Below are 57,671 nucleotides of genomic sequence, written 5' to 3'. Positions count from 1 at the left end.
TTCTATTGTTATTAGCGCCTCCAGAAGTTCCAGAGTATGTTTCCTTTTTATTAGGTAAAATCTCAAGTTCAATTATTGAAAACAAGCTTTATACTAGGATATACGATTCCGGAAATTATGAAATTGTAAGTGAGTTACTAAGAGAGATAATTATCGAAGCTGTTAAACATTATGATGACTAGGTTTACATAAGTTGTAAACCTAGTAAACCAAGAAAGGTAATTTTTAAAATGGAAATTCAAAAAAGTCTGATTAAAATTAATCAAAACTTTTCAAATAAAGAAGAGGCCATAAAATATTGTGGAAGTTTGTTGGTTGATGGAGGTTATGTCAAACCTAACTATATCTCAGCAATGATTGAACGAGATAGAGAATTGTCAGTCTATATGGGAAACTTTATTGCAATTCCTCATGGAACTGATGAATCAAAAAAAGAAGTTTTAAAAACAGGAGTAGCCATTGTTCAAGTTCCTCGTGGTGTAAACTTTGGAACAGTAGAAAATCCTAAGATAGCCACAATGCTATTTGGAATTGCGGGGATTAAAGAGGAGCATCTTGAGCTGATTCAAAAGATTTCAATTTTTTGCGCGGACGTTGACAATGTTGTAAAACTTGCTGATGCTCAAACAATCGAAGAAATTGCAAAATACTTTGAAAATTAATTAAAAAATGGCACAGCTTTTAGTGCCATTTTTTATATTTACCAGCATAATGTAAAAGCTTACAATTGCTTATATAGAGGGATTTTAGAGGATTCTATTTGAACTTTTACTTTCTAAATAAAGGAGCAGTAAGTAAGATGAAAAAAGCAGTACATTTTGGTGCAGGAAATATTGGACGTGGCTTCATAGGTGAAATTTTGAGTAAAAATGGATTTGATATTCACTTTGTTGACACAAATAAATCTATAATTGACGAACTTAATAATCGGCATTCCTATGAAATTGGGATTGCAAGTAGTGAACATGAAAAAATTTCTGTAAAAGCTGTCTCTGGTATTAACAATAGTGAGAATCCTGAGGCAGTCATTGAAGCAATTGCAAAAGCTGATATTCTAACAACAGCGATTGGTCCTAATGTCTTGCCTTATATTGCTGAGCTTATTGCAAAAGGACTTCAGAAACGTAAGGAAGAAAAGGTTCAGAGCCCGTTAGATATTATTGCCTGTGAGAATATGATAGGGGGCTCTGAATTTTTGGAAGAAAAAGTGTCCGATTATCTGTCGGAATCTGATAAACTTTATCTTTCTAAATTTATTGGTTTTCCTAATGCTGCAGTTGACCGTATTGTTCCTGCTCAAAAACATAAAGATGTTCTCTATGTTGAGGTAGAGCCTTTTAGTGAGTGGGTAATAGATGCAAGTCATTTAAAAAATAAAGAAATCAAACTTGAAGGAGTTCATTATACAACTGACCTCGAACCATTTATTGAGCGTAAACTTTTTTCTGTAAACTCAGGACATGCTGCAGTTGCCTATTCTAGCGCATATAAAGGTTATAAAACAATATTAGAAGGTTTACAGGATGAAGAAGTTTTGAATATCCTAAAAGCAGTTCAAAAAGAAACACGCGCTTTACTTTTAGCAAAATGGGCTCAATATTTTAAGCAAGATGAGTTAATTAAATATCATGAACTAATCATTTCTCGCTTTTCTAATCCAGAAATTATTGATGAAGTGTCACGCGTGGCAAGAACACCTATTCGGAAATTAGGATATGATGAACGTTTTATTCGTCCAATAAGAGAATTAAACGATCGTAAGCTTTCTTATCAAAATCATCTAGATATTGTTGGAAAAATTTTTGCTTACCATGATGAAAATGATGATCAAGCCATTCAACTCCAAGAAAAACTAAAAATAACAGAACTACCAATGCTCATTGAAGAAGTGACTGGTCTAAGCAATCAAAAGTTGATTTTGGAAATCGAAAAGGTTATTAATCACTATAAAAAATAAAATTTGGGAGAGATGATGATTTTTTATTAATACAATTTATGATTCAAAATTTAACCGCTTTCTATTGAAAAAAAAGATAAAAAGTGTTATTATATAATCATAGAAAAAGCACTGGAATGTGCGAGCTCTTTCATTTTTTTGACCGACTATATTTGTATTGCATAGGGGTTCATGAGACATTCGGTAGCGTAATACCTCGAACGAAAGTAGGGGAAGCTGATGCGAAGCGAGAACACCCACCTGGCGTTTTAGCGGGTTCAATACACGGAAGAGCATACGGCATTCAATCAGTGTTTTTTTGTGTATCAAAAATTAGACAAATCAATAATAAATCTAGGCTACGGGACTATATAGTTAAATAGAACGGCTTTAGAGCTTTAGATTTGTTTTTGCATTTATTTGTTAACAATTTTTGTTAATTTATTCGTTGGATAATTTTTGTAGAATAAAGATACCTCAAATGTGTAGACCTTACACTAATAATAAAAGGTCAGTCTAACTTTGTTTGTACCTAGATATGTACTTCAAACTATCTTTCGATTTTGAAAGCCCATAGTTTAACTTCTATGAGTTTTTTGTTTGTAAAAGGATATGAATCTAAAAGGAGTAAAGATTTATGCTGATTAGAAATTATGAATCAAAAGATTTAGATGAAGTTATTAATCTGTTTAAAAACACTATTTTTGAAATAAATATTTCTGATTATACTTTGGAACAGGTTAAAGCTTGGGTTGACGTTGACACAGAGTTATTTGATGATAATCTTGGCAAAACCTACGCCAGAGTCATTTCTAATCATGAGCAGTTAGTAGGATTTGGTAACATTGATGATAAAGGATATATTGATTTATTTTATGTTAGTGCAGACTATCAAAGGCAGGGAGTAGGGCAAAAACTTCTAAATGATTTAGAAAAAAGTTCGAATTATACTAGCTTTATGGTTAATTCATCTATTACTGCTAAGCCCTTCTTTGAAAAAATGGGCTATAAAGAAATAAAAAAGAACTGTGTACACTTGCGAGGGCAAAATTTTGTTAACTTTACTTTAAAAAAAGTTGTTGAATAAAGTTGATTTTATTTAACAACTTAAAATAACGTGCAGGCACTGAGCCACGTAAAAAGCTAATAGGAGTATTGTTATTATGACAACGAAAACAGTTAACAAACATTTGTTTGTATGGTTAGGAAGTTTTCTATTTGGGGGATTTGGAGTTGACCGTTTTATGCGAGGACAAATTGGAGTGGGAATTTGTAAATTGTTATTCAACTGGACTACTTTTGGCATTTGGTCTTTTGTCGATTGGATTGTAGCCTTGGTCAAGGCTTATAGTACTTATAACGATACTGAAGATATTACATTTATTAATGGTGGATATTCTAGATAAAAGCTCATCTATTTGAGTTCTTTCTCAAATTTCTTTTAGGAGTTTATAAATAAAAAATAGACCAATTATTGGCCTATTTTTTATTTATTTTTATCAACTAAATCTAAAAGGAATTGATTGACACTTGGGTAAATGGCTTCTTCACCAACCATGCTAATAAGTCCAGTTCTCTTAAATGATTCTTTTAATTTAGGATTCATTGAGGCGAAGACGATTTGGCGTTCTTCCTTATGAAAAATACTGTAAATATCAATCAATAGTTTTATAGAAGTGACGTCAATCATTGGTACACCTCTTAGAGAAAGAACAACATTAGTATTTGCTGGAAGTTCATCAATTGCTTGTTTTAACTTGCTACTATTTAAAAAGAAAAGCGGGCCAGAGATATAAATAACTGTCCAATCAGTAAATACTTCATGATGATTTTGACTGATTCGTTCGGGTTCAATTTGTGAACTATTAATCTCAATTTGGGAAATTTTTACGATAAAGAGTAAGAAACCAACAATGATTCCTGCTAATATTGCAGTACTTAAATCGAAAATAACAGTGATAATCATCGTTACAAAAAATTCGATGATTCCACTTTTTAATTTATTTTTGAATAAGAAACGAATGGCTTCCCACTCGTTCATTCTTACGGCGGTCATGATAAGAACACCAGCAAGGGCACTTAGTGGAATATGAGTCATAAATGGTGCAAATAGAAACATTGAGAGGAGAAGAATAAGGGCGTGAATAATACCAGTTAAGCGAGTTTGAGCACCTGCTTTTATAGCTACACTTGTTCGAGCAATTGCGGCTGTTGCTGGAATTCCTCCGAAAAAGGGAATGAAAATATTTCCGATTCCTTGAGCAACGAGTTCTTGGTTATTGTCCATTGGGTGATTGGTTGCACGGCCTGCTGAGGCACCACAAAGGAGACTTTCGGTCATTCCAAGTACGGTAATGCTTATGGCTGGGATAAGTAGAGTTTTCATATCTTGAAGATTCAATTCAGTCAAACGTAGATGAGCTTGGGGAATAAGGGTGGTTGGAATTTTTCCTACTAAAGGAATATCTAGTTTTAGAGCAAGGACTGCTAAAGTTGACAGAAGGATAGCCAACAATGAAGCTGGGAATTTTTTACCCCATGATTTAGGATAGAAAATCATTAATAAGATTGTTAAAAGTCCAATAATTGTTGAAGGATAATCAATGTGTAAGCCAGAGATAAATTTCATTAAATCAAAAAAAGAACCTGTAAAATGTTCTATTCCGAAAAAGTTTTTAATTTGTCCGCTGGCAATGATGATGGCAATACCAGAAGTAAAACCTGTTATTACTGGTGAGGGAATAAGTGAAATTAAATTTCCTAAACGGAAAATACCAGCGAGTAATAGAAAGATTCCTGCCATAAAAGTAGCAATAAATATTCCATTCATTCCGTATTTACCAATGAGTGAAATTAAAATAGCCGCCATTGCTCCTGTTGGACCAGAAATTTGATAGAAAGCTCCAGAAAGTGAGCTAATAATTATACCTGCAACAATGGCTGTTATAAGTCCGGCTGCGGCTGTTGTACCACTTGATACACCGAAGGCAAGGGCTAGAGGGAGGGCAACGGCGGCTACAGTAATTCCTGCCATCAAATCTTGTAAGAATTTTCGTCGGTTGTAGTCTTTGAATTCTGAGTTAATAATACATAAAAATTGTTTAATCATAATAATTCCTTTAATTTTTTATCACAATATTCTATGATAACAGAGATGAGTAATCATATCAAATAATTATCGGAATCGAAATGAAATCAAGATTAGGTAAATTTCTTGTAATTAAAAAACCAGAAAATAAATTTTTTACTAATATCTAATGAAAAATAGAAGAATAACTGCTAAAATGATGATAGAGATTTTATTAGGAGAGGAAGATAATGATAATTAAAACAATAAATTTGGAAAACTATAAAGAAGTTACTGAACTTATTCGTGAATCTTTTAGTCAGTCAGAACATGGTTATGGTAATGAGGCTGAACTTGTTGATAAAATTCGTAATGAAGAAGGTTATATCAAAGATTTGGAAATTGTTGCTTTTGAAGATGGTAAAATCGTTGGTTACGGTCTTTTGAGTGAGGTAGAGATAGTAAGTGACTCACAAAAATTCAAAGGTTTGGTCTTAGCTCCTCTTGATGTTTTAACTACTTACCAAGGTAAAGGAATTGGGGCAGCAGTATTATTGGAACTTGAAAAAAGAGCAAAAATTTTGGATTATCCGTTTATTAGTATTTTAGGTCATGAAACTTATTATCCTAAGTTTGGTTATGTACCAGCAAGTCAATATCAAATCAAAGCACCTTTTGAAGTTTCTGATGAGAACTTTATGATTAAAGAATTAACTGACGGTGGCTTAGAAGGAAAATCAGGAGTAATTCACTACTCAGAAGCCTTTAACTAAGTAACAATTGAGTTTAAAACTCTTTGTTAGTAACTCTATATTTAAGACTTAAATAATAAAAATTCTTGCATTTTGGTCTATAAATCGGTATAATAAGCTAGTAAGTTGGCCCGGTAGCTCAGTTGGCTTGAAGCACTGCTTCAAGGTTGCGGATAGAAAAATTGCGAAGCAATTTATCATTACTACCACAGAATTTTAGAATTCTAGAAGTGGTCACAAAATATTCAACTTTTTATAAGTTGGCCCGGTAGCTCAGTTGGTAGAGCAGTAGACTCTTAATCTATGGGTCCAGGGTTCGAGCCCCTGCCGAGCCATAAATAGTAAAAGCACTCTAAATTTTTAAAAGTTTAGAGTGCTTTTTTTACTGACAGAAATCTGTCAGTAAAGTAAATAGTCTGAAAATAGTGTATAATATTGTCAAAAGATTTCTGTCAGTAGAACAGGATGTAAGTAGAGGATGTTTTATGGATTTATTAAAAAAATTTAACCCTAATTTAGATAAAATTGAAATTTCATTGATTCGTCAGTTTGACCAACAGGTTTCATCTATTCCTGATATTATTAAGTTGACTTTGGGAGAACCTGATTTTTATACGCCTGAGCATGTTAAACAAGCAGGGATTGCGGCGATTGAAAATAATCAAAGTCATTATACTGGAATGGCTGGTTTACTAGAACTACGTCAGGCAGCTAGTGAATTTATGAATAAAAAATATGGTTTATCTTATGCAGCAGAAGATGAAATTTTAGTTACTGTTGGAGTAACGGAAGCCATTTCTAGTGTTTTGTTATCAATTTTGGTTGCTGGTGATGAAGTTTTGATTCCCGCGCCTGCATATCCTGGTTATGAGCCATTAATTACGCTTGCTGGCGGTTCTTTGGTTGAAATTGATACAAGAGCTAATGATTTTGTTCTTACGCCTGAGATGCTTGAACAAGCGATTGTCGAGCGTGAGGGAAAAGTTAAGGCCGTTATTTTGAATTATCCAGCAAATCCTACAGGGGTAACTTATAATCGGGGGCAAATTAAGGCTTTAGCTGAAGTTTTGAAAAAGCATGAAGTATTTGTGATTGCTGATGAAGTTTATTCTGAACTAAATTATACTGACCAACCGCATGTGTCAATTGCTGAATATGCACCTGAGCAAACAATCGTACTTAATGGTTTATCAAAATCGCATGCGATGACTGGTTGGCGGATTGGATTAATCTTTGCAGCGCGTGAATTAGTGGTACAGATTATTAAGACTCACCAATATTTGGTGACTTCGGCTTCAACTCAGTCACAGTTTGCAGCGATTGAAGCTTTGAAAAATGGTGCTGATGATGCTCTTCCGATGAAAAAAGAATATCTTAAACGTCGTGATTATATTATTGAAAAGATGTCAGACCTTGGTTTCAAAATTATTGAACCAGATGGAGCTTTCTACATTTTTGCAAAAATTCCAGCTGATTTAGAACAAGATTCATTCAAATTTGCTGTGGATTTTGCAAAAGAAAATGCAGTTGCCATTATTCCTGGTATCGCTTTTGGTCAGTACGGTGAAGGATTTGTCCGCTTATCTTATGCGGCTTCAATGGATATGATTGAGCAAGCAATGGCAAGATTGACGGATTATGTGACTAAAAAACGTGGCTGAGCAATCTGTCAGTAAAATTAAAAATCATTGATAACAGTTAGAAGAGTTGTCAGTGATTTTTTTGATATAATGAAATAAAATATCGAAAGGAGAAAATCATGCGTGATGCCGAAACTCAAGGTCTAGTGCTTTACAGTCGTAATTACAAAGAAAAAGATAAATTGGTCAAGATTTTTACAGAGTCTTTTGGTAAACGGATGTTTTTTGTCAAAAATTTTGGAAAATCGCCTTATGCTAGTTCCTTACAAGCTTTTACTGATGGAAAATTGACGGCAACGATTAATGACGGGGGATTTTCTTTTATCGAGGATGTCAGTGAAGTGGTCGTTTATAAAAATATTAGTTCAGATATTTTCATCAATGCTCATGCTTCTTATATCATAAGTTTGGCTGATGCGGCCATTTCTGATAATCAATACGACCCAGGGCTTTATGGATTTCTAAAGCGAAGTTTAGAGCTTTTAGATCAAGGATTTGATATGGAAGTCGTGACTAACATTTTTGAATTACAAGTTCTTCATCGTTTTGGGATTTCTTTGAACTTCTCAGAATGTGCATTTTGTCATAAAACCGTTGGACCCTTTGATTTTTCTTATAAATTTAGTGGCTGCCTTTGTCCCCAACATTTTGATGAAGATTTACGACGGAGTCATCTTGACCCAAATGTGATTTATTTGGTCAATCTTTTTCAAGAAATATCTTTAGATGAACTCAAAAAAATCTCCATAAAAGCAGATATGAAACTAAAAATTCGTCAATTTATTGATGGGCTTTATGATGAATATGTCGGAATTCATCTCAAATCCAAAAAATTCTTGGACGGAATGTCTGGTTGGGCAGATATTATGAAATAAATCTGTGGATAAGTCGCTAGAAGTTCTGTCAGTAAATTTATCCACAGTGGAAAACTTAAAATTACTGACAGAAACCTCTAAATATTTCTGTCAGTAAAAAATGAGGATAATTTATGGACTCAAAATCATGGGGAAGAGTTTTTCGTGAAATTCGCGAAATGAAAAATTTGTCATTAGCCAAAGTTGCAGGAGATTATGAGAATTCACCAAATTTTATTACTTCAAAGCAACAAGTTTCACGTTTTGAACTTGGTAAATCTGATATCACACTTACAAAAATTTACTGACAGATTTTCCGTTAGTAAATTTATCCATAGAAAAAATCACTGACAAATCCGTCAGTGATTTTTAATTTTATTAAACGTGAATTGGTAAGCCATCAGCCAATTCAGCTGTATCCATAATCGCTTCACCAAGTGTTGGGTGAGGTTGGATAGTCAATGAAATGTCTTTAGAAGTCAATCCATTTTCAATCGCTAGTGATAAACCAGAAATCAAGTCAGATGCACCAGGGCCAACGATTTGAGCACCGATTAAGGCCCCTTCTTTAGTTTCAGTAATCAAACGTAAGAAACCAGTGGTATCATTCATTGAAATGGCACGGCCATTTGCAGCAAATGGGAACTTAGAAATTTTAACATCTTTACGGTCTTTAACTGATTCAGGCGTTTCTCCAACTGTTGCCAATTCAGTTGTTGTATAAGCTACAGCAGGCAAAGCAACGTGTAAGTCCACGTCGTCCTCAGCTCCAGCAATCGCAGCAGCAGCAACTTTAGCTTGGAAAGAAGCTTTGTGAGCGAGCATTGGACCAGGAACCACATCACCGATTGCATAAATGTGAGGAACATTAGTTGCATAAGAATCATCAACTTCAATCAAACCACGGTCAGTCAATTTAACATCAGTGTTGTTCAAGCCGATTAAATCAGTATTTGGACGACGTCCAACAGAAACGAGTAAGTAATCACCAGTCACTGTTTGTTCTTTTCCATCAACCTCAAAAGTCAAAGTTACATCTTTATCAGTTTGAGTAGCTGATTTAGCCATTGCTGAAGTAAAGATTTCAGAACCAGCAGATTTAACGCGATTAGCAATGATATCAGACATTTCTTTATCAAACCCGTTTAAAATGTGGTCCAAACCTTCAACAATTGTAATCTTAGAACCAAGCATACGGTAAGCTCCACCAAGCTCAGAACCAATAACTCCTCCCCCAACAATAATCAAATGTTTAGGAACTTCTGGAAGTGACAAAGCACCAGTAGAGTCAATAATGCGACCACCAAATGGGAAAGAAGGAATTTCGATAGGACGTGAACCAGTTGAGATAATCACATCATTAAATTGCAAAAGTTGGAACCCATCTTCTTGTTCAACATTTATTGTATTGTTATCAATAAATTCTGCAGTTCCTTGAATCACGTCAACTTTGTGTTTTTTAAGTAGCATTTTAACGCCACCTGTCAACTGGTTGACAACTTTATCTTGTTTCCATTTTTGGGCAGATTCCCAGTTTAATTTAACATTTCCGACAGAAAGACCAAAAGGATTTTCTCCTTTTTCTTCCTCCAAAGATTCTTGGTAATGATGACCAATATTAATCAATGCTTTTGATGGGATACAACCAATATTTAAACAAACCCCACCAACATTATCTTTTTCAATAATTGTAACTTTTTTACCAAGTTCAGCCGCACGGATGGCTGCAACATAACCACCAGGGCCTGAACCAATAACAACCAAATCAACTTCTGTTGCTTGTGCACCAACAACCATAATATATCCTCTTTCTTGTAAACATTAGTGTCAACTTGAATTTACAATACTGTAAACTAGTTTTTTAAATCTATGACAGAAAGAAACGAAAAAAATATTTTTTCGTTCCTTTACTAATAAGACAATTAGCGAGTATCCTCTAGGAGACACGCCTGTAATAAATAGATGCTTTAGCACCATTTATTACAGCCTATTAGATTTCCATAAGCATGAACTCAGGGTCAGCCAATAGAGATTTCAAGTAGTTAAGTGATGTTTGACCCAACATTCCATCAATCAAACGGTGATCATAAGTCATAGACAATTTCATGTTTTGTCCGACAACAATTTCGCCTTCACCATTAACAATTGGTTCTTTAACGATTGAACCCAGTCCTAAAATTACGACATCAGAACCATTAATGATTGGTGTAAACCAAGAACCACGAGCAGATCCAATATTTGAAATTGTAATTGTTGAACCTTGCATTTGTTGAGGTTTAAGTGTTCCTTCTCGTGTAGCAGTAGCTAATTCAGCGATTTCTTTAGCAATCTCAAGAATTGATTTAGTTTCAGCTTCATGAATCACTGGAACGTACAAACCAGTTGGAGCATTTACAGCGATTCCAAGGTTGACATGTTCGTGATAAACAATTTCTTGTTTTTCATAGTCAACAGAAGCATTGATATCTGGGAATTTATGAGCAGTAGTAGCCAAAGCTTTAGCAACATAAGCAAGATAGGTTAATTTAATATCTTGTTTTGCAGCAATTTCTTTAAAGACAGCACGATGTTTCACGAGTTTAGAAACTTCAACTTGGTCAAAGTTTGTCACTGGGGGAATGTGTGTATGTTGAGCAGTCATAACTTTAGAAACAACTTTACGAGTTGGATTCATTGCTTCACGTCGATCACCAGCTCCTGCTTTAACGCTTGGCGCTTTTTCAGCAACAGGAGCAGCTGGTTTATCAGCCTTAGGTGCTGGAGCGGCTTCTGGTGTTGTTTGAGCGATAGGAGCGACACTGCCAGATTCAAAAGCTTTAACATCGGCCAACGTTGTGTGACCGTGACGACCAGTTGCAGGAACTTGACTTAAATCAATACCAGCCTTGCGTGCATAATGACGAACAGAAGGCATCGCAAGAATGTGACCAGTAGAAGTTGTTTTAGTCAACGGAGCATTTGCAGGACTTGCAGGACTAGCTGCTTTAGGTGCTTCTGCGACTGGAGCAGGACTAGCAGCTGCTGGAGCAGCCCCATTTCCATTGTATTCAATTAAAGGAGCCCCAACTTCTACAGTCGTTCCAGCTTCAACGAAAAGTTTAGTGACTTTTCCAGAATATGGAGAAAGAATTTCTTGCATGAGTTTATCATTTTGAACCTCTGCAACAGGATCATCTTCTTTAATTTCATCTCCAACTTTAACTAACCAGTTGGCGATATCTCCTTCATGCATTCCTTCACCAATATCAGGCATCGTGAAGATTTGAGCTTCTCCAGAAGGTGCATCAGTTGTAGCAGTATCAGAACCAGCTGTTTCTTGAGGAGCAGGAGCAGCTGCAGAAGAGCCTGAACCGTCACCATCAAACTCAACCAAAGGAGAATCAACTTCTACGGTTGTTCCAGCTTCAACAAAAAGTTTTGTTACGGTACCAGAATAAGGAGAGAGAATTTCTTGCATAAGTTTATCATTTTGTACTTCAGCAATTGGGTCATCTTCTTTAACAACATCTCCAACTTTAACTAACCAGTTGGCAATGTCTCCTTCGTGCATTCCTTCACCAATATCAGGCATTTTAAAAATCTCAGTCATAGTCAACCACCTCTTTAACTTTATTCACAATATCTTCAGCTTTAACTGCCCAGTCATTTTCTGCTTGTGCAAATGGGAAAATTGAGTCAGGACCACTAACACGTCCAATTGGCGCTTTAAGGTTCAAAACAAAACGTTCTGAAATTTCGGCCATGACATTCGCTGCGATACCGGCTGTACGTTGAGCTTCTTGAACAACGACCACACGCCCAGTTTTTTCAACTGTTTTACCAATTGACTCAATATCAAGAGGAGCAACTGTTCTGAGGTCAAGGACTTCAGCTTTAATTCCATCTTTTTCGAGTTGTTCAGCAGCTTTAAGAGCAAGTGGAACTGTTCCACCATAAGCAATGATTGAAACATCAGATCCTTCTTTAGCGACTGCAGCAGTATCAAGTGGTGTAGTATAGTAACCTTCAGGAACTTCACCTTTAAGTGAGCGATAAAGGTGAAGGTTTTCAAGGAAAATAACAGGGTCGTTATTTTCAATTGAAGCCAGCAATAATCCTTTAGCATCAGCTGGATTTGAAGGCATTACAACACGAATTCCGGGGATTTGTGAAAATAGCCCTTCAATTGAATCCGCGTGCATTTCAGGCGTTTTAGTTCCGATTCCATAAGGTGTACGCACGACAATATTATTTGAACGTGTGTTATTAAAACGGTAACGTGTCCGGCTCATTTGTCCAGCAATTGAGTCGAAAACTTCAAAGATAAAGGTTCCGAATTGGATTTCCATAATTGGGTGGAAACCTTGTGTTGCAAGACCAATTGCCATTCCACCAATTCCTGATTCAGCAAGTGGAGTATTGAAAACACGTTCTTCTCCATATTTTGCTTGCAGACCATCAGTAGCACGGAAAACCCCACCATTTTGTCCAACGTCTTCACCAAAAATGAGTGCATCTTTATCTTTTTCAAGCGCCAAATCAAGCGCTTCTGTAATTGCTGCAATATAAGTTTTTACTGCCATTCTTATTTGCCCTCGCTTTCAAATTTTGCAATTTGTTCTGCCATTGCTTGGCTTGGCACTTCAAGTGTATTTTTAATGAAGCTAGAAATTTTTTGTTTTTCAACATTGTTGGCTTTCTTAATGTCGGCATCAATACCTGCATCAAGTTCAGCAATATAAGCTTCCTCTTTCTCTGTATCCCAAAGTCCTTTTTCAGTAAGGAAATTACGCATACGAACGAGAGGTTCTTTTTTCCACCAAGCTTCAATGTCTTCTTTAGTACGATAGCGAAGTGGGTCATCACCAGCTGTTGAGTGTGGTTCTAAACGGTTTGTAATTGCTTCAATAACAACTGGACCATTTCCAGCTACTGCCCAAGCACGAGCTTCTTTAGAAGCAAGATACATAGCAATCGCGTCCATTCCATCAACTACGATCGAAGGAGCACCTGCGGCCCAACCTTTAGCAGCTAAATGAGGAGCGGCACTTTGGAGACTACGAGGTGTCGAAATTGCATAGCCGTTATTTTGGATAAAGGCAACAAGTGGGGCTTTATAAGCTCCAGCAAAGTTAATTCCTTCATAAGTATCACCTTGTGAAGAACCACCATCACCTGTGTAAACGAAAGCTACAGCATCTTTTTTACGTTTTTTGAGTCCGAGTGCGACACCAGCGGCTTCAACGTATTGAGCACCAATGATAATTTGTGGGAACCATGAGTTTACAGGTTTACCATCATCGGTAGTGTACTCATTACCAAGTTGATGTCCACGAGACCAAAGAAGACCTTTCCAAATTGGCCAACCTTTTGCGTAAATTTGTGGCAAGTCACGGTAACCTGGGAAGAGCCAGTCTTCGTCAGTGAAAGCGAATGATGAGGCCATTTGAGAAGCTTCTTGACCAGCGTGAGGTCCAAAGAATCCCATACGTCCTTGTTTAGCTAATTTCATTGAACGAATGTCAACTTGACGTGCAAAAAGCATACTTTTAAAGAGTTCAACGAGTTTTTCATCAGAAAGTCCTGCACGTTTAAGACCATCTTCGTCAACAATTTTTCCTTCTTCGTTAAGAATTTGAAGCATTGGAAATGTAGTGTCTTGCAGTTCTAGCTGCGCTTTGAAATCTAAGATTTGTTCTGAATTTGACATAATAGATTCCCTTTCTATTTTATGTGTCTATAATTAGAAATTTATCATTTTTTGGAGAAATTTCCTAAGGTTATGCTTGTGAAATAACTTAATCTGTTCGGTAGTCAGCTTTGAACATTTCAGAAAGTTCAGTATTTTGAATTGTTCCAAAATATTGTCCTTCTTTATTTGTTTCAAGGACTTCAAGAATTGCTGAAGGTTCAAATTCAAGACCAATAAATTGCTCTTTGATATCTCGCCAATCTCGAACGCCTAAGAAATCTCCTTGGAAATTAATTTCAGTGATTTTACCATTTTCAACATTGACTTGAATATCAATGGCTCCGCCAGTAAATTTAGCGTGATTTTGGAAGGAGAATTTTGGTGATTCGCCATAATTCCAATCCCAAGTTGCAAATTGCTCATCTCGTATTTTTTTGATTGAGCTAAGTTGGTCATCAGTTAAAACTAATTCACCATCTTTTCCTTCGTCTGTGAGATAGTATTTTAATGCGTCAATAAAACTATCTAAGGTTAAGTCCTCAGGGGCAAAATCTTTGATATTTCCCACACGAGCGCGAACTGATTTAGCCGCTTTACTGACAAATTTTTCATCAGAAACATTGAGAGAACGAATCATTGCTTCAACATCAGTGTCCCAAAGGAGGGTTCCGTGATGCATCAAATAACCTCCAGCATAGCGTTGGGCATTTCCCGAAATCTTTTTACCCTCAACTTCAAGGTCATTGCGTCCAGTAATTTCAGCTTTGATTCCAACAGCATGGAGTGCTTCATACATCGGTTGAACAAATTTTTTAAAGTTGACAGAGCCAGAATTTTCGACAGGAACAAAAAATGTGAAACAGATGTTTCCTTCATCATGATAAACTGCACCACCGCCAGATACTCGACGAACAACTTGAACATCATGACTGTCAATGTAGTCTTGATTCACTTCAGCAAAAGTGTTTTGGTTGCGCCCCACAATAACTGCACGTTTATTTTGCCATAAAGCAAAAACAGGCTCAGTTGGTTTTAGGTGATAAAGTAGCCAGCTGTCCATCGCGATATTTGTGTAAGCGTCTTGACCTAGATAGTTAATAAATTGCATGTTTATGCATCCCTTCCAAATCCTTGTGCTTATTTTGTCAAACAAGTTTGACAAAATAACACGCACGATTTAATTATACCCTTTGTGAAACAAAATGTAAAGAGAAATGCTTTACGCTTACAATTACTGTACTATGTGATTTTCACCTCAAAATATTGTGAAATAGATATCATTTGTGATAGATGAAAAAAAGACCAGTCTATTTTGACTGGTCTTGGATTTCTCGACGAATTTCGAGGGCACGTTCCGGAAAATCGGTGATGATTCCAGCTACATGTTGTTGAAAAGCTTGTCGTATTTCTGTTTCTTGATTAACTGTCCAAAGACGAAGGGGTCTTTTTGAACTTTTGAGAAGAAGTGGGTGCTTGAAGGCGTAGGTTCTTCGGGGATGAATTCCTGAAATAAAATCTGTTGAGCTGCCTTTATAATGACTTTTTAGGGTCAAAAGATTTTTTGTCAGATAATTAACTTCAGCCTTTGAATCAAAAGTGTGTATTTTTTTTAATGAATCAAAATTAAACGAACTATAAATATAGCTAAAGGGCCATTTAGTTTCTGTCATTAAGTCTGAGAGTTTTTTTTCAATTCCGGGATAGTCAAATTTGTCAGTTTTAATTTCGATATTTAAATAACCAGTAAATGATAGGTCTGTAAGTAATTTTAAAACCTCTGACAAAGTTGGAATTTTTTCGTCAGTAAATTTTGGATTGAACCAAGAACCAGCATCAAATTTCTTTAAATCTATAGCATTCATATTTTTGACAAGACCTTTACCATTTGTTGTCCGGTCAATTTTCTCATCGTGAATAACAATTAATTCATTATCGAGTGATAAGTGGACATCAAGCTCAATTCCGTCAGCATGGACACGAACAGCTTCATGAAAAGCGGCCAATGTATTTTCTGGACAGTTGGATTTAGAACCACGATGAGCAAAAACCAATGTTTTAGAAGTGAGGCTTGGCTTGAATTTCAAATTGTTTTTGATTTTATTTCTGTCAAGAAAATTATGAAGTTTAAAAACTATTTTTGTGAAGCCAGACATTAGTCACTTCCTTTCGATTTGGGAATGATTTTTACTGACAAGGCCATAAAAGAAGCACTGATAGGGTCTGTCAGTAAAAATTAAAAATGAGTTTCCTTGTATTCTTCTTCAATTTGGCTGACAAAAAGGTGCATTATTTTATCACGCTTTTCGCCTAGTCTTTTTCCTTCGGTTGTATTTAATAAATCTTTTAACAAAAATAATTTTTCATAAAAATGATTGAGTGTGGAGTTATTTTTTTGACTATGATAGTCTTCTTTAGAATTGTAATCTAAAGGTGGCAGATTTGGGTCATAAAAGACTCGATTTTTTGCCCAACCATATTCAAGTGTCCTTACAATTCCCCAAGCTCCCATTGCATCAAGGCGGTCAGCATCTTGTACAATTTGTCCATTCAAAGAGAGTGTTTTTCTCTCAATTAAATTACTTGAAAAACTCATGTTGTCAATAATCATAAAAAGTTCATCAATGAGCTTTTTATCAATTTTAAGCTCATTTAAAAATTGCGCAACTTTAGCTTTTTGTTTAGGAACATCATCTGTTAATTTTTCATCATAAGTATCATGTAAATAACAAGTTGCTAGAACAAGTTCTTGATTTGCTGACGGCTCTGTCAGTAAAATTTTTTGAGCAAGAGCAACGACCCGTTCAATATGGTCAAAGCCATGTCCATCATTATTTTTATCATGAATTTCTTGAGCAAATCTTTTAATTTTCTTTAAATCAATCAAGTTAAATCTCCAAAATAAATGACTTGAGTTTACACCAGTGTCAACTAAAAGCAAATAGTGTAAACTGGTAAATCCTCAAGATTAGTAAGGCTAAGGAAGTAAAATTTGAAAATGAATTATTTGAAATAGTTGATTCCCATTGCAGACTTAACTTCATCAAGAGTTTGACTGGCTACAGTTTGGGCCTTAAGTGAGCCTGCTTTAAGCATGTCGTATACGTAGTCCATATTTTGTGCAAACTCAATACGACGTTCACGGATTGGTGAAAGTTCGCGGTCAAGAACATCAAGAAGGAAACGTTTTGTTTTCACATCACCAAGACCACCCGCTTGATATTGGGCTTTCATTTCAGCAATTTGCTCTGCATCTTCAGCTTTACCAAAAACGTCAAGATAATGGAAAACCATGTTTCCTTCAATTTTACCAGGATCTTCAACTTTGATATGGTCAGGGTCAGTATACATTGACATCACTTTTTTCTTGAGTGTGTCCATGTCATCAGCAAGGAAAATTCCGTTTCCAAGAGATTTAGACATTTTGGCATTTCCGTCAAGTCCAGGTAAACGACCAGCAGCTTCATTTTCAGGGTAAATTCCTTCTGGTTCAACTAAAACATCTGTGTGATAAGCATTATTAAATGAGCGAACAATTTCTCGTGTTTGTTCAATCATTGGTTTTTGATCATTTCCGACTGGAACATGAGTGGCTTTAAAAGCAGTAATATCAGCAGCTTGAGAAACTGGATACACTAAAAAGCCGGCAGGGATTGATTCACCAAAAGCTTTTTGTGCAATCTCTGTTTTTACAGTAGGATTGCGTTCAAGGCGGGCAAGTGAAACTAAATTCATATAATACATTGAAAGTTCAGCCAGTTCAGGAATTTGACTTTGAATGAAAATGGTTGATTTTTCAGGGTCAAGTCCTGCTGCTAAGTAGTCAAGGGCAACATCACCGACAGATTGACGAATGAGTTCAGGTTCTTTTGCATGGTCAGTTAAAGCTTGTTGGTCAGCTAAAAAGACAAACATATTGTATTTATCTTCATTTTGCATTTTGACACGATTTTGCAAAGAGCCTACATAGTGGCCGATGTGAAGTTTTCCTGTTGGACGGTCTCCAGTTAAAATAGTTGGTTTTGTCATTTTGTTCTCCTTATGTGTGTTTGGATTAGATTGATTATTGAAGAGTGTAAATTGGTTTACACTAAATAAAAAATAAAAAAAGCACCCATAGAACTATAAAAAGTCCTACGGGCGCTTTGAGCGCGGTGCCACCGTAAATTTAAAATCAAATGATTTTCTTAGAACTTGTCAAAAAACAAGTTGCTCTGTAACGGAAGCGGCCGTGATTCTTTATTTTTTTAAATCAAATTTATTAGTTAATCACAAGCCCATTCACTTTGCTGAAAACGTTGGTTTGCACAACCACCAACTTCCTAAAGATTTCAAAATCAAAGTTACTTTCTTGTTGTTTTAAATTTTACACTTTTTGTAATGAACTGTCAAACTTTAAAAAGTAGAAAATCAATTTGCTTGAATTCACAATTGCAAAAAGATATACTCAAATTACAAGAGAGAATTACAAATACAACTTAAGTATTAAATTCATAAAGCAATTGCACAGTTCTATTAAGGAGGAAAAAAATGAAAAATATCTCTACTGCATCAGCACATTGGGAGGACACTTTAGAAAATGGTTTTGGCACAATTTCTGCTGAAAGTTCTCAAATTTTTACAGAAACTCCCTATAATTTCAAAGCACGTTCAGAAAGTCAAGCTCATATTACCACACCAGAAGAACTTTTGGGAGCTGCTCATGCAGCCTGTTTTAGTATGGCATTCTCAATGGTTTTAGGACAAAAAGGCTTAGTAGCAACTTCTATTGACACAACGGCAGATGTTACTTTTGAAGCAACAGCAGATGGTCCAGCGATTACAAAAATTAAATTGACTAATCGTTCAGTGGTACCAGAACTTTCTGAAGCTGATTTTCAAGAAATTGCCAAAGTAGTAAAGGAAAGCTGTCCAGTATCTAAGGCTCTGTCAGGAGTCGATATTGAACTTGAAGCAACTTTAGGCTAGTCTATTTTATAGAATAAATGAAAAACTAAGTTATCAATGAATAGCTTAGTTTTTTGCATAAACTGGTGAAATAATGACGAAAAATGAGGCCTTTCTGATATAATTTAACTAACAATAAATTTAACAAAGTCTTAACTTAATTAAAATAAGTGGGGTCTCAATGAAAGAAAATAAATTATTATCACCGGCAGCCATTTTTCTGTTGGGTGTGAATTCCATTATTGGTTCAGGAATTTTCTTACTTTCTGGCAAAATTTATGAAGATGCAGGAATTTGGAGTTTACTGGCTATTTTATGTGCTGGTTTATCGATTTTTGTGATTGCTTTTGCTTATGCCAACATGAGTAAAATTTATTCAAAAAATGGTGGAGCTTTTGTTTATGCTAAAGAAACTTTTGGGCGTTTTCCAGGCTTTATTGTGGGAATGGTGACATGGTTGCTAGGTACAGTGACACTAGCTACAGAGGTTTCGGCTTTACTGACAGCAATGAAAATGATTCTTCCAAATCTTAATAGTCGGTTAATTGGTATCATTATTATTTTAGCCCTAGGAATCATCTCCTATTTTGGGAGTTCAATTATTGCTGGTTTAGACAATCTGACTTCTTTTGTGAAAATTGTCTTAGTTCTTGTTTTTATTTTTACTTGTCTATGGTTGGTACGTGGTCTTAATTTTTCAAGTCCAAATTTACTGACAGCTTCGTCAGCAAATTTAGGTGGCTTTAAAGGATTTCTGTCAGCTTACGGTACTGTATTCTTTTTCTTCACCGGCTTTTCATTTCTACCGGTGAATGCTGAAAAAATGAAAAATCCAGCAAAAAATTTACCAAAAATGATGTCCCTTGTCATGTTAACCTGTTTGGCTGTTTATCTGATTATTCAAACCATTACCATTGGGGCATTGGGGCCAGAACTGACTAAAACACTTGTGCCTGCGGCAACAGCTTTTAGTAAAATCGTGGGTAGCATTGGAATTCCGCTCTTTGTTGTCGGAATATGTTTTTCAATTTTTGGTGTTATTGTTGCGACCACTTTTAATACACCAACAATTTTAGCCAGTTTGGCTCAGGCTCATGAAGATGTGCCTATGTTTGTTTCTAAAAATAATCGCTTTGGAACCCCCACTTGGGCAATTATTTTGACGACAGTTTGTGGAATAGCTCTCTTTTTGAGTGGAAATTATGTTTTTCTGAGTGGGCTGACTGTCTTTATGAGTTTTGTTCAATATTTATCAACTGGACTTGCTAACATTAAGAAAAAATTCCTTTTGATTGGAATTGGTTCGGTTCTCTTTTCATTGGTTTTACTGACAAGCTTTACTTTATCCGTCCTAATTTTAGGTTTAGGAATCTTGATATTACTTGTTATGATTTATTTTGTCGTTAAATTAGATGATGATGAACGTGAAAAATGGCTCAAAGAACACCAAGAAAAGTCAAAAGGAGCAGATGTCAATACTGTTAAACGTTTGTAAGTAATTTTTAGAAATTTTATTTTACTGAAGAAAGCTGTCAGTAAAATAAGGAGAAAAATATGACAAAAAAAGAATATACATTTTGGTTGTTGAGCAGTATTTTTTTAATAATTGGTCTAATTTTGCAATTCATCCCCAGTCATTCAATACAAATGCTAGTTTTACTGCTTTAATAATTGGACTAGTTTTAGTTTTTTTCATTAAGGACAAAAATGAATCGAGAAAACCATTACCCGAAAAGTTTTATCAGAAAAAAAGTTTTTTGGGCTTGGATTTTTATTCCACTCTTTGTAATTTTGTTTATTTATTCTATTTTTTTGAAAAAAGAGTCTCCTTATAATTTTATGATGATAATTTTAGTTGTTGATATGATTATCTTTAACTATTTCGGTACGAAGTATAAATGGTAGATAAAAAATACTGACAGCTCAATTCTGTCAGTAAAAAAAACTCGGTTTCCCGAGTTTTTTATTTGTCCATTTTTTCAAAATGTTCGACTAATTTACCAGAAACATCTGATTCCAACATTTTATGAATTTGTTTCAAGGCAGAGGCAATCGCCAATTCACTTGAATTTCCGTGAGCTTTAACAACAGGTGCTTTAAGACCAACAAAAGCAGCTCCACCAGCTCCATCTGTACTCATCAAATCTTTAAGTACAGACAAAGGTTTTTTAATTAGAGCCCCACCAATTTTAGTGGTGACACTACCAGCCATGATGGCTGATTTTATTTCTTTCATGAGAACAGTTGCTGTTCCTTCAATCGCTTTTAAAATGGCGTTTCCCGTGAAACCATCGGTTACTACAACATCAGCCCCACCTGAAAGTAAATCACGAGATTCAATATTTCCGATGAAGTTGATTTCAGACATAGCTGACAAAATTTCATGCGCTTCTTTGACAGTTGGCGAACCTTTAGATTCTTCGGCACCATTAGAAATCAAAGCAACACGTGGTTTATTGATGCCGCGAACATTTTCAGCGTAATATGAACCCAAAATGGCAAAATCAACTAAGTGGTGGGCCGTATTTTCAGTATTTGCTCCCAAATCAAGCATATCAAAACCGCGACCATCAGCTGTCGGTAAGGTTGACATCAAGGCTGGACGTGACACTTGCTTAATTCTCTTAACCAAAAGTAAGCCGGCGGTTAAAAGTGCACCAGTTGAGCCGGCAGACAAGACTGCATCAGCCTCTCCTTTTTTCACAGCAGTCACAGCTCGGACAAGTGAGCTGTCTTTTTTTGATTTAATGGCAGCAACTGGATCATCATGAAAATCAATGATTTCAGTTGTTTCAACAATCTCAATATTTGTTTCATCGTCTAAAAATTGACGAATTTTTGCCCCATCTCCGTAGAGTTGGAAGGTAACATCAGAAAGTTCTTTCTTTGCCAAGTTTACACCTTTGACAATATTTTCGGGAGCAAAATCTCCTCCCATTGCATCAATTGCAATTTTCATATTTTTATTTTCTCCAAATCAAATAATCTCTCATTAAAATTATAACAAAAAAAGTGACCAGATAGTCACTTTTTTTCACAATAGGAAATCTATTGAATAAAATTATTCTTCATTTAAAATATTTTCAATCTCAACCAGTACAGCATCTTCGTCATTAGAAAGAATGACTTTATCAGCTAGTTCAAGAATTTCAGGCGCTGCGTTACTGACAGCAAAAGAAGAACCAGCGTATTCAAACATTTCCAAATCATTCATTTGGTCACCAAAAACAGCTAAATTTTCAGGGAGCCAGTTAAAATGTGCTAACAAATGTGCCAAACCAGAAGCTTTAGAAATACCATTTGGCACGATGTCAATACTAGTAAAACCAGTTGTTGTTGCCCTTACGAAAGAGAGTCTGTCTGTAATCCATTGCTCACAGTCACGGACGTGGTCTTCGGGGAAGTTGGTTGTAACCTTGAGCAATTTGTCATCAATTTCATCTAAGCGATGGTAAAGTTGACAGTTAGGGTAATAAAGTTTTGCATGAGTAAGGTATTCTTTAGAAATACCTTCAGGATAATAAGCACCTTTAAGGCCAGAAATTAAATAGTCATTTTTGGGACTAAACGGCATCTCTTGCAAGTCATCAATTAATTCTTGAGTTTGAGCAACAGTCAAATCTTTTGCAAAGAGAATTTCTCCTTTATAAGCAACAACTCCACCATTCTCAGCAACAAAAGCCATTTGATCTTTATATTCTGAAAAAACCTCAATCAAACCAAGTAAAGAACGTCCAGAAGAAGCAGCAAAAAGAAGATTTCTATCTTGAATTTTTTTAATTACTTCAGCGAGTTTTTTGTGATTATACGAATGGTCATTGCGCAGAAAAGTTCCGTCCATATCTGTCGCAAAAAGTTTTAAATTTTGATTCATGACTTCTCCCCCAGTCCACTGTTAGCGCTAACAGTGGACGAAAATGAATTCTGTCAGTAAATTTTACTGACAGAACTGTAAACTTGGTTTACACAACAGTGTAAACGAACTAAATAATAATAAATTTAATCAGCCCAGAGTGCTTTTACTTTTTCTTGTACTTCTGCATTATCTAAGAAATCATCATAAGTTTCACCAATACGGTCAATGACACCAGATTTACCAAGAACAACAATGTGATTGGCAATAGTATTAATGAATTCATGGTCATGTGAAGCAAAGAGGATTGAGCCTTTAAATGATTTCAAACCATCATTAAGTGCAGAAATAGATTCCAAATCCAAGTGATTAGTTGGGTCATCAAGAACAAGCACATTAGCTCGTTGAAGCATCATTTTAGAAAGCATGACACGAACTTTTTCTCCCCCTGAGAGGACATTGACAGCTTTTAAAGATTCTTCACCTTTGAAAAGCATACGTCCAAGGAAACCGCGAAGGTAAGTATTATCGTCTTCCTCTTTTGTCAATACAAATTGACGCAACCAGTCAAGAATAGAGTCACTTGTATCAAAATCTTTGGTATTATCTTTTGGAAGATATGAACGAGAAGATGTAACTCCCCATTTAATATCGCCAGTTACGGTCCAATTATCTTCTACATCATCCATTAAAGCACGAAGTAACGTTGTTTGTTGAATATCGTTTTGACCAATAAATACGGTCTTATCACCAGGATTTAAGATGAATGAAATATTTTCGATAATCATTTCTCCTTCAATCGCAACTGAAAGATTTTCTACACGAAGTAAATCATTACCGATTTCGCGTTCTTGTTCAAAACCAACAAATGGATATTTGCGTGATGAAGGAACGAATTCTTCAACTTCAATTTTATCAAGCATTTTCTTACGTGATGTTGCTTGTTTTGATTTGGACGCATTAGCAGAGAAACGAGCGATAAACTCTTTCAACTCGGCAATTTTCTCTTCAGCTTTACGGTTTTGGTCACCTTGCAAGCGAAGAGCAAGTTCAGAAGACTCTTTCCAGAAATCATAGTTCCCTGGGTAAAGTTTGATTTTACCATAGTCAAGGTCTGCCATGTAAGTACAAACATTGTTCAAGAAGTGACGGTCATGGGAAACAACGATAACGGTATTTTCAAAATTAATCAAAAATTCTTCAAGCCAAGCAATCGCTTGAATATCAAGTCCATTGGTCGGTTCGTCAAGAAGAAGCACATCAGGTTTACCAAAAAGTGCTTTAGCAAGAAGGACTTTAACGTGTTCGCCAGAAGTCAAATTGGCCATCAAATCTGTATGTTGTTCAGCTTTAATGCCGAGGTTTTGCAAAAGACGAGCAGCGTCAGCTTCGGCTTCATAACCACCCATTTCACCAAATTCTGCCTCAAGTTCGGCAGCTTTCATGAAGTCATCATCTGTCGCATCAGGGTTCATGTAAATGGCATTTTTTTCTTGATTAATGGCGAAAAGTTTTTCATTCCCCATCATCACGACATCAAGTGGTGTTTGATCTTCGTAATCGTAATGATTTTGACGAAGAACAGACATGCGTTCGTTTGGCCCCATTGAGATGTGACCTGTTGTTGGTTGAATTTCACCGTCCAAGATTTTCAAGAAAGTTGATTTACCAGCACCATTGGCACCGATTAAACCGTAACAGTTTCCCGGTGTAAACTTGATGTTTACTTCGTCAAAAAGCTTGCGGTCAGAGAATTGTAATGAAATATCAGATACTGTAAGCATGTATTTTCCTTTTTTATTGATGAGAAAAATTCTCAAATATTTTTCGATAAAGTAGTTTGACTACTTTTGTGCTAAAAAATAAGCATTCTGCCCTTATTTTATCATAAATCTTGGACTTTATAAAGCCCACTTTTTTATAAATCTTGACAAGTTTTTCATTCATGTTCTTACAAAAAGACGAAGTTTAGTTTCAATTTAGCGTAATTTTAGCATTACTTAAGTCAGGGTGACTATAATATATTTATTCCAATAAAATTTTTCATAAAGTTTACTCCTAAACAAAAGAATGAGCGGCTGGTTACCGCTCATTTTTTTATTTATCGCTATTTTTAATGAATAAAATAATTGAAATAGCTAAAGCCACAAAACCAATTCCATTAAATTCGATAAATGTTATGAAAACATTTGAAGAATATCCCAACTGATTAAAGATAAGCACGGCAGGAATTCCTATCCCCAAATAAATAATGTTAGGACTAAAAAATTAAGGCTCCTATAAATAGTTTTTATTCATATTTTATCCTTCTCCTAACTTTCTTTGGCATCTACAGAAATATTTACAACATAAATAAACAGTAGAATTGAAAATAGACTACCTAATAGACTTGTTAATAAATCCCAATCCTAACGTTCGCCAAACTTCCATAAATGTTTCTGGGATAAGGCTGTTTTTTATGAAACACCAACAAATATTCTTCCTAAAACAACTTCTAATTTCTAAAAAATATTTGAGTAAGTTTAAAAAGCTAAAGCCAATATTGCTCCAAGAGTATTTAAAATTAAATCATTGATATCAAAAAGTCGATTCCTACTTTTTGAAATTAGGACAAAGGCAATCCTTTTTGTTTGCGGATTAACCTAAAGTTTTTTCGTAACCTGTATATGACATTGTTTCTCCTTAGATAAGTAAAATGTGTTAGTAGGATTGTACAGTTTTAAATCAATGCTAGAAGTCACAAAGATAAATTTTTTGTATGTTTAGCATACAAGTATAAATCAAGTTTCATTTTAGCCTAGTTTTAGTAAAACTTAAGTCAAGGTGACTATAATATACTTATTCCAATAAAATTTTTCATAAAGTTTACTCCTAAACAAAAGAATGAGCGGCTGGTTACCGCTCATTTTTTTTATATTTTTTCTAATGCCTGCTCTAAATCAGCAATCAAGTCAGTTACATCTTCAATACCAACCGATAATCGAATGGTTCCTTTGGAAATGCCTGCACTAGCAAGTTCTTCGACATTCAGCTGCTGGTGAGTGGTCGAAGCAGGATGAATGGCCAATGATTTGGTATCTCCAACGTTGGCTAGAAGTGAGAAAATTTCAAGATGATCAATCAAATCACGCGCTTTTTTCTCATCTTTGTCTTTGAGTTCAAAGGTAAAGATAGATCCAGCATCTTTTGGATAATATTTCTGATAGAGCGCATGATAGGAATTACTTTCAAGCAGAGGATGGTTAACAAGTTCCACCTTAGGATGATTGTCTAAAAATTCTACAATCTTTTTAGTATTGGAGATATGACGTTCTACCCGGAGTGAGAGTGTTTCTAGCCCCTGTAAGAAAAGCCAAGAATGAAAAGGTGATAAAGCCGCACCCGTATCACGTAATAAAATAGCTCTAATCCGAGTCACAAAAGCAATTTCACCCAATTCGGCAAATTTAATCCCATTGTAGCTTTCATCAGCTTGTGTAAAATCAGGAAATTTACCATTTGCCCAATCAAAGTTTCCGCCATCAACGATGACTCCACCAATAGAAGTACCGTGACCGCCAATGAATTTCGTTGCTGAATGAACAATTACATTAGCACCATGTTCAAATGGTTTAAAGGTCACAGTGGTAGTAAACGTTGCATCAACAATAACGGGAATTCCATGTTTTTTAGCAATTTGACCAATGGCATCATAATCAATCACATTATTTCCCGGATTGCCCAAAGTTTCATAATAAATAGCTTTGGTTTTTTCATCAATCGCCTCTTCAAAATTCTTCGGGTCATCTGGATTGACAAATTTAGTTGTAATTCCATATTTTGGTAAAGTCCCAGAAAAAAGGTGGTAGGTTCCACCATAAAGGGTACTTGCGGAAACAATATTATCACCGACTGTAGCGATATTCAAGATGGCATAGGTAATAGCTGCTGAGCCAGAACCAACACCAAGGGCTGCACTTCCACCTTCAAGAGCTGCGATGCGTGCTTCAAAAACATCGTTGGTTGGATTTCCTAAACGTGAATAAATAGCTCCAGGATCTTGTAAAGCAAAACGAGCTTCGGCATGGTCTGAATTGTTAAAAACGAAAGAAGTTGTTTGATAGAGCGGAACGGCGCGTGAACCCGTGACAGGATCAGGGACTTGTCCTGCGTGGACTTGCAAAGTGTCGAATTTATAATTGTGATTAGTCATAGTTTTTTTCTCCTATTTTTGAAAATTTTAGTTAGTATAAAAAATAGTCGTTAATCACATTCGTTGATTATTCGTCAGCAATTCTTGAACCATAGCTTTCTCCTTTAGCTATAAAACTTATTATAATTATAAGAAATTCATAAAATTCTAGCGATATGATTTTTTAATGGAGCTGATAGAACTCTTAAAAGTAGAAATAAAAAAATACAACTCAAGGTTGTATTTTTATTGATTGTGCTTTTCAAAGTAACGCATTGTAATAAGAAGAGCTTTACGAAAGATTTTTGGATGTTTACGAGCAACATTTACCATGAATTTATCACCGAAAGAGTGGAGGTAGCGAAGACTCGGTTTAATCTCTGTCGCAGCTTTATAAAAAACTTCAGCTAAATCAGAAGCTTTAGCACTATTTTTCATAAAACGGTCAAGTCCTGAAGCAACAGAATTTACCAAAGGTTGGTAAGCAGAGTTTGAACTCATATTCTTTTTAGAATTTTCTAGGGCAATATTTCCCCAGCTTGACTGAGTTCCACCAGGTTGAACACAAACTGAACGGATACCAAATTGGGCAACTTCGAGGTCCAAAACGTCAGACCATTGTTGAAGGGCGGCTTTTGTAGCGTGATAATAAGCACCAAGTGGCATATAGACATCTCCACCAATTGATGAAATATTAACAATTCGTCCATAATTTTGAGCTCTCATTGTTGGTAAGACAAGTTGAGTTAATTCAACCGCACCAAAGAAGTTGGTTTCAAACTGATTGCGAATTTTATCCATTGGGATTTCTTCGGCTGGTCCGTATTCGCCATAACCTGCATTATTGATGAGGACGTCAATATGACCTGCCTCATCTAAAATTTTTTTCACAAAGGCTTGGTTTGATTCAGAGCTAGTAACATCCAGTTTTAGTGCTTTGATGTTGTTCTCGTATTGTGGAATTTTTTCAACGCGGCGTGCCCCAGCGTATACTTTCCAACCCCGTTTGGCAAAAAGTTCTGCTGCCTCAAACCCCATTCCATTTGAAGCACCTGTGATTGCAACAATTTTTTGTGTCATCTCTTTAGAGTCCTTTCAATTTTTCTGTATCTTGTTTTCATGATTTTAAAAGTAATTATACCACTTTAGTAAATCAAAGGCTAAAAAAACTTCCGCGGAGTAAACGGAAGTTTTAGGAGTATTTATGAAAAAAGTTTATTTAGGAGTATGGAAACTATTATACGTTATAATGCTGAAATGAAACTTAAATGAAAAAGAAAATGTTTTTGTATTTTTAGAATCCCTTTTCTATAAATCAATTCTAACTATAAAGACCTGATGATTGAGCGATAATACTAGTTTGAAGCATTCTTAGTAAGAAAGTGATTTTTTATAAATGGTTTATAGAATAAATTGTACAGCGTTTAATTGGACTTGCTCTCTGAAATAACGTAAAATTGTAGTGAGGAGGACGGTTACAATGAGTAAAAATTATAAAAAAATCCTAGTCGCAATTGATGGATCTGAGCAGGCAGAAGAAGCGTTAAAAGAAGCTATTGTCCTTGCTAAAAGAGACAACTCACAATTATTCGTTTTACATGCGACGGATAAAAACAGTATTTATGCAGCTGGTAACCCAGTTCCTGTGGTTCCTGCACCAGCTATTCCAGTAGTTCCAGCAGTTCCCGTACTTGAAGAAAGTGCAGATAATGAAGCTAAAGAAGTTTTAGACAAAGCTTTGGCAATTATCAATAATGAAGTGAAATTTGAAGAAATTCGAGTTGATGGTTCGGCAAAAAATGAAATTGTCGATTTCGCTAAAGAACATGAAATTGATATGATTGTGATGGGCTCTTCAGGAAAAGGCGCTCTTGACCGAATGTTGCTTGGCTCTACAGCAGTTTATGTGGTTAAACATGCACCTTGTAGTGTAACAATCATCAAATAAATTAGATAGATTTCAAGAATCGGCAAGCATTTGCTGATTTTTTTGTATTTTAAAAATAAATTCCTTGACAATGAAATTCTTTTCGTTTACAATTGTAAACATAGAAATGAGAAAGTTGGATTGAACAATGAAAGTTACTTTTAAAACCCTTGATGGACGTACAATGACTAAAGAATTTGCTAGTGTAGATGAATTCGTAACACTACAAAATCGTGAAATTCCGGCAATTGATGATTCAGCGAAAGTTCTTGAAGTTGTAATTTCTGGACAAGTTGAAGAATTTAGTGGAAATGTTGCTGATTTGTATTTCAAACTTAGTAAATAAGAATCTGAAATCATGAATGGAGGAGGAAAGATGACAGATTATGTTTTTAAGGCAGGTCGTAAAGATTTGGCACCTCTTTTGTTATTACATAGCACGGGTGGAGATGAGCATCAATTAGTAGAAATTGCTGAAATGATTGCCCCTTCACATCCTATTTTGTCAATTCGTGGACGTATTAATGAGCAAGGAGTCAATCGTTATTTTAAACTCCGAGGCTTAGGTGGTTTTACTAAAGAAAATTTTGATCTTGAATCTTTAGATGAAGAAACAGACTGGTTGACGGATGAGGTCAGTTTGTTGGCTGAAAAACATGACCTTGACGTCCATAAAATGATAGCTATCGGTTATTCAAATGGTGCAAATGTAGCTTTGAATATGTTTCTTAGAGGAAAAATAAATTTTGATAAAATTATTGCCTTTCATGGGATGCAATTGGAAGACTTTGAACAGACCGTTCAACTTGATGATAAGCATGTCTTTCTAAGCTATGCGCCAAATGATATGATTGTTCCTCAGAAAAACTTTGGTGATTTAAAAGGTGATTTGGAAGATTCAGGCTGTCAGCTTGAAATATATGAAAGTTCACTTGGTCATCAATTGACGCAAGAGGAAGTTTTAGCCGCTAAAAAATGGCTTACAGAAACAAAATAATTTTGTATTGAAAAAATTTCAGTGCAAAGTAACTAAATAGGAGAAAACAAATGGCTGAATTAACAAAAATTGAAACAAAAATACCTGAAAATCTTACTCTTGGTGGTGTTCACCACGTAACAGCAATCACCTCAAGTGCCCAAAAAATCTATGATTTTTTCACAAATATCTTGGGTCTGCGTTTAGCAAAATTAACAGTCAATCAAGATGACTATGAAACTTATCACCTCTTTTTCACAGAAGAAGATGGGCATGGAGCTGATATGACTTTCTTTGATTTCAAAGATATTCCTAAAGGAAATCATGGAGTTAATAATATTGAACGTGCTTCATTTCGTGTACCGACAGATGCGTCCTTAGATTATTGGACTCGTCGTTTTGACAATGCCCATGTTAAACATGGCGAAATTTCTAGTAAATTTGGTCAAAAAACCTTAGAGTTTGAAGATTTTGATGGTCAATTGTATCAATTGATTTCTGACCAAAATAATAGTGGGGATGATTCAAAAGGACGTTCTTGGCAACTTTCTAATGTTCCGCAAGAACATGGAATTACTGGACTTGGTCCTGTTTTTGTAAAAGTTGAAAATGCCGAAAATCTTCGGACCATTTTGGAAACAGTTTTTGGCTTCCGTTACGCTGGGCAAGAAGCTGATTTACATCTTTTTGAAGTGGCGAATGGTGGAAATGGAGCAGCTTTAATTCTTCAAGAAGCTGGTGAAAAAGAAGCTTACGCTTATCAAGGTTATGGTACGATTCATCATTTAGCTCTGGGAACAACAAATCCTGAAACTTTAAACTATTGGATTGAACGCATTAAGGCTTTCCGTTTGCCACATTCTGGTTTGGTTGACCGTTTCTATTTCTCAAGTGAATATGTCAGAGTAGCACCAGGAGTTCTCTTTGAAATTGCGACTTACACACCAGGGATTGGGGCATTGGACATGGCAAAATCAGGTCTAGGAGCTGTTGATTCTTATGAAGAAGCTCTAATTACTTCTGGTTTCTGGATTGACCAAACTAAGGAAGAATCAGGTTTATCTTTGAGCTTACCTCCTCATTTATTCCCCGGAGATGAAGCTAATAAAGCGAGAACAGCCGCAAGTTTACGTCCATTGGACACTTCAGATGCTCATCGTGACCGCACAAAAGATGAACTATGGACTGTTGAAAAAGTATTGGAACACAAAGCTGGAACTCCGGCTGAAACAGTGCAATAAAGGAGAACTGATGAAATCATATCAAGCAAATGAGCTCGACGAAAAAACAGTCTATAAACTTCTGTCAGGCAGTATTGTTCCACGCCCAATTGCTTGGGTGACCAGTCAAAATCTCGAAGGTCTAGTTAATGTGGCCCCCTTTAGTTTTTTCAATGTTGCTTCGTCAAATCCACCACTTTTATCCATTTCGTTTACGGGAAATAAAGATAGTTTGAATAATTTATTGACGACGAAAGAAGCAGTGGTTCACCTTGTGAATGAGGATAATGTGGAGCTAATGAATCAAACGGCAGCACCATTAGCTGAGCATATTAGTGAAGCGGAAGAATTTTCACTTGAACTTGTCCCTTCTCAGAAAGTTCAGGTTCCAAGTTTAAAGGAGTCAAATGTTCGTTTAGAAACTAAATTGTATCATCATTTACCTTTAGGAGAGAGCGGGCATTTAGTTCTTCTTGAAGTTGTCAATTTCTCTTTTGCAGAGGAACTATTGGATGAGGAAAACTTTCATGTCAATCTAAATAAACTTAAACCAGTTGGGCGTTTAGCGGGTGATGACTACAGTACTTTAGGAAATCGATTCAGCCTTTTACGACCTAGATAAATAAAAAAACTTACTGATGATTGGGTCAGTAAGTTTTTGTTTGCTTTCAAAATAAAAAAATAACCCGAAGGTCATTTTTATTATTTAACTTTTTTAAATTTGAGGAAGTTTAGATAAGTTATCAGAACAGTTTTCAAATCATACCATTACAAAAGAAGAATTTGAAAAGCAAGAAAAATGATATTAGAAGTTCTTGAAGAAGCTCCAAATGTGGAAGTCCGTAGGACACGCATTGATTCTTACGGTATTGCCGAAACGAGTAGTGGAAGAAGTTTTACTTTTAAAATAGAATAAAAAGAAACTGCTAATTTGTAAGACTTTTCAATAAAAAATACTGGATATAATGATAAATCCAGTATTTTTTATTTTATTTGGGAAATTTATTTCATGATATTGATAAATCTCATGATTATAGGATAGATGTTAAAATAATTGCTAAGAATATATAATAAGTATTGAGTATAAAAACTATTTAATCTAATAAACAAATAGTTTATATATATATTTCTGATGTTTGATAAATGTTATTGAAAAAATTAGATATACGTGATACAATTTAATCAAAAATTAATAAAAATTAATATTTTGAAAGGCTCTATGAAATTTAAAAAGAAAAATTATACCTCCCAAGTAGATGAAATGGATTGTGGATGTGCTGCTTTATCAATGATTTTAAAATCCTATGGGACAGAAAAATCGCTTGCCTCTCTTCGTTTACTTGCTGGTACAACAATCGAGGGAACTTCCGCTTTAGGAATAAAAAAAGCAGGAGAAGGTTTAGGTTTTGTAGTTCAAGTACTAAGAGCTGATGCAAGCCTTTTTGAAATGAAGAAAGTCCCTTACCCTTTTATTGCTCATGTCATCAAGAACCAAAAGTATCCACACTACTATGTGATAACTGGCGCAAATAAAAATTCGGTATTCATCGCAGATCCTGACCCAACCGTTAAAATGACAAAACTTTCAAAAGAAGTTTTCTTATCAGAGTGGACAGGCATTAGCTTATTTCTTTCACCTACCCCATCCTATCAGCCCACTAAAGAAAAAACTTCTTCATTATTATCTTTTATCCCAATTATCACCCGTCAAAAGAAAGTCATTCTCAATATTGTTGTTGCCTCATTCATTGTAACGCTGATTAATATTCTAGGGTCTTACTACCTCCAGAGCATGATTGACAGTTACATTCCAAATGCCTTAATGGGAACTCTAGGAATTATCTCAGTAGGGCTATTGTTAACTTATATTATTCAACAAGTCTTAGAGTTTGCTAAGACTTTCTTACTAAACGTTCTTTCTCAAAGATTAGCCATTGATGTCATTCTTTCTTATATTAGACACATTTTCCAACTTCCAATGTCTTTCTTTTCAACCCGAAGAACAGGAGAAATTACGAGTCGGTTTTCCGATGCCAGTTCTATTTTAGATGCTATTGCTTCAACGATTCTTTCGCTCTTTTTAGATTTGACGATTGTCGTTATGACAGGACTAATTTTAGGCCTTCAAAATATGCAACTCTTTCTTCTCGTTCTTTTGGCAATCCCACTTTATATTGTTGTTATTATTATTTTTACACCCCTTTTTGAAAAACAAAACCATGAAGTTATGCAGACCAATGCCGTCTTAAACTCCTCAATTATTGAAGATATCAATGGGATTGAAACTATAAAGGCACTTGCCAGCGAACAAGAAAGATATCAAAAAATTGACTACGAATTTGCAAGTTATCTAAAAAAGGCTTTCACTTTACAACAGTCAGAAGCCATTCAGACGGTAATAAAAACAACAGTACAATTAACATTAAATGTCCTTATTTTATGGTTTGGTGCAACTTTAGTCATGCATCAAAAAATTACCCTCGGACAATTGATTACTTTCAATGCCTTACTTTCTTATTTTACAAATCCGATTACTAATATCATTAACCTTCAAACAAAACTCCAAAAGGCAAGGGTAGCCAATGAACGATTAAATGAGGTCTATCTTGTACCCAGTGAATTTGAGGAAAAGAAAACAGAACTGTCCCTCTCACATTTTAATTTAAACATGTCTGAGATTTCATATCAATATGGTTTTGGCAGAAAAGTCTTATCTGAGATAAAACTGTCTATTAAAGAAAATGAAAAGTTGACCATTGTTGGTATGAGCGGTTCAGGGAAGAGTACTCTTGTTAAATTATTGGTCAACTTCTTTCAACCCACTTCTGGTACCATCACTTTAGGTGGAATTGACCTGCAACAGTTTGATAAGCATCAACTTCGACGATTAATCAACTATCTTCCCCAACAACCTTATATTTTCACAGGTTCAATTATGGATAATTTGCTTTTAGGCGCTAGTGAAGCTACTTCACAAGAAGAGATTATTAGAGCGGTGGAATTGGCAGAAATCCGTGCAGATATTGAACAAATGCAATTAGGTTATCAAACTGAACTCTCAAGTGATGCAAGTAGTTTATCGGGAGGACAAAAACAGAGAATTGCGCTCGCTCGTGCCCTCCTTTCTCCTTCCAAAATACTCATCTTAGACGAAGCCACCAGTAATCTTGATATGATTACTGAAAAGAAAATATTAAAGAATTTGTTGGCACTAGATAAGACAATTATTTTCATTGCTCACCGCCTCTCTGTAGCGGAAATGAGCCATCGTATCATTGTCATTGAACAAGGAAAAGTGATAGAAAGTGGTTCACATTTAGAACTGCTTGCTCAAAATGGCTTTTACGCACAACTTTACCATAACTAAGTCAGGAGAAAAAGATGTTTGATAAAAAATTACTAGAAAGTTCAGAGCTGTATGATAAACGCTATCGAAATTTCTCAACCTTAATTATTCTTCCACTTTTTATTCTTCTTGTTGGAGGAGTAATTTTTACTTTCTTTGCTCATAAGGAGTTGACCGTCATCAGTACAGGAAGTATTGAACCCACAAAAATAGTTGCTAAAATTCAATCAACGAATGCCAACCCAATCATTGAGAATAATCTCAAAGAAGGCGAAGAGGTTAAAGAAAATAGCTTACTTCTCAAATATAACGGGACACCAGAACAGACCCAACTCAGTGAGCTACTGACTCAAAAGAAACAAGTGTTAGACAAACAAGTACAACTCGACCTTCTCCAAAGAAGTTTGACCAACGAAAAAAATGAATTTCCCACTACCGATAGTTTTGGCTATGAGAAAAGTTTTGAAAACTATGAGGCACAAGTAAAGAGTCTTGAAGCAACCATACAAAAGTCAAATCAAGCCGTAGAAGACCAAAATAAAAGTACCGAGAGTCAAAAGCAAGCCATTCAAAATCAGGTGGCAACTCTCCAGCAAGCTATTCAGAATTACTCTGAAATCGAAAATGCGGTATCAAGTGGTGGTGGAGTTTCACAAGATAATCCCTACCTCTCTCAATATAACAGTTACCAAGCGCAACAAGCGACCTTAGAGGCAACTTTAAAAACAGAGGAAACACCCGATGAAACTGTTAAGCAAGCGACTAAAAGTCAAGAGGAGTCTTTAAAAAGTCAATTTTTATCAGGTTTAGCTTCGAGTAAAGACAGCTTAAAAAGCCAAATTCAATCCTTTAATGTTCAAGAAAGTAGCTTAACAGGAAGTAATGCTTATGATAATAGCCAATCTAGTCAAATCTTAACTTTAAAAAGTCAAGCACTTTCAGCTTCAAATAAAGAAATGACAGATTTAAATAGTACCCTTACTGATTTAGAAACAAAAATTAGCTTGCAAAAACAAGATGACCAGTACAGTCAAGTTTTTGCGGAACAGACTGGAGTACTACATGTTCTCCCAGATATTTTAGGAATGAAAAAGATCCCAATTGGAACACCTATCGCAGAAATTTATCCTTTATTAAAGGCAGAAACACAAGTCAATCTGATAAGTTATATCCCAAGTACTCAAATTTCTGGAATGAAAGTCGGTCAAAAAGTTAGATTTACAGTACAGCAAAATTTACCTAAACCAGAGATATTAACTGGTATCATTAAACAAATTGATAGCGCCCCAACCGCCTTTAAAGAGGGAAATGCTTATAAAGTTTCTGCGACAACCGCTATCAATGCAAAAGACCTCCCAAATATAAGGTATGGCTTGCAAGGAAAAACGGTGACCATTATTGGAAAGAAAACTTATTTCAATTACTTTTTAGATAAAATTATGGGGAGGACTTCATAATTTAAGGGCTTCATTTGTAATTGTGCGAAAATTCTTTCATTTATGTTTTTTTCGGAGTATACTGATATTATTAAAATATAAGGAGATTTACAAATGAAAAATCAATTGAATTTTGAAGTTGTTTCAGACGAAGAATTGCTCACTACAAGTGGGGGGCAAAATTCTCAACAAGGAGAAGGTGGTGGCTACGGTTCTTCAAATGACCCATGGGGCGGTTGGAATCTACCTTGGTCTTCTTTTAATGGTAAATAATTACTGTTAGCAATAAAGATAGAAAAACTCCATTTTTATTTCTAAATGGAGCTTTTCTATTAAATCATCTTAAATAATTGACTTTCGAGATTTATAATTGCAAATTCAGTTGTGTTGTAGTGTTTAAAAATATCTTAATTTTTTAAAATTTTAGTAAAATAATAGTTTGTGTGAAACTATCAAAAATACATGAAAGGATGGCAGAAACATGCTCCTATATCTTAGTAACCTAAAACGTTGGTCACTGCTTATCTATTCAATATTCTCTGCCATTGTTACAGTAATTTATATCATGTTTAATTCTACTTTTTATAAATTAGATTTGGTTAGATATAGTAATGATATTGATTATTATAATAAGATGAGCGCAATTTTACCAAAAGGTTTACTTCAACTTAATGGTAATTTCTCTCAACTAGATTCACCTTTATTAATTATCGTCTATCTACTAGGAATTTTGATTTGTTTGATTTTCTTAATATTGAATTGGAATCCTTACTATAAAAGAACTTATACACCATTAATATCTATGTTAGGATTTTTGCTTCCTCTGTTAATTCGCAATGGGGAAAATATTATATGGATGTTATTACTGGGGTTAATAATTGCATTTATTGGTAGTATTTTTTATGTTTTTGCAGTTGGTAAAACATATAAATGAATAATTTTTTAATGTCCATAATTTAAAAAGGAGAACTTTTGAAATTCATTTTCTCGAAATCTATAATTATTGCTACTGCCTTTTTTCTATTTATTTTATCTCAGCTTCCGGCAGTATTTTTAAACTTTCTAAACTCTAATGGGGATACATATGGAATAGCCTATAAAAATACTCCTCCTTTCATTATTTTAACATTAGTTGTTGTGACAATTTGTATTTTTATTGGGATAAAGTGTGGTTTTTATAAAAATTATCGCAAAAGTTTAGAATGGAAGAATATTCTCCTTATTTTTTCTTTATTAATTATCACTTTTTTTATTCAAAAATTTGTTGTTCAATTTATTACTAGTCATAATTTATATAATGTTTCACACCAAATCACTAATCAAATGAAGGTTGAAAATATATTAAGTTCTTTACTCTTTCCAGGACAATTTGTAGCTGTTTCGATTTTAGCTCCAATTCTTGAAGAGAGTATTTATCGTGCTTGTTTTTATAAATTATTTGGCTATTATCGTTGGACTTTTTTTCTATCTTGTTTCTTTTTTTCTTATGTTCATTCAGGGTTTAGTTGGGATATTTTAGGATATTTACCCTTAAGTATTGCTCTAACATACGTTTATCATCGTAGACAAGTCCTAACCGACTCTATTCTACTTCATGCGCTTTTTAATACATTGTTATTTGTTTTCTGAAGTATTTGCTCAAATGGGCTTTATGTACAACGTTGTCACAACGAAAACAGGATAAAATAGAAAAAAAGGAATCGATAAAAAAACACCTTATTAGGTGTTTTTTTATTTATATACCCAAACATTTGCATTAGGAAAATCAGATTTTATTGTTTCTAAAGTTATGCTTACAGGTAATGATAATATAATATCATCTCCTGAACCATCGTTACGTTTGGCTTTTTTATAAAGTTCGCTTTGCGTAATCCATTCAACTTCTTTCGATAATTCTAATTTTGCATTTTCCCAGTAGGAATCCTCTACACGATGTTTATCTAATATCATCGTTTGCCAAATTCATTGTGCCCATATTTTTGGATGGAGACAGAGATGTCACAAAATATTTCACATTATTTCCTTATCTTCCTGGTTTCATACCATGTCCTCCAACCCAAGATCCTCCACCTGGCACATATGGAACATATCCACTTGTTTGTTTTTTACCTTGAACCCAGGCTGGTGTACTTTGGAAATTGCTAATCACCCCATCAATAGCTTACCACCAAGACATTCCTGCGTTAGTTTCTTGGAGTTCTTTGTCAGATAATGTTTTAAATTGTTTTAAATCATGTTCTTGATTTTTCATTTTATGAAATCTCCTTTTGTTTTATATGTTTTGTAAACACTTCCATTATATTCTTTTTTTTTTTTTTTATTTTCAAGAATATATTACGGGTTTCTATTGACTACCTGAATTTTTTAAAGTACAAAAGTTACTTTGAAACAAACTCGTTTTTCATTACGCTCGTGTAACAGAAGCTTTTTATATCTTAAGCATGAAGTGGACACCAGGGTATACTCTAGTGGCGCAAATCAATTTTGTCTTGTAATAAGTTTTAAAAGACAACAACTATGCTGTGCATTGACAATTTTAAAATGATAGTGTAAAAAACAAAAAGGGGACTTATGAAATTGACGGGTATATTTCTTTTATTTTTAATTTTTAAATCTTTTCCTACTATCTTTAACGAAGGAAATGCTTATAAAGTTTCTGCGACAACCGCTATCAATGCAAAAGACCTCCCAAATATAAGGTATGGCTTGCAAGGAAAAACGGTGACCATTATTGGAAAGAAAACTTATTTCAATTACTTTTTAGATAAAATTATGGGGAGGACTTCATAATTTAAGGGCTTCATTTGTAATTGTGCGAAAATTCTTTCATTTATGTTTTTTTCGGAGTATACTGATATTATTAAAATATTAGGAGATTTACAAATGAAAAATCAATTGAATTTTGAAGTTGTTTCAGACGAAGAACTTATGACAATTAATGGTGGTCAAAACATGAGTATGACTGATGGTGGATTTGAATGGGTTTATGCTGGTGGGAAACTATGGTTTCGTATCGTATAAAATAGGTTAGTGAAATGATGGATGATTCGTTTAAAAATTATTGGATGAATAAACTAAAATATTTTAGTTTATTCATTTTATTATTTGCTATTTATTGGTTTCCTGACGTTATTCTTGGTTATCCAGAAATATATTTAAAATCTCTAGTAGGATATGACCGACAAGCTATGGCTACTTGGATTTTTTTAGGAAATATGGCAATTTCTCTTTTTTTAGGAATTTTAATTTGTTATAAATTAGGTTATTATAAAAATACACTATCTATTTTTAAAATAAAAAATATTTTATTTCTACTGTTTACAACAATTGTTTTATTTATTATTTATTTTTTTACCTTTACCTACTATAATTCTCATTTTATAACACCTGGTATTGCTAAAGAACAGGCAGCTTATTCAAGGCAGATTGTATTTCCTTTTGTTCAATTTATTAGTTTTGCTATTTGTGCACCAATTTTTGAAGAAGCAGCTTTTCGAACAACAATTTACCGTTTCTTTAAAAATGATAAAATTGCATTTATTGTTTCAAGTATTAGTTTTGCTTGGATGCATACGGGAGCAAATCCAATACTTATCGTTTACTTACCAATGTCAGTAGTATTAACATTGATTTATCATCGGAGAAGAGTATTAGGAGAAAGTATATTAGTTCATGGTTTAATGAATGCTTTATTACCAACAATTATTGTTCTTCTTCAAACAATCACAGGACTATACTATTTATAATATCTATCTTGATAAAATTATGGGGGGGAAGTGTCTAATTATTATTAAATATAGAAGTAGAATGTGGTGAATGCGGACCATCCCTTTGATACATGGGATGGTTGCAATCTTCTTTGACCTTCTTGTAGTTCTTTGGGTAACTAATTATTTTTTGTCAAAAAATTGAAAACTCCATTTTTATTTCTAAATGGAGCTTTTATATAAGGTAAGGCTTCGCAGACAATTCGCTTTATAGGTTGGTTATTTTTGCATATCCCCCCAAAAACGATATTTAGTAAGTCTTTATTTCGATCTCTGAATCAAGGTTTAGGACTGCACAAATTAGGTTGCATTGCAAAATTTAAAAATAGTTTGATTTCTAGAAAGCTTGAGAAGAATCATATTTTGCAATGAGAACAGCAAAAATTAATGAAAGGACGAAAGCAACATGAACCCACTATTCAGTAGTTTGAAACGCTGGTTACTACTCATTTATACAATATTTGCTACCATTATTACAGTAATTTATATCATGTTTAATTCAACTTTTTATAAATTAGATTTGGTTAAATACAACAATGATATTGATTATCATAATAAGATGAGTTCAATTTTATCAAAAGGGTTACTTCAGCTTAATGGTAATTTTGCACAGCTAGATTCGTTTTTATTAATTTTTGTCTATGTACTAGGAATTTTGATTTGTTTTATTTCCTTACTATTAAATTGGAATACTTATAACAAAAGAACCTATACACCATTAATATCCATGTTAGGCTTTTGCTTACCCTTGACAAGTTCATAATGGAGAAAATATTCTTTGGATGGTATTACTGGGTTTAATAATTGCATTTGTAGGTAGTATTTTCTATATTTTTGCAATTGGTAAGACATACAATTAAAAAAATGATAAATTTTATGATGTTTTTGAGTAATACTTAAATAAAAGTAAAAACCCAGTCTCTGATGATATGTGAATCAGAGACTGGATTTTTTATTGTACAAAAGAATCTAAGTATTCGCAAACTTCAATCCTTGATGGAATAAATTTCCCGTTCGCGCTCGGGAACTCAATCATGATAAGCAAATGAGTTTCTGTATTCCATATACCTCTAATTTACCATTAAAAAGTTAACAAAAGTAATCAATAAGTTAAAGAATGAATGAAATACGATAGAGTCTGTTAGTATTCTTCTACGATGATAGATAAACGTTACCGCCAAACTCATAGGTAGATAAATAAGAAAAACCCAGCTATAGCCACTATGCATAAATGTAAATAATAAACTGGAAAAAACAAATGCAATTTTATTATTGCTAAATATTTTATAAATCGATGCTCTAAAAATACTTTCTTCAAGTATTGGGGCAAGTAATGCAACTCCTAAGATTTTGCCAAACCACAACAATGAACCCATTACACTATCTATTGCTATTTGGTTATCCATTCTTCCCAAATGATGGAACTGTATAAACTGGCTAAATAATATGTCTAATGCAACTGAAGGTATTATCAGTATTAAGATTAATATAATATTCTTCCACTCTAACGTTCTCTTAGCGTTTTTGTAAAATCCATTTTTTATGCCTAACATTATAGCAATTAAAATAATCAACAGACCAATTAAAATGAAATTCACTGTAATTTTATTTGCAACTCCAAATAGATTTTGCCTTTCATTTTCATATTCTACGTAATATAAAGGTACTTGTGAAAGAAATAGTAAAAATAGTGCTAATATAACTGTTTTAGATTTATTCCAAATATTTATCATTTTTCCTCTTAATTTTTATTTAAACGCAAACTAAGGGAGAAAAGTCCTCCCTTAGTAAAATTTGCCTTATTGATTCTTTTAAATTGTGTTACAAAAACTTGAGTGAGTTTTCATCAAAATGTGAACTACACCTATACTATAACTACTTTGAAAAGTTGTCCATTACTAAAGATACAAATTTCTTATTTAAAATATCAATAAGCTTATCTCTCTTTATTAGTTTTCTCAACAAGCATCACTAGAAAATAAATCTAGGTCTGTCAACTCACATTTATAAGCATAGCTCAATTTTTTCATCAATCAATTAATTACTTATTTTTATCGGAAAACGTTCTCTCTCTTTTCAAAAATCTAAATCGCGACCTACTTTTTTTCACTTTTGTATCAAGAAAATCCTTTTCTCTTAAATTTTCTTCAACATCTTTAATTATAGGTTCTTTCATAATTCTTCGGTCATTAACATCTTTAAAGTTGAACCCAAAACCCATGGAAATTCCCTCCTTTTAGACTAGTGAGTAGCATTATAAAAGCTACTATATGCGTCTGAAAAATTAGATTGTTTCAAGCTCCACCACCAAGGAGTTGATTGTCCTCTCCAACCAGGCATATCTGGAATTGGTAAATAACCACCACTAATTTTTTCAAGTTCTTCATCTATAATAACTTCAAAATTCAATTGATTTTCCATTTGTGATTCTCATTTATATTTTATAATGTCATTATACTCTGATTAAATCGAAAACGCAACAATTTTCTCACAATTCAAAATTATCACTAATAATACATAATGCTTAGTTTCCCTTTCCCATAACTTTATCTAAAAACTTATTTCAATTACTTTTTGGATAAAATTATAGGGAAAGGTAATCAGTAGAATCGATAACATTTGTTAATGAATTTATTACTTGACTTAACTATAATAAATTTATCGAATTAAAAGGGAGAAGGCTTGCAGTATATCATGAGTGCTGGACCATATACTTGGTATAAAGATACTAGAACAGGAAAAACAATATGTAAAAACAAACAACTGACACAGCAAGTCATACATTTGGTGTAATGGCAGAAGGATGGGGCAAAACATTCCACTAATAAAAAAAGATATCCGAGGTTTAAAGTTTATGAAAAAGAAAGTCGATACAGAAAAACAAATTACTTCTTGGGCATCTGGCTTAGCTTCCAAAAATGAAACAAATGTTCAAGAAAAATTAATACTATCTTCTTATATTCAGAACATCGAAAACCATGTTTACTTTCCAAAAGCAATGATTTCTTTAGAAAAAAATTATGAGACCAAAATAATATTTGCGCCTTATCAAAAGAAGTTAATCAGTTTTATTTTAAAGTTGTTGAAGTAAATCAAAGAAAAGCCTGGATGGTAGGTTTGATAGTTTAATTATCATAGAATTATTGATTCTAATTTTATTGTTTTAAGAAGCTCCTTTGTAGAGGAGCTTTTTTTATCTTTTCATAAGTAGCATCTAGTATCATTTGATAAGTGTACAAATTCACATTTTTGCCCAGAAAGCGCTTGCATTTAGTTTGGAGTAGGAATACAATAAAAGTATAGAAATTAAAGGAGATGGCATTATGAAAAACATAACAGATTTTGAACAACTATTTTTATAAAACTTCAATGAACTTACAGAAGAAGAATTATTGCAAACAAATGGAGGGGGTTTGATCGATTGGGTTATGAAAAATCAAGGAACGATGCACGCAATTGGAGATATTTCTACTCAACTTGAAGCTTTAGGCGGACATGGACGTTAATATGAAAGTAAAACATGGGAATGTTATTGTAGATGCTTGGAAAATTTCCAAGCAATATGACGAAGATTGGGTTGTTGAGGGATTTGAGACCAGAAAAATATATTGGCAAAAAAATAACTCTGACCTCTTGTGTGTTCCTCAAGCCTGGTCAACAGCAGTTGGAAAACTAGGAGAATATTTGGTTTACAAAGATAAAGAATATCTAGTTGTCTCAAATAAAACTTTTAGTAAAGAATATGTTCTTTTTGAGAATTAATAATTAAAAGCTCTTTTTAAAGAGCTTTTTAAGATGAAAGAAATTTATATGTGATAGATGAATTTTTAAAAGAAATAAATAAAGTAATTCCACTAATTAAAAATAACGTTATAGTTGATAAAATAAAAGAAATAAAAAAATCCGAGACTATTTTGCTAAACTGCTTAGAATATTACCAGAGAACAACACTTGGTTTAGTAATGATAGTAAAAAATCAAGAAGACTTGGTTTCTGATGTTCTTAAAACAGCCAAATCTTTTAACTTAGATAGTTATGTAGTTGTTGACACAGGTTCTTCTGATAAAACAGTTGAAAATTTATTGGAATTAAATTTTGTCAGAACAGAGTATTTACATTGGGAAGAAAATTATGGATTAATGAGAAATAGAGCAGCAGAATTTTCATCAATGGATTGGGTTTTGACCTTAGATTCTGATGAAGTATTCTTGACTGAGCCCTTAGATTTAAAAGTTTTAGTATCAGTTTTATATATTGTATTAGAAAAACCTTTTGCAATAAATTTTGAACAACATTATAATAAATCTTCAAAATATGGTATCCCTGATCGTATCTATTCTCGAAAAACAGAAAATTTTGTTGGCTTGGTACACGAGGAGCTGCGAAATAAAGAGACAAAAGAAGCTGTAATGAGTATTGATACTAGAATTCAAATAATAAATAAAGGTTCTGAAACAAAGCAGGTGATTAAATTTGATAAAGAAGAAAGATATAAAAATCTTTTATTTCAGATGATTGAAATAGAGCCTGATAATCCTAGATGGGTAGCTTTTCTCTCAAATAGAGCTATTGAAGCTTTAATAATTAATGGACAATATGAAAAATTAATATGTAAACATTTATTTATAACCAATAAATATTCAAAACGGATAGGGAATTTAAAAATTCATAAATATACTAAAATGCTACTGGAAAAGTATATTTCATATTTAATTTTGTGGAAAAACTACGACAAAGCCAATGAACTATTGAAAGTTGGTTTATTATTATATCCGAATAATATGGCATTCATATTTTTCAAGGGAATGATTCAAATTGAGAGTGTTAAAGATTTAAGTAAAACTTATCTAATTAGAGATTTAAAAAAATATATAGAATCTGATAAGCAGACTCTATGTGATTCAAGCTATAGAGATACCTCAAGTTTAGAATTAATTATTGCAGAACTTAATGAGCTTGCTGGTAAAAAGAAAGTGGCTAAAAAAATTATAACAGAAATTAACGATGATAATTTGAAATATTTTTGGGATCAATGGAATGATAATCTTTAGGAGCAAAATCTTTAAAGTGATATTTCTTATTCCAACATCCGATGTAATTTATAAATGAAAAAGATAGGCGAAAATCTTGCCTATCTTTTGGTTAGTAGAATGAGACATTGGTCATATGAATATCGCTACATTGTTATTAATATCTTAGACAAGTTAAATTCTATTCTATTCACCTATATTTAGTTTATGATAAGTAAAGATTAAACTTACTGTGATAACTTATTTGCTTTCAAAGTTTGACCATCCATACAGAGAACCACCAGTACCTGGATTTACCAACATTCTTTTCTGTGCCTCTGAAAAAAAATACTGCACATCAGATGAATGAGCAAGATACTGCAAACTAGAAATCAATTCACTAATTTGAGGATCAAAATTTCGACCACTTTCAATATTTTTTTTAGCTATCAAAAAACATTTTCTTTCTTCAATCGAAAGTTTATCTCTAGATAAAATTTGATTAATAATGTTGAATAAATCTCTCTGGTTATCTTTTAAATTTGGAAAAATATATTTTGTCATTTTAACCTAAACCACCCATCCATTTAGGTAATTGTTTGGGATTTCCATCATTATGACCATTGAGCCAATGAAGAACATCATTCATGCTTTGGTTATTAGGGTATCCTCCTCCAACAATTTTGGCAAGTTCGTCATCAGAAATAGCCTCAAAATTTAATCGATTTTCCATAATAATCTCCTTTTCTTAATATCACTATTTTAATACTATTCGTTCCATCTTTCATTAGCATACGTTACACATCAATGTTGTCTTAATATTATTCTATTTTTATAATTAATCAAGCCTACCTATCTATACTATAAGGTAAGAGTAAATCACTATTTTGATAGATATATATTCTGATAAGGGTTCATTTTTGAAGGGGATGCTTGTTGTAACTAATTTTTTATTCTCATGTCTAAAATTTTTCACAACACTATTTTCTTCATTAAAAAAACACAATAGTGGAAAAATAGGAGAAATGGAGCGAGTGGTTAAAATCAGCTCATAACTTAACAGTTATGGCTATTTTATATCTAGTTTTGAATTTTTTGAAAAAAGTTAAGAGAAGGTAAAATGAAGAAAAAATCCACTTCCTTATGTGGAGGTGGATTTGATTACCCAAATATAAATTTCTCAAAGGTAGAGAAAAAGGTAGAGATTCAATTGATTTTTATTGAAATGTAATGAAAGTCAAGTTTTTTCAAACACCTCTAAATCAATATTTTACAAGTCTATTGACTCGTAACGAATCCTTATTTAACTTCTTTAAAGATTACGTGTTTACTATCTTAGGTTGTTTGAATCGCTGTAATTCAAGGGTTTTAAAATTTAATTTTATTAATCTAGAAAAGGTTGCCATAAAGGTTGCCACGAATTAAATTAGGAAGATAACTCCTCAATTTTGTTAAGAAAGATATTGACTGCATCTGCTTTCTTTTTAGGTGCAAGTTCCGCATAAATATCCATTGTGGTTGCAATTGATTTATGCCCCATCCTTACTTGGAGTTCTTTCCAATTTGCTCCAGCATTAAGCATTATAGAGGCATGGGTATGCCGAAAAATGTGGAAACCATAATCGGGCAAATCAAGATCTCTCAGACGCTTTTTAAGTGTCACTCTTTCATTCCTGTCACACATGTAGTTCCCATAGATAGTTGGAAAAATTAAATCTGATGTTGCAAGGTTATTTTTTTTGAAATATTGATTCATCTCTTCATGAAATTCTTTAAGGTGGTTTAAAGTGTCGAGAGGAACTGGGACACTCCTACAGCTTGAGTCAGTTTTAGGTGTTGGTTTACAAATAACCTTTCCTTTGATCCCTAGCTGTTTGTTTGCTCTTTTCCACATTAAAGTTTTATTGACCAATATTTCTGAGTTTTTGAAATCTAAATCGTTAATTGTCAAAGCGAGTAACTCATTGATACGGAGTGCAGAACAAAGTAAGGTATCACAAATTATTTTAAATCTCCTGTTTCCTCTACTTTCTTCTAGGACATTGAGAAAATTCAGCCACTTACTTAAATTATCATCAGTTAAAATCATGATACGCTTTTTGTTCGCTTTCGGCTTTGGAGGTATTTTTACGGTTTTAGCTGGGTTAATTTTGAGTCCAAAATTAGTTATACCAAAGTCAAAAATATCTGACAATTTATGAACAATGGCTCCAAAATCCTTAGCTTTCCCCTTTTCAGAATAATTTTTTCCAGAATTTAGAGAGTTTTGCGCATTTAATGCTAGCTCATTCACCCAAATTTGTATATCTGATGGCTCTATTTTATTTGGCTGATACTCTCCGAATCGAGGAATAATGTAAGTACTCAGATATCCTTGAACTCTATTCAGAGTATTCTCAGATGAAGCCCATGTTTCGAAACTAACAAACCAAACTTCGGCTAGATCTTTAAAGTTGGTGATTTTGACTTGCTCTTTTCTTGTTGAACCATATTTTTCAAAATCTAATTTTGCCGTTACTATTTTCCTATCAAGAGCCCTAAGGGTTTTAGCTGTAATTGTCGTTTTTACGGGTTTTCCTGTCTTCGAGTCAATACCAAGATATACACTTTTTTGTGAATAAGAGACAGAACTATCATTTTTAATAGTTTTAGTTACCTTTTTATCGTTATGTACGATTATTTCTTTTTGCATGGAGTAGGTCCTTCTTGTTGAAAAGAAAGAGCTAAGATAGTTGTATAATCCTCCTTTGATGAATATATCTATTTTAGCACTTTTTTCTTAATTGCTTAAAAATGAGATAACATCCTCAATTTTATAAAAAGCTATTCTAGTATTTTCGATTGGAGGTTCTAATCTTTTCAAGCCTATAAGTTCCCATGATTTCAAAGTATTTGGTGATATATTTAATTGTTTTAGAAGTTCTGTTTGTGTCAAGATGGACATAGAATTTTGATGTGAGTTGAGCTGTTTTATCATTTCAATTATAAGTGTTAATTGAATTTCAATTTTTAAAGTAAGATCATTAATCATATTTATTCCTTTTCTGTTAAAATAAAGGAGATAAGTGTAGAAAATACATTTATCCCAACAGACTAGAGTCATCTGACAAGGTTGCCGCCTTAATGTCAGATGGCTTTTTATTGATGGTTTTATCATTGTTTAAAAGTTTAGCAATACAACTCCCAAGAGCCTTATTAAGTGATTTCTTTTCGTGCAAAGGCTTTTCAAGGAACGTTGGTCTCCCATTATTTTTTTTTCTTTCAATAGAATTGACGGTGTATAAGCGTTCTTTTTTCCTTGAGAAATTTCAATCGTAAGGCTTAATCGACGCATAAACTGATTGAGTTCCTCAGATTCGCTGATTTGATAAAAAAACTTTGGGGTGAGATTGGGGCAGTAATAATGATAAGATGTGAAGAAATTGTTTTATTATGATAGCGGGCCGCGCTTTTTGAAATGCGCTCAGGATCTAAGACCTTTAACCAGTTTTCTGCTGTCATACTCTTTGCTCTTAAATCATCTAAAATAACAATCTGCTCTCCGGTATATTCATCAAAAGGGTTCGTTGAAGCTGTGGTATAACTTGTCCAATTTTCACATCCTCTTACTTTAGTCTTGATGGTCTCGCCCAATGTTTCGGCAAACCTGGATTTTCCTGCATTGGATAAGCCATAAATGTACAAAGTGGTTAGTTTTAGTTCACCAGATTTGATTGCTTTTTTTGTTTCGGCTTCAGCTTTGAGTAAATAGCCCTCAAAAGCTGCTTGGAATTCCATTATATGACGTTGATAAAGAAAGAGAAAGTCAGGGTTTTCAAGAACTTGTTCTCGATTGAGCGCTCCTTCTCGAATGGCTTCCAATAAAATCGGAAGCTGTTCGTCTTTTTTCTTTCCTTTGGCGACGATTGCTTGATTCTTCCAGCGTTTACGATGTTCTTCTTCATAGGCCATATAATTGAATGTACCAAAAGTGGAGACTTCTTTAGGGGAATATTGGTATTTTGTCTTATCTTTGGCGTGAATAAGATAGGCTAATAAATTTTCCTCGGCGTATCGGCCTCGTTTAGCTGTGTCAAGATACTGAGGTTCTAGTCCTAAGGCGAGTGCCACGACATTAATATCCTTTTTCTTTTCAAACTCTACTATGGCATGGATATGAGGAGGTTTTGGGGTGATTTGATCGAGTTGTAAGTCCTTATCGTGGATGATAGAGGCGAACTTGACTAATCCTAAGGGGATAAGGGCCCGAAAGATCTGTTTTTGGAATGCTATGCTATCTTTGAAATCAACGGTGCTAATATCTGGGTTTTGCCAATATTCCTTTTTTAAAAATTGAGTGATATGAAATCTAATATTTTGAATTTGAGTTTGCTGTACCATTAATGCCTTTCTTTAGTTTTAAGTGAAATCACTTTTCTATTCTATTAGACTTATGAATTAGACTTCCTTTTTTAGGTTTACTTTCATAATTTTTATAGGCTTATTTTCTGTTTAAAATTGAGTGGTGGTCCATTTCTACAAGCCCTTGTCCCACCCTCGGATAAGTCTTTTAAATATCCTATCAATAAGTATAATAGTTTTAAAATTATTTTTCGTTTTGATAGGCATTCTTATTGGGACTCCGTGCGCAAGGTGATGGGGGATTATTAATATTCATAGTTATTCTAACCTTTCAAAATAGTCGCAAAAGCTTTGATCAGTGTCGCATTTTCCACAAGATAGGAGGTATAGCCTGTTTCAATACTCGTAAGAGAAGAGTACTCAATTTCAAATAGACCGGGTGTTGCGAAAGTACTGGCAAATTTATCCTTATCAAAATGCATTCCGAGATCATTCCAGCTTTTCCCTCCAAGAGTTTGACATTTAATCCACCCTTGTTCTTTTTTAGTAGATACTGCAACTACTGCAACGTTAATTTTATTTGTCATTTAATGACCTTTCTATCAGCTTTTTAAGACAATCAGTGTTTGGTCTTTTTAAATGGCTGGTTGCTTGCTTGGCGATTCTGCCAGCAGCACCAGCCTTTAATTTTTAAAATTAGCTTGACAATGCCAGCAATGATTCGCATGACGTTCAAAGGAACTAAAACGATAGTTTTCATTCTCATTAGAAATAAATTTATGAATGGCTGGGAGAAGTGCTTCAAGTGCTTCGCTTGTGAGATGATCTCTAGGGACTGGAACAATTACAAAGAGCTTATCGCCTCGAACATCTATGATGATTTTGGCAATTGCTTTGTTTAAAGCTCTAACTTCAGGATTTCGTTCTCCTGTCAAGTTTCCCTTTTGTAAATTTTTTCGAACTTCGAGTTGAAAAAAGCGATGCTTTACTTTAGAGCTTTGTCTTCGACTTATAAAAAGGCTTTTGTAATTCTGATGATTTGCTAGGCTGGCGATCACAATACTTGAGAGATAGATCAAAAAGGAGCTAAATGTCAATTTAATAAACAGTGGTAGTAAGGGATTGAGCCAAGTAATATTTATAAAATGGATAAAAATTGTAAATGTTAAATTGAGGATGAAAATTCCCCTAGAGCTCCAGATCAAGAAGTAGTACTTCAAAAAAAAGTAGCGCAAATCGAAGTTGTGTGTCTTTGTATTAAAATATTTCATATGTAAAACCTTTCTAATTTAAGGAATATGTTGGTGTTAAGAAGGGGAGAATTGTTGTTTCATTGATTCCTCCATCTGCTACGGCAATGATTCCTGTCCCTACTCGACCGTCATGTGGGACTACAATCCCCGAAACACTACCATCGAATAGAAATTGAGCCGTGGCATCAGAGACCTTTCCCAGGAGTACCGCCATTCCAATTTGTGAGCGAGTTGTACTAGAAATGGAGTCAGCGACGCTGTAGCTCTGCCCTGAAAAGCAAATCCTTACGGAGGTGGCTCTGCCTAGAACACAGATAATATTGATCAACCGGTCAAATGTTTGGATGACAGGTTTTGAGGTTGCTAGTCCTTTTAAAGCAATAAGTTCATCTATAAATATATAATAGGGCTTGAGGATCGTGCTGGGTTGCTCTAATAGAAGACTTTGTCTTTTATAAATTGTATCAACAGCCATTGCTAGTTCTGCGTTAACAGAATTTAGAAATTCATCTGTATTCCCTTTTTTGAGAGGGGTTAGACACCGTATCTTTAATTTCTGAGCCATTAATGTCAAATCTGCCATCTTTGGGTCAATGGCTACGCAGTCTGCGAATGAATTGAAGACAGTCATGAGGAAATTAATAAATGTTGATTTACCACTACCAACCATACCTTGCACCGCAATGACAGGGATTTTTGACATGTCTACAAAGTAATTTTCCATTAGTTTTACTTTGTATTGGCTTTGTTTAATGATGAAGTGATCCAAGTTATTGATATGTAGGCGTTGAGGAGTTCCGTTTAAGTATGGATAAGCGAATGCACGTGCTTCTGAGAAATCGACTCCGGTCCGGGCGATTAACTTCATATTAATAGGTTTGATGAGGCTCACTGCTGGAAATAAGCCAACATTCAAGGTTTGATAAATATCAAAGTATAAACTTTCAGTCAAAGGGACTGCGGAAGGGGTTTGGATGATGATTAGAATTAATTGTGTTTCTTGATCAATCTCAACTGAGAACCCATTTGAATAAGTGGAAAGTGCTCCAATCAGTGGAGACATATTCATTAATCGGATGGTGTAATCCTTAAGTGTTTGGATGGAAATTGAACTCATTTTTGTTGCTCCTTTAATCATTTTTTATTAATCTACTAAGTCCATCATAGGGTTTTACCCTTATGATGATCTATACTCTCATTATTACAAATTAAAATAGGAATATAAAGGGAATTAAATTTAACTATTTATTTATAAACTGCGAGATATCAGCGTTTATATAAAGAGATATACGAATAGTTTACGTAGATATAAAGAAAGGGTAAAATGTGGCTGAATTGATTAGAAAAAAAGCATTATTTGTTCTAAAATTCTTTCTTCTCAGTGGAGATATATTCATTGATCGGATGGTGTAATCCTTAAGTGTTTGGATGGAAATTGAACTCATTTTTGTTGCTCCTTTAATCATTTTTTATTAATCTACTAAGTCCATCATAGGGTTTTACCCTTATGATGATCTATACTCTCATTATTACAAATTAAAATAGGGATATAAAGGGAATTAAATTTGACTATTTATTTATAAACCGCGAGATATCAGTGTTTATATAAAGAGATATACGGATAGTTTACGTATATATAGAGAAAGGGTAAAATGTGGCTGAATTGATTAGAAAAAAAGCATTATTTGTTTTAAAATTCTTTCTTCTCAGTGGAGATATATTCATTGATCGGATGGTGTAATCCTTAAGTGTTTGGATGGAAATTGAACTCATTTTTGTTGCTCCTTTAATCATTTTTTATTAATCTACTAAGTCCATCATAGGGTTTTACCCTTATGATGATCTATACTCTCATTATTACAAATTAAAATAGGAATATAAAGGGAATTAAATTTAACTATTTATTTATAAACCGCGATATATCAGTGTTTATATAAAGAGATATACGGATAGTTTATGTAGATATAAAGAAACGGTAAAATGTGGCTTGGTTCGTTTTTATAGCGATTGCTTATTAAGGCTCAGTCACTTTTTAACTCCGCAAAAATTAAATTAATTTACAAGGTTTTTTTACTATGGTATAATTATCTCATCTTATATAAAGAATAAAAAAGGAATCGTTTTTATTATTTACTGATAAAAACCCTTTTATAAAGGGGTTAAATATATTATATGAGAAATATATAAAGAAAAAGAGAGTGTGGAAAGTGGAAAGTGAGATGTTTACCGTTCCTGAGATAGCGGAAATTGGGTATAAGAAGTTTGAAATTGATACAGAGGACACAGAGGCCTTTCAAAAGCAAATTCGTAAAGTGATAGAAGAGAAAATAAAAAACGGAAACGAAATTTTTCAACCAATTGGTAAAAAGAAGTCAACAAAAAAAGCTAAAAATCCTGCAAGAGCCTATCGTCAAGAGGTTAAGGACTCTATTATTGACGAAGAGCTGTTTGACTACTTGCGGGAACAATCTAAGAAAGATATAATTGAACGTTTTAAGAGCCGCTCAGATTACGATAGCGAAGCTTTGGCCATGAACGCTGACTTTCAGGAATTTGTTGAAAAACAGGAGTTCCCAGAAGAAGTAGGACGCTGGGAGGGTTTGACTGAAGCTCATCCTAGAGTAAAAGATAAAAGAGCAAATATTATTTCAGAAGCACTGTTTGCTTACTTGTCTTCTAATCGATTTTCTTATTCAACAAAAGAAATTTCATCTTTCTTACCCATTTTTGACCCTCTGTTCATAAGGGAAAAACTATTTTTTGAAAATTTTGAATTAGATCTAAAAGGGTTAGTGAGTGACATGAATCATTATGATAGCTTATTCGAATGCCAAGGAGATTTATCGGGGAAGGATCGGCAACTTGAGGATAAACTTAAGGATTGGAAGAGTTATGCTTGGTTAAAAAATAAATGAGGGTTAAGATGGACTAACTTTCAGTCAATTAGGATAAAAAAAGAGAAAACAAAAAAGAAGTTTACGGCAGATGTAGTGACCCCCAAAAGATAGACTTTTCAAAAATATGAAAGGTCTTTTATTATGACAAAATATTCATTTGAACTAAAACTAAAAGTGGTTCAGGATTATGATAACGGTGTAGGGGGGTGTGATTATTTAGCCAAAAAGTACCATGTCACGAACGAAGCGATTGTCAGGCGTTGGGTCAAAGCTTATAAAGAATTAGGGGCGGTTGGAATTCAGCGTAAAAGACAAAATACAGTTTATTCAACACAATTCAAACTTAATGCGGTAAACTTATATCTAACAAGTGAAAAGTCATATAGAGAACTAGCTCATGAATTGGGAATGAATAATCCGCCACTCCTTACACGATGGGTGTCAAATTATCGCAAAAAAGGGGAATTTGCCTTTTCTAATGTTCAGGGGCGACCTAAAAAAGAGTCTGAATTGCTTGAAATAAGTATTAAGAAAGCGAAAGATATGGTGAATGAAACAGAGCAAGAACTTGCTAGGCTTCAAAACGACAATCTTAATTTAAGGATGGAAGTTGAATATTTAAAAGGGCTGAGGAGATTACGGCAGGAACAACACAAGAGGGAAAATCCCGAGTGGTCTGTGAAAACTCCGACGAGAATTCAAGTTCCCACTTAAGCAACTCTTAGCCATTTCTGAACTTTCTAAAGCAACTTATTACTACTGGGTCAATCGTTTTGAACGTCCTAATAAAGACGAAATGATTGAGCAAGTCATGCTTGAAATACGTCAAGAACACACTAATGCAGGGTATCGTCCAATGGTTGAGCTATTAAAACAACGTGGAATTTATGTTAATCACAAGAAAGTTCAGCGCTTGATGAAAAAACTTGGGCTTCGTGTGACTACTTTTTGGCATAAATCTCGTAAATATAACTCTTACAAAGGTAAAGTTGGGACTGTGGCTAAGAACAAGCTCCACAGACGATTTAACACTTCTGTACCACATCAGAAGATAACGACAGACACCACTGAGTTCAAATATTACGATAAAGGGGTTCAAAAGAAGCTTTATCTCAACCCCTATCTTGACCTTTTCAACAACGAAGTGATTAGCTATGAAATCTCTAAACAACCAACCTATCAAGCTATTGCGACAGCACTTCAGGAGGCTTTAGAATTAACTTCTGATTGTCTCTATCGTCGTACTTTCCACTCTGACCAAGGGTGGGCATATCAGATGAAAAACTATGTTTTTAAGCTCAAATCACAAAAAATAATCCAATCTATGAGTCGCAAAGGTAACTGTCATGATAATTCAGTCATGGAGAACTTCTTTGGCTTGCTTAAACAAGAAATCTACTATGGTCATGTTTTCAATTCATTTGAAGAACTTGAACAAGCGATTACTAAATGGATTCACTATTACAACACGAAACGAATTAAGAAAAAATTGAACTGGATGAGTCCAATCCAATATCGTTTAACTTATTCAAAATAACAAAAAAAGACAAAAAATTATTCTTGTCTAAAAAGTCTAGCTTTTGGGGTTCACATCAAGATTTGGTAAACTTCTTTTTTATCATTTATTTTTTATTAAATTGCTCTAATACTTTTTTAATCCACAATATTAATATATAGGATTTTTTATTCTTGTAATTAATAGAAGGTTTAAGATAGAGTTAAGGCGATAACTTTCAGGAAAATTTTAATTTTTCTGAAAGTAAAGTTGAAAAAAATACTAAATGATTAAACTTATATCTTTATTTATACGTAAAATTTCTTGCAGTTTAAAGTTTGAAACCCATACCTTCACTTGCATTAGTAGGTTTTGTTTTATATAATATATTAATATAGTATAGAAAATTAAAAAAAACACCAAAATGGTTTAACTTAAGCAAGTTTTGATTTAATTTTTCAGAAAAATTAAGGTTTTTCTTACAGAAGTTAATAAAAAGAGGGTTATATTTATGAATGATTTATTTTACCATCGTCTAAAGGAACTAGTTGAATCAAGTGGTAAATCTGCAAATCAAATAGAAAGGGAATTGGGTTACCCTAGAAATTCTTTGAATAATTATAAGTTGGGAGGAGAACCCTCTGGGACAAGATTAATAGGACTATCAGAGTATTTTAATGTGTCTCCAAAATATCTGATGGGTATAATTGATGAGCCTAATGACAGTTCTGCAATTAATCTTTTTAAAACTCTAACTCAAGAAGAGAAAAAAGAAATGTTTATAATTTGTCAAAAATGGCTTTTTTTAGAATATCAAATAGAGTTATAACAATAATAAATTTAGGGAGTTTTTCTTATTAATATGATGAAAAAAGGAATTTTTGTAATTACTATAGTGATATCTATAGCTTTGATAATTGGAGGTTTTTATAGTTATAATTCTAGGATAAATAATCTTTCAAAAGCTGATAAAGGAAAAGAAGTTGTAAAAAATAGCAGTGAAAAAAATCAGATAGACCTTACCTATAAAAATTATTATAAAAATTTACCAAAATCAGTTCAAAATAAAATAGATGATATTTCATCCAAAAATAAAGAAGTTACTTTAACTTGTATTTGGCAATCTGATTCAGTTATTTCTGAACAATTTCAACAAAACTTACAAAAATATTATGGAAATAAGTTTTGGAACATCAAAAATATCACTTACAATGGCGAAACTAGTGAACAATTATTGGCTGAAAAAGTTCAAAATCAAGTATTGGCGACTAACCCTGATGTTGTTTTATATGAAGCTCCACTTTTTAATGATAACCAAAATATTGAAGCAACAGCCTCACTGACTAGTAATGAGCAACTTATAACAAATTTGGTTAGTACAGGAGCAGAGGTGATAGTTCAACCCTCTCCACCGATTTATGGTGGTGTTGTGTACCCCGTACAAGAAGAACAATTTAAACAATCTTTATCTACAAAATATCCCTATATAGACTACTGGTCTAGTTACCCAGATAAAAATTCTGATGAAATGAAGGGGCTATTTGCTGATGATGGAGTTTATAGAACGCTAAATGATTCGGGGAATAAGATTTGGCTAGATTATATTACTAAATATTTTACAGCAAACTAATTAAGTTATAAATAACAATTATTAAATATTGGAGAAGAAATGCAGGAAACACAGGAACAGACGTTTGATTTAAGAGGGATTTTTAAAATTATTCGCAAAAGGTTAGGTTTAATATTATTTAGTGCTTTAATAGTCACAATATTAGGGAGCATCTACACATTTTTTATAGCCTCCCCAGTTTACACAGCCTCAACTCAACTTGTCGTTAAACTACCAAATTCGGATAATTCAGCAGCCTACGCTGGACAAGTGACCGGGAATATTCAAATGGCGAACACAATTAACCAAGTTATTGTTAGTCCAGTCATTTTAGATAAAGTTCAAAGTAATTTAAATCTATCTGATGACTCTTTCCAAAAACAAGTTACAGCAGCAAATCAAACAAATTCACAAGTTATTACGCTTACTGTTAAATATTCTAATCCTTACATTGCACAAAAGATTGCAGACGAGACTGCTAAAATATTTAGTTCAGAAGCAGCAAAACTATTGAATGTTACTAACGTTAATATTCTATCCAAAGCAAAAGCTCAAACAACACCAATTAGTCCTAAACCTAAATTGTATTTAGCGATATCTGTTATAGGCGGACTAGTTTTAGGTTTAGCCATTGCTTTATTGAAGGAATTGTTTGATAACAAAATTAATAAAGAAGAAGATATTGAAGCTCTGGGGCTAACGGTTCTTGGTGTAACAACTTATGCTCAAATGAGTGATTTTAATAAGAATACGAATAAAAATGGTACGCAAATGGGTACTAAGTCAAGTCCGCCTAGCGACCATGAAGTAAATAGATCATCAAAAAGGAATAAAAGATAGGAGTTCAGGATGGCTAAAAATAAAAGAAGCATAGACAATAATCGTTATATTATTACCAGTGTCAATCCTCAATCACCTATTTCCGAACAATATCGTACGATTCGTACGACCATTGATTTTAAAATGGCGGATCAAGGGATTAAAAGTTTTCTAGTAACATCTTCAGAAGCAGCTGCAGGTAAATCAACCGCGAGTGCTAATATAGCTGTTGCATTTGCACAACAAGGTAAAAAAGTACTTTTAATTGATGGCGATCTTCGTAAACCGACTGTTAACATTACTTTTAAAGTACAAAATAGAGTAGGATTAACCAATATTTTAATGCATCAATCTTCGATTGAAGATGCCATACAAGGGACAAGACTTTCTGAAAATCTTACAATAATTACCTCTGGTCCAATTCCACCTAATCCATCGGAATTATTAGCATCTAGTGCAATGAAGAATTTGATTGACTCTGTGTCCGATTTCTTTGATGTTATTTTGATTGATACTCCACCTCTCTCTGCAGTTACTGATGCTCAAATTTTGAGTAGTTATGTAGGAGGAGCAGTTATTGTTGTACGTGCCTATGAAACAAAAAAAGAGAGTTTAGCAAAAACAAAAAAAATGCTTGAACAAGTTAATGCAAATATTTTAGGGGTTGTTTTGCATGGGGTAGACTCTT

The 57,671-nt window shown here is 33.8% G+C and carries 60 protein-coding genes, 1 tRNA gene, 1 other RNA gene, 2 pseudogenes and 1 other annotated feature (2 of these 65 only partly in view); of the genes and pseudogenes, 37 read left to right on the top strand and 27 right to left on the bottom strand.

Annotated elements, in window-relative coordinates; genetic code table 11:
* From HFD15_RS05565 to HFD15_RS05540, 6 genes are all read left to right on the top strand, one after another.
* Window positions 1-182, top strand: the 3' portion of a protein-coding gene (locus HFD15_RS05565; protein ID WP_167593266.1) for a transcription antiterminator. It extends 1,756 nt beyond the left edge of the window; only the last 182 of its 1,938 coding nucleotides appear in the window; its start codon lies off the left edge, out of view; it ends in the stop codon at window positions 180-182.
* A gap of 48 nt (window positions 183-230) precedes the next feature.
* Entirely contained in the window at window positions 231-662 is a 432-nt protein-coding gene (locus HFD15_RS05560) for a PTS sugar transporter subunit IIA (RefSeq protein WP_003132182.1), read from the top strand.
* A 137-nt stretch (window positions 663-799) separates the two neighbouring features.
* A complete protein-coding gene (locus tag HFD15_RS05555; RefSeq protein WP_021723181.1) occupies window positions 800-1,957 on the top strand; it encodes a mannitol-1-phosphate 5-dehydrogenase in 1,158 nt (385 codons plus the stop codon).
* Between the two features lie 105 nt (window positions 1,958-2,062).
* A non-coding RNA gene (gene ssrS / locus HFD15_RS05550) (6S RNA) lies at window positions 2,063-2,255 on the top strand.
* Window positions 2,256-2,573: 318 nt separating this feature from the next.
* Window positions 2,574-3,023, top strand: a complete 450-nt coding sequence (locus tag HFD15_RS05545) for a GNAT family N-acetyltransferase (protein WP_039114390.1) — start codon at window positions 2,574-2,576, stop codon at window positions 3,021-3,023.
* 76 nt (window positions 3,024-3,099) lie between these two features.
* A complete protein-coding gene (locus tag HFD15_RS05540) occupies window positions 3,100-3,342 on the top strand; it encodes a TM2 domain-containing protein (protein WP_021723183.1) in 243 nt (80 codons plus the stop codon).
* Window positions 3,343-3,422: 80 nt separating this feature from the next.
* Here the strand turns inward: HFD15_RS05540 and HFD15_RS05535 are convergent, their stop codons facing one another.
* Window positions 3,423-5,045, bottom strand: coding sequence for a SulP family inorganic anion transporter (locus HFD15_RS05535; RefSeq protein WP_039114392.1), 1,623 nt, complete (start codon window positions 5,043-5,045; stop codon window positions 3,423-3,425).
* 209 nt (window positions 5,046-5,254) lie between these two features.
* Between HFD15_RS05535 and HFD15_RS05530 the strand changes: the two genes are divergently transcribed.
* From HFD15_RS05530 to HFD15_RS05510, 5 genes are all read left to right on the top strand, one after another.
* Window positions 5,255-5,776 (top strand): GNAT family N-acetyltransferase, encoded by a 522-nt coding sequence (locus tag HFD15_RS05530; protein WP_058208721.1) that lies wholly within the window; start codon window positions 5,255-5,257, stop codon window positions 5,774-5,776.
* A gap of 241 nt (window positions 5,777-6,017) precedes the next feature.
* Window positions 6,018-6,090, top strand: a tRNA-Lys gene (locus tag HFD15_RS05525).
* 150 nt (window positions 6,091-6,240) lie between these two features.
* Window positions 6,241-7,416, top strand: coding sequence for a pyridoxal phosphate-dependent aminotransferase (locus HFD15_RS05520; RefSeq protein WP_058208720.1), 1,176 nt, complete (start codon window positions 6,241-6,243; stop codon window positions 7,414-7,416).
* Between the two features lie 98 nt (window positions 7,417-7,514).
* Window positions 7,515-8,270 carry a DNA repair protein RecO gene (recO, locus tag HFD15_RS05515; RefSeq protein ID WP_003132217.1) on the top strand — a complete coding sequence of 252 codons (756 nt, stop codon included), beginning with the start codon at window positions 7,515-7,517 and terminating at the stop codon, window positions 8,268-8,270.
* A gap of 113 nt (window positions 8,271-8,383) precedes the next feature.
* Entirely contained in the window at window positions 8,384-8,557 is a 174-nt protein-coding gene (locus HFD15_RS05510) for a helix-turn-helix transcriptional regulator (RefSeq protein WP_021214949.1), read from the top strand.
* A gap of 70 nt (window positions 8,558-8,627) precedes the next feature.
* Here the strand turns inward: HFD15_RS05510 and lpdA are convergent, their stop codons facing one another.
* The 8 genes from lpdA to trpS form a co-directional block, all read right to left on the bottom strand.
* Complete coding sequence (gene lpdA / locus HFD15_RS05505) at window positions 8,628-10,046, bottom strand: dihydrolipoyl dehydrogenase (RefSeq protein ID WP_010905074.1); 1,419 nt, start codon at window positions 10,044-10,046, stop codon at window positions 8,628-8,630.
* Window positions 10,047-10,239: 193 nt separating this feature from the next.
* Window positions 10,240-11,838, bottom strand: coding sequence for a 2-oxo acid dehydrogenase subunit E2 (locus HFD15_RS05500; protein ID WP_021723187.1), 1,599 nt, complete (start codon window positions 11,836-11,838; stop codon window positions 10,240-10,242).
* Entirely contained in the window at window positions 11,831-12,811 is a 981-nt protein-coding gene (locus tag HFD15_RS05495; RefSeq protein ID WP_010905076.1) for an alpha-ketoacid dehydrogenase subunit beta, read from the bottom strand. The genes HFD15_RS05500 and HFD15_RS05495 overlap by 8 nt, the downstream gene beginning before the upstream one ends.
* A gap of 2 nt (window positions 12,812-12,813) precedes the next feature.
* On the bottom strand, window positions 12,814-13,938 hold the full coding sequence (locus tag HFD15_RS05490; RefSeq protein ID WP_010905077.1) for a thiamine pyrophosphate-dependent dehydrogenase E1 component subunit alpha: 1,125 nt from the start codon (window positions 13,936-13,938) through the stop codon (window positions 12,814-12,816).
* A gap of 88 nt (window positions 13,939-14,026) precedes the next feature.
* Entirely contained in the window at window positions 14,027-15,028 is a 1,002-nt protein-coding gene (locus tag HFD15_RS05485; RefSeq protein ID WP_010905078.1) for a lipoate--protein ligase, read from the bottom strand.
* Between the two features lie 199 nt (window positions 15,029-15,227).
* On the bottom strand, window positions 15,228-16,073 hold the full coding sequence (locus HFD15_RS05480; protein WP_021469892.1) for a glycerophosphodiester phosphodiesterase: 846 nt from the start codon (window positions 16,071-16,073) through the stop codon (window positions 15,228-15,230).
* Window positions 16,074-16,153: 80 nt separating this feature from the next.
* Window positions 16,154-16,804 carry an HD domain-containing protein gene (locus HFD15_RS05475; protein WP_021723190.1) on the bottom strand — a complete coding sequence of 217 codons (651 nt, stop codon included), beginning with the start codon at window positions 16,802-16,804 and terminating at the stop codon, window positions 16,154-16,156.
* A gap of 116 nt (window positions 16,805-16,920) precedes the next feature.
* Window positions 16,921-17,946, bottom strand: coding sequence for a tryptophan--tRNA ligase (gene trpS / locus HFD15_RS05470; protein ID WP_003132233.1), 1,026 nt, complete (start codon window positions 17,944-17,946; stop codon window positions 16,921-16,923).
* A gap of 104 nt (window positions 17,947-18,050) precedes the next feature.
* Window positions 18,051-18,285 (bottom strand) — a binding site (T-box leader).
* A gap of 162 nt (window positions 18,286-18,447) precedes the next feature.
* Between trpS and HFD15_RS05465 the strand changes: the two genes are divergently transcribed.
* Entirely contained in the window at window positions 18,448-18,885 is a 438-nt protein-coding gene (locus HFD15_RS05465) for an OsmC family protein (protein WP_003132235.1), read from the top strand.
* A 160-nt stretch (window positions 18,886-19,045) separates the two neighbouring features.
* Complete coding sequence (locus HFD15_RS05460; protein ID WP_023163567.1) at window positions 19,046-20,359, top strand: APC family permease; 1,314 nt, start codon at window positions 19,046-19,048, stop codon at window positions 20,357-20,359.
* A 468-nt stretch (window positions 20,360-20,827) separates the two neighbouring features.
* Here HFD15_RS05460 and plsX read toward each other — a convergent pair whose 3' ends face one another.
* The 5 genes from plsX to HFD15_RS05435 all read right to left on the bottom strand — a co-directional run bounded on the left by plsX (window position 20,828) and on the right by HFD15_RS05435 (window position 27,968).
* Window positions 20,828-21,823, bottom strand: coding sequence for a phosphate acyltransferase PlsX (gene plsX / locus HFD15_RS05455; protein ID WP_010905085.1), 996 nt, complete (start codon window positions 21,821-21,823; stop codon window positions 20,828-20,830).
* Between the two features lie 102 nt (window positions 21,824-21,925).
* Entirely contained in the window at window positions 21,926-22,738 is an 813-nt protein-coding gene (locus HFD15_RS05450) for a Cof-type HAD-IIB family hydrolase (RefSeq protein ID WP_003132241.1), read from the bottom strand.
* Between the two features lie 125 nt (window positions 22,739-22,863).
* Complete coding sequence (locus HFD15_RS05445; protein ID WP_014570333.1) at window positions 22,864-24,501, bottom strand: ABC-F family ATP-binding cassette domain-containing protein; 1,638 nt, start codon at window positions 24,499-24,501, stop codon at window positions 22,864-22,866.
* Window positions 24,502-25,628: 1,127 nt separating this feature from the next.
* Complete coding sequence (locus tag HFD15_RS05440; protein ID WP_058208718.1) at window positions 25,629-26,909, bottom strand: O-acetylhomoserine aminocarboxypropyltransferase/cysteine synthase family protein; 1,281 nt, start codon at window positions 26,907-26,909, stop codon at window positions 25,629-25,631.
* 225 nt (window positions 26,910-27,134) lie between these two features.
* Window positions 27,135-27,968, bottom strand: a complete 834-nt coding sequence (locus HFD15_RS05435; RefSeq protein WP_010905089.1) for an SDR family NAD(P)-dependent oxidoreductase — start codon at window positions 27,966-27,968, stop codon at window positions 27,135-27,137.
* 400 nt (window positions 27,969-28,368) lie between these two features.
* On the opposite strand from HFD15_RS05435, the gene HFD15_RS05430 reads away from it, so the two are divergent.
* From HFD15_RS05430 to HFD15_RS05385, 10 genes are all read left to right on the top strand, one after another.
* Window positions 28,369-28,836, top strand: coding sequence for a universal stress protein (locus tag HFD15_RS05430; RefSeq protein ID WP_010905090.1), 468 nt, complete (start codon window positions 28,369-28,371; stop codon window positions 28,834-28,836).
* Between the two features lie 127 nt (window positions 28,837-28,963).
* On the top strand, window positions 28,964-29,161 hold the full coding sequence (locus tag HFD15_RS05425) for a DUF4649 domain-containing protein (protein WP_012896939.1): 198 nt from the start codon (window positions 28,964-28,966) through the stop codon (window positions 29,159-29,161).
* 30 nt (window positions 29,162-29,191) lie between these two features.
* Complete coding sequence (locus HFD15_RS05420; RefSeq protein ID WP_012896940.1) at window positions 29,192-29,812, top strand: alpha/beta hydrolase; 621 nt, start codon at window positions 29,192-29,194, stop codon at window positions 29,810-29,812.
* Between the two features lie 50 nt (window positions 29,813-29,862).
* Window positions 29,863-31,032, top strand: coding sequence for a VOC family protein (locus HFD15_RS05415; RefSeq protein ID WP_058208717.1), 1,170 nt, complete (start codon window positions 29,863-29,865; stop codon window positions 31,030-31,032).
* A gap of 10 nt (window positions 31,033-31,042) precedes the next feature.
* The gene (locus HFD15_RS05410) at window positions 31,043-31,633 is read left to right on the top strand and encodes a flavin reductase family protein (protein WP_003132255.1); all 591 of its coding nucleotides are present in this window, start codon (window positions 31,043-31,045) and stop codon (window positions 31,631-31,633) included.
* A gap of 597 nt (window positions 31,634-32,230) precedes the next feature.
* A complete protein-coding gene (locus tag HFD15_RS05405) occupies window positions 32,231-34,378 on the top strand; it encodes a peptide cleavage/export ABC transporter (protein WP_058208826.1) in 2,148 nt (715 codons plus the stop codon).
* Window positions 34,379-34,392: 14 nt separating this feature from the next.
* Window positions 34,393-35,814, top strand: coding sequence for an HlyD family secretion protein (locus HFD15_RS05400; RefSeq protein ID WP_167593267.1), 1,422 nt, complete (start codon window positions 34,393-34,395; stop codon window positions 35,812-35,814).
* Between the two features lie 93 nt (window positions 35,815-35,907).
* Window positions 35,908-36,066: a lactococcin family bacteriocin gene (locus HFD15_RS05395; protein ID WP_081042680.1), complete on the top strand. Its 159-nt coding sequence runs from the start codon at window positions 35,908-35,910 to the stop codon at window positions 36,064-36,066.
* Window positions 36,067-36,274: 208 nt separating this feature from the next.
* Window positions 36,275-36,727, top strand: a complete 453-nt coding sequence (locus HFD15_RS05390) for a transporter (protein WP_010905096.1) — start codon at window positions 36,275-36,277, stop codon at window positions 36,725-36,727.
* 38 nt (window positions 36,728-36,765) lie between these two features.
* Window positions 36,766-37,422, top strand: coding sequence for a CPBP family intramembrane glutamic endopeptidase (locus HFD15_RS05385; RefSeq protein WP_021214956.1), 657 nt, complete (start codon window positions 36,766-36,768; stop codon window positions 37,420-37,422).
* Between the two features lie 102 nt (window positions 37,423-37,524).
* On the opposite strand, the gene HFD15_RS05380 is transcribed toward HFD15_RS05385, so the two are convergent.
* Entirely contained in the window at window positions 37,525-37,743 is a 219-nt protein-coding gene (locus HFD15_RS05380; protein WP_238785289.1) for a hypothetical protein, read from the bottom strand.
* Between the two features lie 73 nt (window positions 37,744-37,816).
* Window positions 37,817-37,942, bottom strand: coding sequence for a hypothetical protein (locus HFD15_RS14510; RefSeq protein ID WP_255457161.1), 126 nt, complete (start codon window positions 37,940-37,942; stop codon window positions 37,817-37,819).
* Window positions 37,943-38,364: 422 nt separating this feature from the next.
* Here HFD15_RS14510 and HFD15_RS05375 point away from each other — a divergent pair, with 422 nt between their 5' ends.
* The 4 genes from HFD15_RS05375 (at window position 38,365) to HFD15_RS05360 (ending at window position 40,323) form a co-directional block, all read left to right on the top strand.
* The gene (locus tag HFD15_RS05375) at window positions 38,365-38,583 is read left to right on the top strand and encodes a hypothetical protein (RefSeq protein WP_238785288.1); all 219 of its coding nucleotides are present in this window, start codon (window positions 38,365-38,367) and stop codon (window positions 38,581-38,583) included.
* 93 nt (window positions 38,584-38,676) lie between these two features.
* Entirely contained in the window at window positions 38,677-38,814 is a 138-nt protein-coding gene (locus tag HFD15_RS05370; RefSeq protein WP_081042642.1) for a lactococcin family bacteriocin, read from the top strand.
* Between the two features lie 44 nt (window positions 38,815-38,858).
* Entirely contained in the window at window positions 38,859-39,539 is a 681-nt protein-coding gene (locus tag HFD15_RS05365) for a CPBP family intramembrane glutamic endopeptidase (RefSeq protein WP_235586236.1), read from the top strand.
* 427 nt (window positions 39,540-39,966) lie between these two features.
* Window positions 39,967-40,323, top strand: a complete 357-nt coding sequence (locus tag HFD15_RS05360; RefSeq protein WP_235586237.1) for a transporter — start codon at window positions 39,967-39,969, stop codon at window positions 40,321-40,323.
* Between the two features lie 307 nt (window positions 40,324-40,630).
* On the opposite strand, the gene HFD15_RS05355 is transcribed toward HFD15_RS05360, so the two are convergent.
* The 3 genes from HFD15_RS05355 to HFD15_RS05345 form a co-directional block, all read right to left on the bottom strand.
* The gene (locus tag HFD15_RS05355) at window positions 40,631-41,293 is read right to left on the bottom strand and encodes a CPBP family intramembrane glutamic endopeptidase (protein WP_021214959.1); all 663 of its coding nucleotides are present in this window, start codon (window positions 41,291-41,293) and stop codon (window positions 40,631-40,633) included.
* Window positions 41,294-41,601: 308 nt separating this feature from the next.
* On the bottom strand, window positions 41,602-41,781 hold the full coding sequence (locus tag HFD15_RS05350) for a hypothetical protein (RefSeq protein WP_058208203.1): 180 nt from the start codon (window positions 41,779-41,781) through the stop codon (window positions 41,602-41,604).
* Between the two features lie 20 nt (window positions 41,782-41,801).
* Entirely contained in the window at window positions 41,802-41,981 is a 180-nt protein-coding gene (locus tag HFD15_RS05345; RefSeq protein ID WP_023163574.1) for a lactococcin family bacteriocin, read from the bottom strand.
* Window positions 41,982-42,254: 273 nt separating this feature from the next.
* On the opposite strand from HFD15_RS05345, the gene HFD15_RS05340 reads away from it, so the two are divergent.
* The 4 genes and pseudogenes from HFD15_RS05340 (at window position 42,255) to HFD15_RS05325 (ending at window position 44,611) form a co-directional block, all read left to right on the top strand.
* On the top strand, window positions 42,255-42,353 hold the full coding sequence (locus HFD15_RS05340; RefSeq protein ID WP_223848594.1) for a lactococcin family bacteriocin: 99 nt from the start codon (window positions 42,255-42,257) through the stop codon (window positions 42,351-42,353).
* Window positions 42,354-42,414: 61 nt separating this feature from the next.
* Window positions 42,415-42,689 (top strand): annotated as a pseudogene (locus HFD15_RS05335) (hypothetical protein).
* Between the two features lie 378 nt (window positions 42,690-43,067).
* A complete protein-coding gene (locus tag HFD15_RS05330; protein WP_023189493.1) occupies window positions 43,068-43,322 on the top strand; it encodes a hypothetical protein in 255 nt (84 codons plus the stop codon).
* A gap of 50 nt (window positions 43,323-43,372) precedes the next feature.
* A complete protein-coding gene (locus tag HFD15_RS05325; RefSeq protein ID WP_058208205.1) occupies window positions 43,373-44,611 on the top strand; it encodes a glycosyltransferase in 1,239 nt (412 codons plus the stop codon).
* Between the two features lie 219 nt (window positions 44,612-44,830).
* Here the strand turns inward: HFD15_RS05325 and HFD15_RS05320 are convergent, their stop codons facing one another.
* The 8 genes from HFD15_RS05320 to HFD15_RS05285 all read right to left on the bottom strand — a co-directional run bounded on the left by HFD15_RS05320 (window position 44,831) and on the right by HFD15_RS05285 (window position 51,301).
* Window positions 44,831-45,133 (bottom strand): hypothetical protein, encoded by a 303-nt coding sequence (locus HFD15_RS05320; protein ID WP_003132256.1) that lies wholly within the window; start codon window positions 45,131-45,133, stop codon window positions 44,831-44,833.
* Window position 45,134: 1 nt separating this feature from the next.
* Entirely contained in the window at window positions 45,135-45,302 is a 168-nt protein-coding gene (locus HFD15_RS05315; RefSeq protein WP_003132257.1) for a lactococcin family bacteriocin, read from the bottom strand.
* Between the two features lie 693 nt (window positions 45,303-45,995).
* Window positions 45,996-47,261 carry a site-specific integrase gene (locus HFD15_RS05310; RefSeq protein WP_167593268.1) on the bottom strand — a complete coding sequence of 422 codons (1,266 nt, stop codon included), beginning with the start codon at window positions 47,259-47,261 and terminating at the stop codon, window positions 45,996-45,998.
* A gap of 87 nt (window positions 47,262-47,348) precedes the next feature.
* A complete protein-coding gene (locus tag HFD15_RS05305; protein ID WP_023163579.1) occupies window positions 47,349-47,600 on the bottom strand; it encodes a hypothetical protein in 252 nt (83 codons plus the stop codon).
* 290 nt (window positions 47,601-47,890) lie between these two features.
* On the bottom strand, window positions 47,891-48,949 hold the full coding sequence (locus HFD15_RS05300) for a Rep family protein (RefSeq protein WP_167593269.1): 1,059 nt from the start codon (window positions 48,947-48,949) through the stop codon (window positions 47,891-47,893).
* 284 nt (window positions 48,950-49,233) lie between these two features.
* Complete coding sequence (locus HFD15_RS05295; protein ID WP_014571793.1) at window positions 49,234-49,497, bottom strand: hypothetical protein; 264 nt, start codon at window positions 49,495-49,497, stop codon at window positions 49,234-49,236.
* A gap of 96 nt (window positions 49,498-49,593) precedes the next feature.
* Entirely contained in the window at window positions 49,594-49,845 is a 252-nt protein-coding gene (locus HFD15_RS05290) for a hypothetical protein (protein ID WP_167593270.1), read from the bottom strand.
* A 349-nt stretch (window positions 49,846-50,194) separates the two neighbouring features.
* Complete coding sequence (locus tag HFD15_RS05285) at window positions 50,195-51,301, bottom strand: hypothetical protein (protein ID WP_167593271.1); 1,107 nt, start codon at window positions 51,299-51,301, stop codon at window positions 50,195-50,197.
* A 1,069-nt stretch (window positions 51,302-52,370) separates the two neighbouring features.
* On the opposite strand from HFD15_RS05285, the gene HFD15_RS05280 reads away from it, so the two are divergent.
* From HFD15_RS05280 to HFD15_RS05255, 6 genes and pseudogenes are all read left to right on the top strand, one after another.
* Window positions 52,371-53,078, top strand: coding sequence for a hypothetical protein (locus tag HFD15_RS05280; RefSeq protein ID WP_167593272.1), 708 nt, complete (start codon window positions 52,371-52,373; stop codon window positions 53,076-53,078).
* A gap of 123 nt (window positions 53,079-53,201) precedes the next feature.
* Window positions 53,202-54,597: pseudogene (locus HFD15_RS05275) on the top strand (IS3 family transposase).
* A gap of 469 nt (window positions 54,598-55,066) precedes the next feature.
* A complete protein-coding gene (locus HFD15_RS05270) occupies window positions 55,067-55,384 on the top strand; it encodes a helix-turn-helix transcriptional regulator (protein ID WP_003131262.1) in 318 nt (105 codons plus the stop codon).
* A 33-nt stretch (window positions 55,385-55,417) separates the two neighbouring features.
* Window positions 55,418-56,185, top strand: a complete 768-nt coding sequence (locus tag HFD15_RS05265; protein ID WP_167593273.1) for a polysaccharide biosynthesis protein — start codon at window positions 55,418-55,420, stop codon at window positions 56,183-56,185.
* Window positions 56,186-56,224: 39 nt separating this feature from the next.
* The gene (locus HFD15_RS05260) at window positions 56,225-57,004 is read left to right on the top strand and encodes a Wzz/FepE/Etk N-terminal domain-containing protein (RefSeq protein WP_167593274.1); all 780 of its coding nucleotides are present in this window, start codon (window positions 56,225-56,227) and stop codon (window positions 57,002-57,004) included.
* 9 nt (window positions 57,005-57,013) lie between these two features.
* Window positions 57,014-57,671 carry the 5' portion of a polysaccharide biosynthesis tyrosine autokinase gene (locus HFD15_RS05255; RefSeq protein WP_167593275.1) on the top strand. The gene runs 38 nt beyond the window's last position, so 658 of the gene's 696 nt are visible here — the first part of the coding sequence; it begins with the start codon at window positions 57,014-57,016; its stop codon lies beyond the right edge, outside the window.

The organism is Lactococcus sp. EKM203L, from assembly GCF_011800585.1.
GTDB classification, from domain to species: domain Bacteria; phylum Bacillota; class Bacilli; order Lactobacillales; family Streptococcaceae; genus Lactococcus; species Lactococcus lactis.
The sequence above is the reverse complement of the archived record's forward strand: the minus strand, read 5'-3'. Positions and strand labels throughout refer to the sequence as shown.

Bases quoted from the DNA above. Each gene is read 5' to 3' on its own strand.
- HFD15_RS05560 (WP_003132182.1), top strand. From the start codon at position 231: ATGGAAATTCAAAAAAGTCTGATTAAAATTAATCAAAACTTTTCAAAT.
- HFD15_RS05555 (WP_021723181.1), top strand. From the start codon at position 800: ATGAAAAAAGCAGTACATTTTGGTGCAGGAAATATTGGACGTGGCTTC.
- HFD15_RS05545 (WP_039114390.1), top strand. From the start codon at position 2,574: ATGCTGATTAGAAATTATGAATCAAAAGATTTAGATGAAGTTATTAAT.
- HFD15_RS05540 (WP_021723183.1), top strand. From the start codon at position 3,100: ATGACAACGAAAACAGTTAACAAACATTTGTTTGTATGGTTAGGAAGT.
- HFD15_RS05535 (WP_039114392.1), bottom strand. From the start codon at position 5,045: ATGATTAAACAATTTTTATGTATTATTAACTCAGAATTCAAAGACTAC.
- HFD15_RS05530 (WP_058208721.1), top strand. From the start codon at position 5,255: ATGATAATTAAAACAATAAATTTGGAAAACTATAAAGAAGTTACTGAA.
- HFD15_RS05520 (WP_058208720.1), top strand. From the start codon at position 6,241: ATGGATTTATTAAAAAAATTTAACCCTAATTTAGATAAAATTGAAATT.
- recO (WP_003132217.1), top strand. From the start codon at position 7,515: ATGCGTGATGCCGAAACTCAAGGTCTAGTGCTTTACAGTCGTAATTAC.
- HFD15_RS05510 (WP_021214949.1), top strand. From the start codon at position 8,384: ATGGACTCAAAATCATGGGGAAGAGTTTTTCGTGAAATTCGCGAAATG.
- lpdA (WP_010905074.1), bottom strand. From the start codon at position 10,046: ATGGTTGTTGGTGCACAAGCAACAGAAGTTGATTTGGTTGTTATTGGT.
- HFD15_RS05500 (WP_021723187.1), bottom strand. From the start codon at position 11,838: ATGACTGAGATTTTTAAAATGCCTGATATTGGTGAAGGAATGCACGAA.
- HFD15_RS05495 (WP_010905076.1), bottom strand. From the start codon at position 12,811: ATGGCAGTAAAAACTTATATTGCAGCAATTACAGAAGCGCTTGATTTG.
- HFD15_RS05490 (WP_010905077.1), bottom strand. From the start codon at position 13,938: ATGTCAAATTCAGAACAAATCTTAGATTTCAAAGCGCAGCTAGAACTG.
- HFD15_RS05485 (WP_010905078.1), bottom strand. From the start codon at position 15,028: ATGCAATTTATTAACTATCTAGGTCAAGACGCTTACACAAATATCGCG.
- HFD15_RS05480 (WP_021469892.1), bottom strand. From the start codon at position 16,073: ATGTCTGGCTTCACAAAAATAGTTTTTAAACTTCATAATTTTCTTGAC.
- trpS (WP_003132233.1), bottom strand. From the start codon at position 17,946: ATGACAAAACCAACTATTTTAACTGGAGACCGTCCAACAGGAAAACTT.
- HFD15_RS05465 (WP_003132235.1), top strand. From the start codon at position 18,448: ATGAAAAATATCTCTACTGCATCAGCACATTGGGAGGACACTTTAGAA.
- HFD15_RS05460 (WP_023163567.1), top strand. From the start codon at position 19,046: ATGAAAGAAAATAAATTATTATCACCGGCAGCCATTTTTCTGTTGGGT.
- plsX (WP_010905085.1), bottom strand. From the start codon at position 21,823: ATGAAAATTGCAATTGATGCAATGGGAGGAGATTTTGCTCCCGAAAAT.
- HFD15_RS05450 (WP_003132241.1), bottom strand. From the start codon at position 22,738: ATGAATCAAAATTTAAAACTTTTTGCGACAGATATGGACGGAACTTTT.
- HFD15_RS05445 (WP_014570333.1), bottom strand. From the start codon at position 24,501: ATGCTTACAGTATCTGATATTTCATTACAATTCTCTGACCGCAAGCTT.
- HFD15_RS05440 (WP_058208718.1), bottom strand. From the start codon at position 26,909: ATGACTAATCACAATTATAAATTCGACACTTTGCAAGTCCACGCAGGA.
- HFD15_RS05435 (WP_010905089.1), bottom strand. From the start codon at position 27,968: ATGACACAAAAAATTGTTGCAATCACAGGTGCTTCAAATGGAATGGGG.
- HFD15_RS05430 (WP_010905090.1), top strand. From the start codon at position 28,369: ATGAGTAAAAATTATAAAAAAATCCTAGTCGCAATTGATGGATCTGAG.
- HFD15_RS05425 (WP_012896939.1), top strand. From the start codon at position 28,964: ATGAAAGTTACTTTTAAAACCCTTGATGGACGTACAATGACTAAAGAA.
- HFD15_RS05420 (WP_012896940.1), top strand. From the start codon at position 29,192: ATGACAGATTATGTTTTTAAGGCAGGTCGTAAAGATTTGGCACCTCTT.
- HFD15_RS05415 (WP_058208717.1), top strand. From the start codon at position 29,863: ATGGCTGAATTAACAAAAATTGAAACAAAAATACCTGAAAATCTTACT.
- HFD15_RS05410 (WP_003132255.1), top strand. From the start codon at position 31,043: ATGAAATCATATCAAGCAAATGAGCTCGACGAAAAAACAGTCTATAAA.
- HFD15_RS05405 (WP_058208826.1), top strand. From the start codon at position 32,231: ATGAAATTTAAAAAGAAAAATTATACCTCCCAAGTAGATGAAATGGAT.
- HFD15_RS05400 (WP_167593267.1), top strand. From the start codon at position 34,393: ATGTTTGATAAAAAATTACTAGAAAGTTCAGAGCTGTATGATAAACGC.
- HFD15_RS05395 (WP_081042680.1), top strand. From the start codon at position 35,908: ATGAAAAATCAATTGAATTTTGAAGTTGTTTCAGACGAAGAATTGCTC.
- HFD15_RS05390 (WP_010905096.1), top strand. From the start codon at position 36,275: ATGCTCCTATATCTTAGTAACCTAAAACGTTGGTCACTGCTTATCTAT.
- HFD15_RS05380 (WP_238785289.1), bottom strand. From the start codon at position 37,743: ATGATATTAGATAAACATCGTGTAGAGGATTCCTACTGGGAAAATGCA.
- HFD15_RS05375 (WP_238785288.1), top strand. From the start codon at position 38,365: ATGAAATTGACGGGTATATTTCTTTTATTTTTAATTTTTAAATCTTTT.
- HFD15_RS05370 (WP_081042642.1), top strand. From the start codon at position 38,677: ATGAAAAATCAATTGAATTTTGAAGTTGTTTCAGACGAAGAACTTATG.
- HFD15_RS05365 (WP_235586236.1), top strand. From the start codon at position 38,859: ATGAATAAACTAAAATATTTTAGTTTATTCATTTTATTATTTGCTATT.
- HFD15_RS05360 (WP_235586237.1), top strand. From the start codon at position 39,967: ATGAACCCACTATTCAGTAGTTTGAAACGCTGGTTACTACTCATTTAT.
- HFD15_RS05355 (WP_021214959.1), bottom strand. From the start codon at position 41,293: ATGATAAATATTTGGAATAAATCTAAAACAGTTATATTAGCACTATTT.
- HFD15_RS05350 (WP_058208203.1), bottom strand. From the start codon at position 41,781: ATGGGTTTTGGGTTCAACTTTAAAGATGTTAATGACCGAAGAATTATG.
- HFD15_RS05345 (WP_023163574.1), bottom strand. From the start codon at position 41,981: ATGGAAAATCAATTGAATTTTGAAGTTATTATAGATGAAGAACTTGAA.
- HFD15_RS05340 (WP_223848594.1), top strand. From the start codon at position 42,255: ATGAGTGCTGGACCATATACTTGGTATAAAGATACTAGAACAGGAAAA.
- HFD15_RS05330 (WP_023189493.1), top strand. From the start codon at position 43,068: ATGAAAGTAAAACATGGGAATGTTATTGTAGATGCTTGGAAAATTTCC.
- HFD15_RS05320 (WP_003132256.1), bottom strand. From the start codon at position 45,133: ATGACAAAATATATTTTTCCAAATTTAAAAGATAACCAGAGAGATTTA.
- HFD15_RS05315 (WP_003132257.1), bottom strand. From the start codon at position 45,302: ATGGAAAATCGATTAAATTTTGAGGCTATTTCTGATGACGAACTTGCC.
- HFD15_RS05310 (WP_167593268.1), bottom strand. From the start codon at position 47,261: ATGCAAAAAGAAATAATCGTACATAACGATAAAAAGGTAACTAAAACT.
- HFD15_RS05305 (WP_023163579.1), bottom strand. From the start codon at position 47,600: ATGATTAATGATCTTACTTTAAAAATTGAAATTCAATTAACACTTATA.
- HFD15_RS05300 (WP_167593269.1), bottom strand. From the start codon at position 48,949: ATGGTACAGCAAACTCAAATTCAAAATATTAGATTTCATATCACTCAA.
- HFD15_RS05295 (WP_014571793.1), bottom strand. From the start codon at position 49,497: ATGACAAATAAAATTAACGTTGCAGTAGTTGCAGTATCTACTAAAAAA.
- HFD15_RS05285 (WP_167593271.1), bottom strand. From the start codon at position 51,301: ATGATTAAAGGAGCAACAAAAATGAGTTCAATTTCCATCCAAACACTT.
- HFD15_RS05270 (WP_003131262.1), top strand. From the start codon at position 55,067: ATGAATGATTTATTTTACCATCGTCTAAAGGAACTAGTTGAATCAAGT.
- HFD15_RS05265 (WP_167593273.1), top strand. From the start codon at position 55,418: ATGATGAAAAAAGGAATTTTTGTAATTACTATAGTGATATCTATAGCT.
- HFD15_RS05260 (WP_167593274.1), top strand. From the start codon at position 56,225: ATGCAGGAAACACAGGAACAGACGTTTGATTTAAGAGGGATTTTTAAA.